At 66.9% G+C, this 57,016-nt stretch carries 48 protein-coding genes; 29 read left to right on the forward strand and 19 right to left on the reverse strand.

Annotation, left to right across the window (positions count from 1 at the left end):
• Window positions 1-51: 51 nt before the first annotated feature.
• Complete coding sequence (locus SPI01S_RS18905) at window positions 52-933, reverse strand: AraC family transcriptional regulator (protein ID WP_066726433.1); 882 nt, start codon at window positions 931-933, stop codon at window positions 52-54.
• A 140-nt stretch (window positions 934-1,073) separates the two neighbouring features.
• Here SPI01S_RS18905 and SPI01S_RS18910 point away from each other — a divergent pair, with 140 nt between their 5' ends.
• Complete coding sequence (locus SPI01S_RS18910) at window positions 1,074-2,642, forward strand: amidase (protein ID WP_066726438.1); 1,569 nt, start codon at window positions 1,074-1,076, stop codon at window positions 2,640-2,642.
• Window positions 2,643-2,835: 193 nt separating this feature from the next.
• Here SPI01S_RS18910 and gpmA read toward each other — a convergent pair whose 3' ends face one another.
• Window positions 2,836-3,522 carry a 2,3-diphosphoglycerate-dependent phosphoglycerate mutase gene (gene gpmA, locus SPI01S_RS18915; protein WP_066726440.1) on the reverse strand — a complete coding sequence of 229 codons (687 nt, stop codon included), beginning with the start codon at window positions 3,520-3,522 and terminating at the stop codon, window positions 2,836-2,838.
• 76 nt (window positions 3,523-3,598) lie between these two features.
• On the opposite strand from gpmA, the gene SPI01S_RS18920 reads away from it, so the two are divergent.
• The 3 genes from SPI01S_RS18920 (at window position 3,599) to SPI01S_RS18930 (ending at window position 8,096) form a co-directional block, all read left to right on the forward strand.
• Window positions 3,599-4,324, forward strand: coding sequence for a dienelactone hydrolase family protein (locus tag SPI01S_RS18920; protein ID WP_066726442.1), 726 nt, complete (start codon window positions 3,599-3,601; stop codon window positions 4,322-4,324).
• A 1-nt stretch (window position 4,325) separates the two neighbouring features.
• Entirely contained in the window at window positions 4,326-5,432 is a 1,107-nt protein-coding gene (locus tag SPI01S_RS18925; protein ID WP_066726443.1) for an FUSC family protein, read from the forward strand.
• Window positions 5,433-5,564: 132 nt separating this feature from the next.
• On the forward strand, window positions 5,565-8,096 hold the full coding sequence (locus tag SPI01S_RS18930) for a TonB-dependent receptor (RefSeq protein ID WP_066726444.1): 2,532 nt from the start codon (window positions 5,565-5,567) through the stop codon (window positions 8,094-8,096).
• 95 nt (window positions 8,097-8,191) lie between these two features.
• On the opposite strand, the gene SPI01S_RS18935 is transcribed toward SPI01S_RS18930, so the two are convergent.
• The 6 genes from SPI01S_RS18935 to SPI01S_RS18960 form a co-directional block, all read right to left on the reverse strand.
• On the reverse strand, window positions 8,192-8,995 hold the full coding sequence (locus SPI01S_RS18935; protein ID WP_066726448.1) for a LytR/AlgR family response regulator transcription factor: 804 nt from the start codon (window positions 8,993-8,995) through the stop codon (window positions 8,192-8,194).
• Window positions 8,992-10,131 carry a sensor histidine kinase gene (locus SPI01S_RS18940; RefSeq protein WP_174539132.1) on the reverse strand — a complete coding sequence of 380 codons (1,140 nt, stop codon included), beginning with the start codon at window positions 10,129-10,131 and terminating at the stop codon, window positions 8,992-8,994. Before SPI01S_RS18940 ends, SPI01S_RS18935 begins: the two co-directional genes overlap by 4 nt.
• Before the next feature lie 90 nt (window positions 10,132-10,221).
• The gene (locus tag SPI01S_RS18945) at window positions 10,222-13,491 is read right to left on the reverse strand and encodes a TonB-dependent receptor (RefSeq protein WP_066726451.1); all 3,270 of its coding nucleotides are present in this window, start codon (window positions 13,489-13,491) and stop codon (window positions 10,222-10,224) included.
• 147 nt (window positions 13,492-13,638) lie between these two features.
• Entirely contained in the window at window positions 13,639-15,765 is a 2,127-nt protein-coding gene (gene ligA / locus SPI01S_RS18950; RefSeq protein WP_066726454.1) for an NAD-dependent DNA ligase LigA, read from the reverse strand.
• A gap of 32 nt (window positions 15,766-15,797) precedes the next feature.
• Entirely contained in the window at window positions 15,798-16,310 is a 513-nt protein-coding gene (locus SPI01S_RS18955; RefSeq protein ID WP_066726457.1) for a hypothetical protein, read from the reverse strand.
• Window positions 16,307-16,567, reverse strand: a complete 261-nt coding sequence (locus SPI01S_RS18960) for a helix-turn-helix transcriptional regulator (RefSeq protein ID WP_066726459.1) — start codon at window positions 16,565-16,567, stop codon at window positions 16,307-16,309. The genes SPI01S_RS18955 and SPI01S_RS18960 overlap by 4 nt, the downstream gene beginning before the upstream one ends.
• 116 nt (window positions 16,568-16,683) lie before the next feature.
• On the opposite strand from SPI01S_RS18960, the gene SPI01S_RS18965 reads away from it, so the two are divergent.
• The 8 genes from SPI01S_RS18965 to SPI01S_RS19000 all read left to right on the forward strand — a co-directional run bounded on the left by SPI01S_RS18965 (window position 16,684) and on the right by SPI01S_RS19000 (window position 24,844).
• Window positions 16,684-17,844 (forward strand): MBL fold metallo-hydrolase, encoded by a 1,161-nt coding sequence (locus tag SPI01S_RS18965; protein WP_066726531.1) that lies wholly within the window; start codon window positions 16,684-16,686, stop codon window positions 17,842-17,844.
• A 50-nt stretch (window positions 17,845-17,894) separates the two neighbouring features.
• Window positions 17,895-18,362 (forward strand): hypothetical protein, encoded by a 468-nt coding sequence (locus tag SPI01S_RS18970; protein WP_066726462.1) that lies wholly within the window; start codon window positions 17,895-17,897, stop codon window positions 18,360-18,362.
• 118 nt (window positions 18,363-18,480) lie between these two features.
• Complete coding sequence (locus SPI01S_RS23150; RefSeq protein ID WP_066726466.1) at window positions 18,481-19,098, forward strand: PEPxxWA-CTERM sorting domain-containing protein; 618 nt, start codon at window positions 18,481-18,483, stop codon at window positions 19,096-19,098.
• Window positions 19,099-19,165: 67 nt separating this feature from the next.
• Entirely contained in the window at window positions 19,166-21,361 is a 2,196-nt protein-coding gene (gene uvrB / locus SPI01S_RS18980; RefSeq protein WP_066726468.1) for an excinuclease ABC subunit UvrB, read from the forward strand.
• Window positions 21,362-21,425: 64 nt separating this feature from the next.
• Entirely contained in the window at window positions 21,426-21,713 is a 288-nt protein-coding gene (locus SPI01S_RS18985) for a type II toxin-antitoxin system RelE/ParE family toxin (RefSeq protein ID WP_066726470.1), read from the forward strand.
• On the forward strand, window positions 21,682-22,002 hold the full coding sequence (locus SPI01S_RS18990) for a HigA family addiction module antitoxin (RefSeq protein ID WP_066726474.1): 321 nt from the start codon (window positions 21,682-21,684) through the stop codon (window positions 22,000-22,002). The genes SPI01S_RS18985 and SPI01S_RS18990 overlap by 32 nt, the downstream gene beginning before the upstream one ends.
• An 89-nt stretch (window positions 22,003-22,091) precedes the next feature.
• Complete coding sequence (locus tag SPI01S_RS18995) at window positions 22,092-22,625, forward strand: hypothetical protein (RefSeq protein ID WP_066726482.1); 534 nt, start codon at window positions 22,092-22,094, stop codon at window positions 22,623-22,625.
• A gap of 530 nt (window positions 22,626-23,155) precedes the next feature.
• Window positions 23,156-24,844, forward strand: coding sequence for a putative bifunctional diguanylate cyclase/phosphodiesterase (locus SPI01S_RS19000; RefSeq protein WP_245653684.1), 1,689 nt, complete (start codon window positions 23,156-23,158; stop codon window positions 24,842-24,844).
• Here the strand turns inward: SPI01S_RS19000 and mutS are convergent.
• Entirely contained in the window at window positions 24,841-27,420 is a 2,580-nt protein-coding gene (gene mutS, locus SPI01S_RS19005; protein ID WP_066726484.1) for a DNA mismatch repair protein MutS, read from the reverse strand. The two genes, SPI01S_RS19000 and mutS, sit on opposite strands and share 4 nt — an antisense overlap.
• A gap of 110 nt (window positions 27,421-27,530) precedes the next feature.
• Here mutS and SPI01S_RS19010 point away from each other — a divergent pair, with 110 nt between their 5' ends.
• Both SPI01S_RS19010 and SPI01S_RS19015 read left to right on the forward strand, forming a co-directional pair.
• A complete protein-coding gene (locus SPI01S_RS19010) occupies window positions 27,531-29,054 on the forward strand; it encodes a hypothetical protein (RefSeq protein ID WP_066726534.1) in 1,524 nt (507 codons plus the stop codon).
• Between the two features lie 92 nt (window positions 29,055-29,146).
• Window positions 29,147-31,402: an NADP-dependent malic enzyme gene (locus SPI01S_RS19015; protein ID WP_066726492.1), complete on the forward strand. Its 2,256-nt coding sequence runs from the start codon at window positions 29,147-29,149 to the stop codon at window positions 31,400-31,402.
• A gap of 21 nt (window positions 31,403-31,423) precedes the next feature.
• On the opposite strand, the gene SPI01S_RS19020 is transcribed toward SPI01S_RS19015, so the two are convergent.
• Complete coding sequence (locus tag SPI01S_RS19020) at window positions 31,424-32,212, reverse strand: SDR family oxidoreductase (protein WP_066726494.1); 789 nt, start codon at window positions 32,210-32,212, stop codon at window positions 31,424-31,426.
• A 45-nt stretch (window positions 32,213-32,257) separates the two neighbouring features.
• Window positions 32,258-33,403: an acyl-CoA dehydrogenase family protein gene (locus SPI01S_RS19025; protein ID WP_066726495.1), complete on the reverse strand. Its 1,146-nt coding sequence runs from the start codon at window positions 33,401-33,403 to the stop codon at window positions 32,258-32,260.
• Between the two features lie 147 nt (window positions 33,404-33,550).
• Here SPI01S_RS19025 and SPI01S_RS19030 point away from each other — a divergent pair, with 147 nt between their 5' ends.
• Genes SPI01S_RS19030 through SPI01S_RS19040 form a run of 3 tightly spaced genes read left to right on the forward strand, consistent with a single transcriptional unit; the run spans window position 33,551 to window position 35,634 of the window.
• The gene (locus SPI01S_RS19030) at window positions 33,551-35,008 is read left to right on the forward strand and encodes an MFS transporter (protein WP_174539133.1); all 1,458 of its coding nucleotides are present in this window, start codon (window positions 33,551-33,553) and stop codon (window positions 35,006-35,008) included.
• Window positions 35,009-35,023: 15 nt separating this feature from the next.
• Window positions 35,024-35,251, forward strand: a complete 228-nt coding sequence (locus tag SPI01S_RS19035; RefSeq protein ID WP_066726496.1) for an AbrB/MazE/SpoVT family DNA-binding domain-containing protein — start codon at window positions 35,024-35,026, stop codon at window positions 35,249-35,251.
• Complete coding sequence (locus tag SPI01S_RS19040) at window positions 35,248-35,634, forward strand: type II toxin-antitoxin system death-on-curing family toxin (protein WP_066726498.1); 387 nt, start codon at window positions 35,248-35,250, stop codon at window positions 35,632-35,634. Before SPI01S_RS19035 ends, SPI01S_RS19040 begins: the two co-directional genes overlap by 4 nt.
• A gap of 61 nt (window positions 35,635-35,695) precedes the next feature.
• On the opposite strand, the gene SPI01S_RS22755 is transcribed toward SPI01S_RS19040, so the two are convergent.
• A complete protein-coding gene (locus SPI01S_RS22755) occupies window positions 35,696-35,851 on the reverse strand; it encodes a hypothetical protein (protein ID WP_019367690.1) in 156 nt (51 codons plus the stop codon).
• Window positions 35,852-35,865: 14 nt separating this feature from the next.
• Entirely contained in the window at window positions 35,866-37,155 is a 1,290-nt protein-coding gene (gene aceA, locus SPI01S_RS19045) for an isocitrate lyase (protein ID WP_066726500.1), read from the reverse strand.
• 315 nt (window positions 37,156-37,470) lie between these two features.
• Between aceA and SPI01S_RS19050 the strand changes: the two genes are divergently transcribed.
• Together SPI01S_RS19050 and SPI01S_RS22480 are read left to right on the forward strand one after the other, a co-directional pair.
• A complete protein-coding gene (locus SPI01S_RS19050) occupies window positions 37,471-38,847 on the forward strand; it encodes a helix-turn-helix domain-containing protein (RefSeq protein WP_066726502.1) in 1,377 nt (458 codons plus the stop codon).
• Window positions 38,754-40,274, forward strand: a complete 1,521-nt coding sequence (locus SPI01S_RS22480; protein WP_157084798.1) for a HEPN domain-containing protein — start codon at window positions 38,754-38,756, stop codon at window positions 40,272-40,274. The genes SPI01S_RS19050 and SPI01S_RS22480 overlap by 94 nt, the downstream gene beginning before the upstream one ends.
• Window positions 40,275-40,360: 86 nt before the next feature.
• Here SPI01S_RS22480 and SPI01S_RS19055 read toward each other — a convergent pair whose 3' ends face one another.
• The 5 genes from SPI01S_RS19055 to SPI01S_RS19075 all read right to left on the reverse strand — a co-directional run bounded on the left by SPI01S_RS19055 (window position 40,361) and on the right by SPI01S_RS19075 (window position 49,681).
• On the reverse strand, window positions 40,361-42,460 hold the full coding sequence (locus SPI01S_RS19055; protein WP_066726503.1) for a S9 family peptidase: 2,100 nt from the start codon (window positions 42,458-42,460) through the stop codon (window positions 40,361-40,363).
• 48 nt (window positions 42,461-42,508) lie between these two features.
• Entirely contained in the window at window positions 42,509-43,555 is a 1,047-nt protein-coding gene (locus SPI01S_RS19060) for a phytase (protein WP_066726504.1), read from the reverse strand.
• Complete coding sequence (locus tag SPI01S_RS19065; RefSeq protein ID WP_066726505.1) at window positions 43,555-46,356, reverse strand: TonB-dependent receptor; 2,802 nt, start codon at window positions 46,354-46,356, stop codon at window positions 43,555-43,557. Before SPI01S_RS19065 ends, SPI01S_RS19060 begins: the two co-directional genes overlap by 1 nt.
• Window positions 46,357-46,530: 174 nt before the next feature.
• Window positions 46,531-46,830: a hypothetical protein gene (locus SPI01S_RS19070; protein ID WP_066726506.1), complete on the reverse strand. Its 300-nt coding sequence runs from the start codon at window positions 46,828-46,830 to the stop codon at window positions 46,531-46,533.
• A gap of 16 nt (window positions 46,831-46,846) precedes the next feature.
• Entirely contained in the window at window positions 46,847-49,681 is a 2,835-nt protein-coding gene (locus tag SPI01S_RS19075; protein ID WP_066726508.1) for a M16 family metallopeptidase, read from the reverse strand.
• A gap of 216 nt (window positions 49,682-49,897) precedes the next feature.
• Between SPI01S_RS19075 and SPI01S_RS19080 the strand changes: the two genes are divergently transcribed.
• The 9 genes from SPI01S_RS19080 (at window position 49,898) to SPI01S_RS19120 (ending at window position 55,716) form a co-directional block, all read left to right on the forward strand.
• A complete protein-coding gene (locus SPI01S_RS19080) occupies window positions 49,898-51,013 on the forward strand; it encodes a glycoside hydrolase family 43 protein (protein WP_066726509.1) in 1,116 nt (371 codons plus the stop codon).
• A 237-nt stretch (window positions 51,014-51,250) separates the two neighbouring features.
• A complete protein-coding gene (locus SPI01S_RS19085; protein WP_066726514.1) occupies window positions 51,251-51,898 on the forward strand; it encodes a queuosine precursor transporter in 648 nt (215 codons plus the stop codon).
• A 20-nt stretch (window positions 51,899-51,918) separates the two neighbouring features.
• Window positions 51,919-52,818, forward strand: coding sequence for an acetylglutamate kinase (argB, locus tag SPI01S_RS19090; RefSeq protein WP_066726516.1), 900 nt, complete (start codon window positions 51,919-51,921; stop codon window positions 52,816-52,818).
• 75 nt (window positions 52,819-52,893) lie between these two features.
• A complete protein-coding gene (locus tag SPI01S_RS19095) occupies window positions 52,894-53,190 on the forward strand; it encodes a YggT family protein (protein ID WP_066726518.1) in 297 nt (98 codons plus the stop codon).
• A gap of 18 nt (window positions 53,191-53,208) precedes the next feature.
• Window positions 53,209-53,499 carry a DUF167 domain-containing protein gene (locus SPI01S_RS19100; RefSeq protein WP_373278327.1) on the forward strand — a complete coding sequence of 97 codons (291 nt, stop codon included), beginning with the start codon at window positions 53,209-53,211 and terminating at the stop codon, window positions 53,497-53,499.
• A complete protein-coding gene (gene folD, locus SPI01S_RS19105) occupies window positions 53,489-54,364 on the forward strand; it encodes a bifunctional methylenetetrahydrofolate dehydrogenase/methenyltetrahydrofolate cyclohydrolase FolD (RefSeq protein ID WP_066726521.1) in 876 nt (291 codons plus the stop codon). The genes SPI01S_RS19100 and folD overlap by 11 nt, the downstream gene beginning before the upstream one ends.
• On the forward strand, window positions 54,361-54,984 hold the full coding sequence (locus tag SPI01S_RS19110; protein ID WP_066726523.1) for a MarC family protein: 624 nt from the start codon (window positions 54,361-54,363) through the stop codon (window positions 54,982-54,984). The genes folD and SPI01S_RS19110 overlap by 4 nt, the downstream gene beginning before the upstream one ends.
• A gap of 110 nt (window positions 54,985-55,094) precedes the next feature.
• Window positions 55,095-55,301 (forward strand): type II toxin-antitoxin system HicA family toxin, encoded by a 207-nt coding sequence (locus SPI01S_RS19115; protein WP_218017633.1) that lies wholly within the window; start codon window positions 55,095-55,097, stop codon window positions 55,299-55,301.
• Window positions 55,302-55,323: 22 nt separating this feature from the next.
• The gene (locus SPI01S_RS19120; RefSeq protein ID WP_066726524.1) at window positions 55,324-55,716 is read left to right on the forward strand and encodes a type II toxin-antitoxin system HicB family antitoxin; all 393 of its coding nucleotides are present in this window, start codon (window positions 55,324-55,326) and stop codon (window positions 55,714-55,716) included.
• A gap of 200 nt (window positions 55,717-55,916) precedes the next feature.
• On the opposite strand, the gene SPI01S_RS19125 is transcribed toward SPI01S_RS19120, so the two are convergent.
• Window positions 55,917-56,555, reverse strand: coding sequence for a TonB family protein (locus tag SPI01S_RS19125; RefSeq protein WP_066726525.1), 639 nt, complete (start codon window positions 56,553-56,555; stop codon window positions 55,917-55,919).
• A gap of 259 nt (window positions 56,556-56,814) precedes the next feature.
• Between SPI01S_RS19125 and SPI01S_RS19130 the strand changes: the two genes are divergently transcribed.
• A complete protein-coding gene (locus SPI01S_RS19130; RefSeq protein ID WP_066726528.1) occupies window positions 56,815-57,012 on the forward strand; it encodes a hypothetical protein in 198 nt (65 codons plus the stop codon).
• The last annotated feature ends 4 nt before the right edge of the window (window positions 57,013-57,016 follow it).

A 57,016-nucleotide genomic window follows, 5' to 3' on the forward strand; every position in this document is an offset into this window, starting at 1 on the left:
CCCCCGCCACAACCGATGGTGGCTGTGGCGGGGCAAGCTGCACCATGGGGGCTATTTCAGCGGCAGATACAGCTCGGTCACCGATTCATGCTCGGGCACGTCGGGGAAGAAGGCCACCCGCCGGGCGAAGAGCGGGAAGTCGCCGGGCTCCTCGCCGCTCTGGGGCAGCCATTCGCGGTAGAGGAACAGCGCGGCGGGCTCCAGATCGTCGGCCTGGCCCACCACCCGCAGCATCGCGCAGCGGCCGGCCGGGATCAGGCCCGGTTCGATGCCGTGCGCGGCGTCCGCCACCGGATGGGACGTGCCGGCGCAGAGGTCGAGGCGATAGTCCTCCGGCGGCGTGGTGCGCGGATCGGTGTGGAAGATAGTGTAGGTGGCGCTGGCCGGCGGGCGATAGCCGGTCGTCTTGCGCCAGGCGATGAAGCGGCGGATCGTGTCGCCGAGATGGGCAGGATCGCCGCGGTGCGTGAGGAAGGCCACCGGGGTGGCGGGGAAATCGAGCATGGTCACGTCAGTGGTCGTGAATCGGGTCTGCATCGTCTGGCTCCGGGCTATGGTGAGCGGCGCGAGGGCCGCGTGCCACGGGTCCCAGTCCGGCGCCGCGCGAAATTGCGAAGGCGCCTGGCCGAAGCGCTGGCGGAAGGCGCGGGCGAACGCCTCGGGCGCCTCGTAGCCGGCGTCGAGCGCGATGCCGGTCACGGCCTCGCCCGGCCGAAAGGCGAGGCGATAGGACGCGCGCTTCATCCGCACGAGCTGGACGTAGCGATGCACCGACAGGCCGAACAGCGCGCTGAACTGGCGGTGGAAATGATGCTTCGAAAACGCCGCGACGCCCGCCAGCGTCTCCAGGTCCAGATCGTCCTCGGCATGCGTGTCGACATGGTCGAGCACGCGCTGCATCCGGGCATGGTAGCGGGCGAGCGGCGTCTGCATCTTTTCCTCCGTGGCGACGCCTTCCTAGGCGGGGCCGGGACGACCCGCCCGACCGATCTTGCCCATGTTCCTCCGAGCAGGATTGCGCTGCATCTCCGGCAGGCTAGGCTGGCGGCGAACCGGACAAAAGGGGGGATGCGATGCGGAGCTGGGGTGTCGGGCTGATGGCGCTGGCGATGGCGAGCCCCGCGGCGGCGCAGGTGCAGGTGGCGGAGGTGCCGGCGACGAAGATCGCCGCCGATCTCGCATCGGGCAAGACGAGCAGCGCCGCGGTGACAGCGGCATATCTCGCCCGCATCACCGCAATGGACGGCAAGGGCCCGACGCTCCGCGCTGTGATCGCGGTGAGCCCCGATGCGCTCGCCCAGGCCCGCGCCAGCGACGCGCGGCGCAAGGCGGGCAAGGCGCTGGGCCCCCTCGACGGCGTACCGGTGCTGATCAAGGACAATATCGAGACGAAGGAACTGCCGACCACGGCCGGCAGCCTGGCGCTCAAGGACAACCGCACCGGCCGCGACGCGCCGGTGGTGGCGCAGCTGCGCGCGGCCGGCGCGGTGATCCTCGGCAAGACCAACCTCAGCGAATGGGCCAATATCCGCTCCGACCATTCGATGAGCGGGTGGAGCGCGGTCGGCGGGCTGGTGCGCAACCCCTATGCGCTCGATCGCACGTCCTGCGGCTCGTCGAGCGGATCGGGCGCGGCGGCGGCGGCGAGCCTTGCGGCCGTTGCGGTGGGCACCGAGACCGACGGCTCGGTCGTATGCCCCTCGGCGATGAACGGGCTGGTCGGCCTCAAGCCGACGCTGGGGCTGGTCAGCCGCACCCATGTCGTCCCGATCAGCCACAGCCAGGATACGCCAGGGCCGATGGGGCGCAGCGTCGCCGACGTGGCGCTGCTGTTTTCCGCCATGGTCGGCGAGGATCCCGCCGATCCAGCGACCAAGGGCGCGAATGCCTACCGCAAGGACTATGCAAAGGGCCTCGCCTCCGACGCGCTGAAGGGGATGCGGATCGGCTATTGGCGGCCCGAGATGGCCGACGATCTCGCCGCGCGGTTCGACAAGGCGCTGGGCGAACTGCGCGCGGCCGGCGCGACGCTGGTCGAGGTGACGCTGCCCAAGCTCGACGGGCTGGGCGAGGCCGAGGGGCTGGTGCTCTATACCGAGCTCAAGGCCGATCTCGCCGCCTATCTGGCGACCACGCCTGCTGCGGTGCAGGTGCGGTCGCTGGCCGACGTGATCGCGTTCAACAAGGCGCATGCGGGCGAGGAGATGGCGTTCTTCGGCCAGGAAACCTTCCTGAAGGCCGAGGCGACCAAGGGCCTCGACGATCCCGACTACAAGGCCGCACGGGCGAAGTCGCAGCGGCTGGCGGGGCCGGAGGGGATCGACGCGATGCTCAAGGCGGCGGGCGCGGAGGTGCTGGTGACGCCCACCTATGGCACGCCCTGGCTGAGCGACCCCGCGCATGGCGACCAGTTCGTCGGCCCCTCCGCCAGCGAGCTGCCGGCGGTCTCGGGCTATCCGCACCTCACGGTGCCGATGGGGCTGGTGAACGGATTGCCGGCCGGGCTGTCGTTCATCGGCACGGCCTATGCGGACGGGCTGCTGCTGCGCGCGGGCTATGCGTATGAGCAGGCGAGCAAGGCGCGGGTGGCGCCGCAGTACCGGGCGACGATCCCGGCGGATCTGGGGCCGCGGGGGCGGTGAGGTCCCAAATTTAGCCCCTCCTCCTTGGAGGAGGGGTTGGGGGTGGAGGGATTCCAGACCATAAGTTGGTCTCGGTGAGACACTGCCCCACCCCAACCCCGCATCAGGTGAACAGCGCTCCGCGCTGTTCAGGCGCTGCCGGGGGCAGCGCCGACCTGGTGCGCCTGAAGGGGAGGGGCTTAGAAGCGCGAGATCAGCGCTCGCTCAAATAATAGCGCTCGATTTCCTTCAGCTCGTCGTCGAGCTGGTAGACGATCGGCTGGCCGGTCGGGATTTCCAGGCTGACGATCTCGTCGTCGGGAATGCCCGACAGGTGCTTCACCAGCGCGCGCAGCGAGTTGCCGTGCGCGGCGATCAGCACGCGCTTGCCGGCCTTCAGCTCGGGCGCGATCCGCTCTTCCCAATAGGGCAGCACGCGGGCGATCGTGTCCTTCAGGCTTTCGGTCTGCGGGATCGGGATGCCGGCATAGCGCGGGTCCCGGGCCAGGTCCCAGGGCGAGCCCGCCTCGGGGAGCGGCGGCGGCACGTCGAAGCTGCGGCGCCAGATCTTCACCTGCTCGTCGCCGTGGCGTGCGGCGGTCTCCGCCTTGTCGAGGCCGGTCAGGCCGCCATAGTGGCGCTCGTTGAGGTGCCAGTCCTTCTCTTCCGGCAGCCAGAGGCGGTCCATCGCCTCCAGCGCCAGGTGCAGCGTCTTGATCGCGCGGCTCTGGAAGCTGGTGAAGCACAGGTCGAAATCGAGACCCTTCTCCTTCATCAGCGTGCCGGCGGCGGTCGCTTCGCGCACGCCCTGCTCGGTCAGGTCGACGTCCCACCAGCCGGTGAAGCGATTCTCCAGGTTCCAGGCCGACTGGCCGTGGCGGATCAGGACGAGGGTGGGCATGGGTTGGCTCCTTGTAACTGCTCGCCGCCGTCCTTAGCGAAAGGGACGACGGGGACAAGCGCAGGAGACGACAAGCATGGCCGTGGTGCAACAGACGCTGGTCTATGACGGCCCGGGCGGCCCGTTCGAAGGGGTGGCCGTGTGGGACGACGGCATCGGCCATGCGCGTCCGGCGGTGCTGGTGCTGCCCAATGTGTTCGGCGTCAAGGAAGCGGATGTGGAGAAGGCCGAGGATCTGGCGCGGCTCGGCTACATCGCGCTGGTCGCGGACGTCTATGGCCAGGGCAAGCGCACCGCGATCGGCGATCCCGACTATGCCCGCTATATGGCTGCGCTGAACGCCGATCGCGGACTGCTGCGCGATCGGCTGGCCGCGTCGCTCGACGCGCTGACCGGGCTGGCGCCGGCGGACAGCGCGCGGATGGCGGCGATCGGTTTCTGCTTCGGCGGCAAGTGCGTGCTGGATGCGGCGCGCGCCGGCCTGCCGATCCTGGGCGGCGTGTCGTTCCACGGCGTCTATGACCGGCCGGATCTCCCGAGCGAACTGCCCATCACCGCGAAGCTGCTGATCTGCCATGGCTGGGACGACCCGCTCGCCCCGCCCGAGGCGACCTTGGGGCTGGCCGAGGAGCTTACCGCACGCGGTGCCGACTGGCAGCTCCACGCCTATGGCCATGCCGGCCATGCCTTTACCGACCGGAGCCGGGTGCAGAGCCTGAACCCCGCCATCGCCTATGAACCCAAGGCCGATCGCCGCAGCTGGCAGGCGATGACCCATTTCCTCGCCGAGCTGTTCGGATGAGATGAACCGGCTGCGTACCGCCTGGGATGCCGCGCTGGGGCGGGTCGGCCCGCGCACCGTGGATGCCGGCGAGTGCGTGGCCTCGGTGCTGCTGGCGATCCTGGTCGCGCATGCGATCGGCGGCAGCAACGTCGCCTGGGCGGCCTTCGCCGGCTATATGGTGATGCGCGGCCATGCCAGCGAAACGGTGCTGCGCGGGCTGTTGCGGATCGTCGGCACGGTGGCGGGCGGGCTGCTCGCGCTGGGGCTGGCGCCGCTCGTCGCGACCAGCTGGTTGGGCAGCGCCATCGCGATGATGGCGGTGGGGACGCTGAGCCTCTATCGCGCACTCACCGCCCGCCGCGCCTATGCCTGGCTGTTCTTCGGCCTCACCTTCGCGATGGTGCTGCTCGACAAGATCGAGACGCCGGCCACGGCGCTCGACCGGTTCGTCCTCACCCGCATCCTGGAAACGGTGGCGGGCACGCTCTCGTGCATGGCGGTCAGCATCGTCTCGACGCTGACCGTTCGGCGGCGCTGGCCGGCACCCGCCACGCCGGCCCCGCCGGTCGCGCTCTGGCATCCGGCCGCCTTCCGCCATGCGGCGCAGGCGGGTGTGGCGCTGGCGCTGCTGATCGGGGTGGCGCACGCGCTGGCGCTCCCGGCGCTGGCGCAGAGCGCGGTCGGCGTGATGGCGGTGATGCTGGTGCCGGTACAGGGGCTGGGCGCCAGCGGGCTGGTGCCGGTAAGCGTCCGGCTGGCGCAGCGCTTCGTCGGCTGCCTTGCCGGCGCCGCGCTGGCGGCCGCTTGCCTGTTCGCCGCGCAGGGCCATGCCGCGATCCTCGTCGCCGGCACCGTGATCGGCGTCGCCACCGGGCGGATGATCGAGAACGGTCCGCACCGCTACCGCTATGTCGGGACCCAGTTCACGCTCGCCGTGCTCGTGATGCTGGTGCCGGACAGTTATGCCGATGGCGACGTGCTGCCGGGCATCGAACGGCTGGTCGCCGTCCTGATCGGCATGGCGATCCTGGAGCCGGTGCTGCTGCTCGGCCACTGGCTTGCGCCGCGCGAGGGCGGTGCCGCCGCCAAGCCGGACCGCGGGCCGGACGAACCCGGCGGCGTTTGAGCGGGTCGCGGCGTAACCGAAGCAAAAGGGCAACGTCACGCCAGTTTTATCGAAACGCCGCCGAACTGAAACACGGGCCCCCTAGCGGCGCGGTCGCACACGCAACATGCCATCCGACCTGGGGGGTCCGTCATGAAGTTCCACCACGCACTCCGCGCGACGGTTTCCGTCGCCGCCTTCCTCACCGCCGCCGCTGCGCTTCCGGCGCAGGCGCAGCAAGCCAGCAAGGTCGTTGCCGATCCGGACACCGGCAGCGACAACGACACCGGCAACGACACCGGCACGGCAAGCGCCATCGTCGTTACCGCCAAGACGACGCGGTCGGCGACGGCGCTCTCGTCGGAAGAGATCCAGAAGATCCTGCCCGGCGTCTCGCCCCTGAAGGCGATCCAGACGCTGCCCGGCGTGCTTTACATCACCGCCGATCCCTGGGGGAACAACGAGCAGAACGCCCAGATCTTCATCCACGGCTTCAACTTCCAGCAGCTCGGCTACACGATGGACGGGGTACCCCTGGGCGACCAGAGCTACGGGAATTACAACGGCCTGTCGCCGCAGCGCGCGGTGATTTCGGAGAATGTCGGCCGCGTCGTGGTGACCACCGGCGCCGGCGATCTCGGCACCGCCTCCACCAGCAATCTGGGCGGCACGATCGAGACCTTCTCGGCCGATCCGGCGAAGACGCTGGGCGGCACGTTCAACCAGACGGTGGGCAGCTACGGCACGTCGCGCACCTATCTGCGGCTCGACAGCGGCGCGTTCGGCCCGAACGAGGAGAACAGCGCCTATGTCGCCGGCGTCCGCCAGCGCGCCCGGGCCTGGGACTTCAACGGCATCCAGGGCGGCTGGCAGGCCAACGCCAAGTTCGTCCACGACGGTGCCGCCGGCAAGCTGACGCTGTTCTTCGACTATTCGGACAAGATCGAGCCGAACGAGGATGCGACCACCTTCTTCAAACCCTCGGTGAACGGCACGCCCGCGACTGCGGCGCAGCTCTACACGCCGCGCACCCGGCCGTTCTTCTATTCGGACCTGGCCGGCATGCGCGCCTATATGGACGCGTTCGGCAACACGCCGGCGGCGCAGGGCGGCAACTACCGCAACTATTATTCGGATGCGCAGCGCACCGATTACCTCACCTATGCGCGCTACGACGCCAAGCTGGGCGATCGCGCCACCTGGTCGAACACGGCGTACTTCCACCACAATGACGGCGTCGGCGTGGTCGCGGGGCCGCTCGGCCAGTCGATTACCGTGATCCAGGCCTATCTCGATCCGAACTACGCCACCGGCACCAAGTACAAGGCCAACGCCAACGCGTCGTCCGCGCTGGTCGCTGCGACCGGCGGCTCGGGCCTCGTGACCCGCACCACCGAATATCGCATCGATCGCAGCGGCGGCATCTCCAACCTCGATCTCGATCTGGGCGCGCATCAGGTCCAGCTTGGGGCCTGGTTCGAGCATAACAGCGCAACCCAGTGGCGCCGCTGGTACGGCTTCGACATCAACAATCCGGGCGCCAGCACGCCCTATATCCGCCCGTCCAACCCGCTGTTCACCCAGTATCAGGGCGAGGCGCGCGTCAACGTGCTCCAGCTCCACCTGCAGGACGCCTGGAAGGTCACCGAGAAGCTGCGCGTCGAGGCCGGCGTGAAGACCAGCGCGCAATGGGCGAACGGCTATTTCGTCGTCCAGCCCAGGCCGGGCTCGCTCTCGGGCCTGACCGGCAACCTGCCGAGCGGCCGGATCAACACCAAGAACTGGTTCCTGCCCTCGGTCGGCGCGACCTACGACCTGAACGGCCATGAGCAGCTCTACTTCAACGTCCAGAAGAACCTGCACCAGTATATGGCCTATCTGGGCGGCGGTTCGCTCTCGCCCTGGTTCACCGGCAGCCAGTCGGCGTTCGACGCCTTCGCCCAGCAGGGCAAGCCCGAGACGAGCTGGACCTATGAAGGCGGCGTGCGCACCCACCGCAGCTTCGACGGGATCCTGAGCGGGCTCGACGCGCAGGTGAACTATTACCACGTCACCTTCAGCAACCGCCTGCTGGCGATCAGCACCAACCCCGGCGGCATTGCCGGCGGCGCGATCACCGGCGGCACCTCGATCCTGGTGAACGTGGGCAGCGTGCACACCGACGGCGTCGACGCCGCCTTCACGCTGCACTTCGGCCGCGCGCTGTCGCTCTACAACGCCACCTCGTACAACAGCTCGACCTATCAGAGCGACTATAGCTCGACCGCGCTGGGCATCGGCGCGGCGGTGCCGGGCTGCCTGGGCGGCTATGTCGTCACCGGCGGCGTGGTGCCGACCTGCGGCAAGCAGGTGCCGGGCTCGCCGAAGTGGATGAACAAGTCGGTCGCGACGCTGTCGCTCGGCGCGTTCGAGGCACAGGTGACCGGCGACTATGTCGGCCGCCGCTATGCGACCTATGCCAACGACACCAGCGTGAAGTCCTACTTCCTCACCTCGCTGCGCCTCGCGGCCAAGCTGCCGGCGGAGCTGGTGCGGCTGAAAAAGGCCGAACTGAGCCTCAACGTCACCAACCTGGCGGACGTGGGCGGCTGGTCGACCATCTCGGTGGGGTCGGCGACCAACAGCTATTCGATCTACCCGATCGCGCCGCGCCAGTGGTTCCTGACCTTCTCGTCCGGGTTCTGATCAACGAAAAGGGCCTCGTCCTTCGCAGACGAGGCCCTTTCTCGAATCCGTCACCCCAGCGTTCGCTGGGATGCCGTATATCGGGTGCGCTGGCCTCAGTGGACGAAGCGCGCCACCACGTCGCGGTACGAGCGCGACACCTTCACCTGCGCGCCCGAGTTGAGCACCAGGAAGCACTCGCCATTGGTGTGCGGCTTGACCTGGCGGACCAGGTCGAGATTGACGATGGTCGAGCGGTGGACGCGCTGGAAGCGGCGCGGATCGAGCCGCTTCTCCAGATCCTTCATCGTCTCGCGCAGGATCAGCGTGTTGTCGCCGGTATAGATGCACATGTAATCGCCGGCCGCGTCGATCCGCTCGATCGTGTCGACGTCGACGCGGAAGATCTGGCCGCGATCCTTGATGTTGATCAGCTTCTCGAAGCGGTTGGAAGCCGGCTCTCCGCCATCGGTCGCGGCGATGTCGTCCACCGCGTCGGGCGCGACTTCGGCCAGCACTTCCTTCAGCTTTTCCACTTCCTCGACGCCGCGCTTTTCGGCGAGGCGCTGGCGGACGCGGTCCAGCGTGTCGGCGAGCCGCGACGGCTCGACCGGCTTCATCAGATAGTCCACCGCCTGCGCCTCGAAGGCGCGGATGGCGTGATCGGAATAGGCGGTGACGAAGACGAACAGCGGCGGTTCGACTTCCATCAGGCCCTGGATCACCGAAAACCCGTCAAAACCCGGCATCTGGATGTCGAGGAAGACGAGGTCGGGCTTGTGCGTCTTGATCGATCTTATGGCTTCGCGGCCATTGGAGCATTTGTCGATGATTTCGACATCCTCATGCTCCTGCAGCCGGAGCTCGAGCCCCTGAATCGCCAGGGATTCGTCGTCAACGAGGATGGTACGGATGGTCATGCGGCCTCTCGGTTCGGTTCCTCAAGCTGGAACGGTATCTCGATCTCAACGCTGAAACCTTCCCCAGGTTTCGTTCGCGTCTCGAAACGATGGTCAGGCCCGAAAGCCTGCACCAACCGCTCCCGTATATTGGCGAGCCCCACGCCAGTTGAAAGCGTCGGCCTCGGACGCGCTTCGATCAATCCCGGACCCGTATCGGACACGGCGATCTGCACCCTGTCTCCGGTGAGCCGAGCCGAAACGATGATGTCGGCGCCGTCCTCCTGCGTGCTGACGGCATATTTGATCGCATTTTCGACCAGCGGCTGGAGCAGCAGCGACGGCAGCCGGCCCTTGGCGACGCGCGGATCGAGATCGAAATGCATGCGCAGCCGCTCGTCGAAGCGCATCTTCTCGATCTCGAGATAGAGCTTCAGCGTCTCGATCTCCTGCGCCAGCGTGACGTGGGCGGTCGGCTCGTTGGCCAGCGTGTAGCGCAGGAACGAGGAGAGGCGGGACAGCATGATGTTCGCCCGCTCGGTCTGCTTGAGCAGCACCAGCGTCGAGATCGAGTTGAGCGTGTTGAACAGGAAATGCGGATTGAGCTGGTAGCGCAGCATCGCCAGCTGGGCGCTCGATGCCTGGTTCTCCAGGATCTGCATCTGGTCGATCTGCTGCTCGACGATCAGGTAGAAATTGATCCCGAAATAGAGCGCCGACCAGCCCGCCAGCACCGTGAAGGTGAGGAAGCTGTAGCCGATCACCCGCGCAAAGGTGATTCCGGCCTCCGCCGCCGTGAACGAATAGGTGAAGGCCTCCAGCACCGCATAGATCAGCGTCGCCGCGCCCAGCGTGGCGAGGGTGAGCAGCACCGCCGGGATGCGCGGCAGGCGGCGGTAATAGCCGTAGAGCGCCGAGAGCAGCAGCGTGAGGCAATAGCCGACGATCGCCTCGATGATCGCCTTGATCAGCCCCTCGACCGAAAAGCCGTTCGAGATCGACGAGACCGAGCGCAGCAGCAGATAGCCGCTCCAGCCGGTCGCCTGGAGAATCCAGAAGGCACGGCCCTTGTCTTCGAAAAAGGGACGCGAAAACAGATCGGGCTTGGAAAGGCCCAGGGTTCGGGTGCTCGTCTGCGGAAGCGAAGTCTTTGCCACGCTGCGCCTGTACCATCGCGATGGCGAGGGGGCAAAAAAAATGCCGGGCGCGCTGGGCGCCCGGCATTCTGAAAAGGTCGGTCGTGCCGCTTAGAAGGTGAAGCGGGCGCCGACGCGGATCGCGTAGAACGATCCGTTGAAGTTGACGGCGGCGTCGTTCGGCGCCTGGTAGCTGGAGTACTGGTACTTGGCGCAGCCAGCGGCGGGGTTTGCCGCCGTGCCGATCGCGGTGCCCGCCGGTACCACGGCGCCGGCCGAGGTGACGCAGTTCACCGTCACGACCGAGGCCGCGTACGGGAAGCCGAACTGGCGCAGACCGCCCCAGTTCTTGTTCAGCAGGTTCGGCAGGTTGTTGATGTCCGCGAACACCGACAGGCGCGAGTGGCCCACGAAGGTCGGGATTTCCTGCTCGAGGTGGATGTCGATCTGCGTGAACGCGCGGTTGCGGGCGATGTTCTTCGGCGCGATCTGGCCGCGATAGTTCTTCAGCGCGCTGTTGTTGATCAGCGCTTCCAGCAGGCCCTTCGTGGTCGTGTCGCCCTGCGCATAGGTCACGATGGGATCGTCACCCGACTTCGGCACGTACAGCAGGTTGGTGTTGGTGGTGCCGCCGGTGAGGACGGTGCCGAACACGTCGGTGCGGTTCGCTGCCGAGTCGCGCATCGTGTAGCTGTACGGGCGTCCCGCGCGGGTTTCGCCGAACAGCTGGATCACGGTGCGATAGTCGCCGAAGAAGGCGTGATCGAAGCCGATATTGTACTTGTACGACCACTTGATCTGATCGCCCGAGGTGCCGAGGACCGGGAAGTTCGGGTCGGCGAACAGCTGATTGCGAAAGTTCGAGTTGATCGTCGACGAGGTGGCGTTGCCCACGTCGCGGACGTCCTGCAGCGTGTAGCTGCCGCCGAACGACAGACCCCAGTCGAACTTCTTGTCGAAGCGGACCACGCCGATGTGCGAGCGACCCTTGTGGGCGCTGGTCACCAGGATGTCGTAGTTGTTGTCGCTGAAGCCGAGCAGGCCGTTGTAGCGCGGACGGCCGTCCGGCAGCGTGCCGACCACCACCGAACGCGCATCGACGAAGATGGGCGTGTCGAGCGTGTTCGAATAGTAATAGTCGGCGCCGAAGTTGAACCCGAACAGGTTCAGGTCACCCGAGAGCGTCGCCTTGAGCGAACGCGGCAGGTGGAAGCCCGGTGCAATCGCGCCGGTGTTGGTGCGCGGCAGCGAGGTGCTGCCCGTCACGTTGCTCGCAGCGGCAGCAAGTGCGGCCGGGGCCCTGCCGGTGACATTGTTGAGCGCGATGTCGCAGAGCGAACCTGCGGTATTGCAGGTCGCGTCGCGCTGGATGGTCAGCGAGTTGGTGGTGATGGTGTTGGAGAAGCTGTTCGACAGATAGATGTCGGGCGAACCGCCACCGAAGATGCCGGCGCCGCCGCGGAAGCTGTAGGGCTTGGCTGCGGGCTTGTACTCGAAGCTCAGGCGCGGCTCGAACTGGTCAAGACCCTTGTAGGTCTTGAGGTTCGAGAAGCCATAGCGCTGGGTGAAGTACGGGTTCAGCGTCGGCACGTCGCGCATGCCGTACATCGTGTATCGAACGCCCGCGGTCACACGCAATGCATCCGTTACCTGCCAGTCGTCCTGTGCGCCCAGCGTGTATGCAGTGTAGTGGAAATCGGCTGCGGCGCTGTTTCCGCCGCCGAGAACGCCCGCATAGGTGACGCTGTTTGCACGGCGCGCCTGGAAGTCGGCGATCGAGTCGAAATACCAGCTGCCCAGGCTGTTCTGCACGAAGTTGTTGAACGTGCGGTTCTGGGTGACGTCGATCAGCGCACGGATCTCGTGGTTGCCGGTCTGGTAGCGAGTCGCGAACGAGCCCGCCCAGGTGTCGTAGAACAGCACGTTGGTGTGACGCGAATTGTCCGGACCGAAGTACACGGTCGGCACGCCGGTACCGCAAGCCGTGGTCGACGACGCGACGGTCGCCACCGCATCGTCGCACACGCCAAGCTGGCCGTTCGGACGGCCGCCGAACGGCTCCTGGCCGCGGCGCGTCCAGCGGTAGATCAGGCGCGCTTCGGTCGAGAAGTTGCTGGTCCAATCCGAGTTCAGCTGCAGGATGCCGGCGCGAAGCAGCTCGCTCAGCGCATAGGCGTTGGTGCTGAGGCCGTAGGTCGTGCTCGCGGTGCTGGTGTTGTTCTGGCTGCCCTGCACGTTGTACGAATTGACGTACGAGAAGGACAGCTTCTGACCCGTCATCACGTTCCAGTCGATGCGGCCGACGATCTTTTCGTCCTTGCGGTCGTTGATCGACAGCGCAGTGCCGGGCTCGATGCTGTACGTGTTCTTGGCGATCGCGCTGATGTCGTTGATCGCGGTGCTGAGAAGGGCCGCGTTGGGGTACGACGACACCTGGGTCGAATAGGGCCGCGGATCGGTGTTGCGCTCACCCGAAACCATGAAGAACAGCTTGTCCTTCAGGATCGGGCCGCTGAGCGTGGCGCCGTAGGTTTCGGACTTGAACTTCGGGCGGGCAAAGACCGTGGTACCAATGCGGGTGCCGCTCAGGCCATCGGTGTTCTGCGAGTAGAAGCCGGTGCCGTGGAATGCGTTGGTGCCCGACTTGAGCACGGTGTCGATCGCACCGCCCTGGAAGCCGCTCTGGCGGAAGTCATAAGGTGCCACCGAGACCGAAACCTGCGCGAGCGCGTCGAACGGCACCGGACCGCGGATGTTCGGGCTGGCGTCCTGGTTGAGGCCGAAGGTGTCGCCGACCGTCACGCCGTTGATGGTGAAACGGTTGAAGCGCGGGTTGACGCCTGCGAACGAAATGGCGCCGCCGCGGTCACCATTGTTCGAGATGTCGGCGGCAGCGAACGGATCGCGGCGCTGGATGTCGCGGATGTCGCGATTGACGGAAGCGACCTTGCCGATCTGGATCGCATCGAGAACGGTCGACGGACCGTTCGACCGGATGCCGGCGCCCTTGATGGTCGAGGCCGTGACGACGATTTCCGATCCTGCGTCAGCCGTTGCGGCGAGCTCGATCGGCAGAGAATACGCCTGCTGGACGACCGTGTAGATGTCGGTCACGGTCTGATTGCCGGCCGAGCTGGTCACTTCGACGGTGTACGGACCGCCCGTGCGGAGGCCGGCGACCGTGAAATTGCCTTGGGCGTCGGTCTTCGCTTGCGAACGCGTGCCCGACGGCACGTGGATGGTGACGACGGTCGCATCGCCCACCGGTGCGCCGTTGGCGGTCACGGTGCCGCGAATCGTGGAGGTGGTTTCCTGCGCGTGCGCGGCAACCGGGATGAGCAGCGCGGCAGCGGCCACGCCTGCAAGAAAGTGCGTTCGCATCGAGAGAGTTCCCTTTTAGAGCCTGTGGCTACCAGTCGTGGCGCTTTGCGCGCCATCTGTCTGGCTGCCCCCTGCTTGGCTTTGATTGCGGAATTGTGACAGTCAATACGTGCGGAACGTTCCACTATGGTGCGTTGCAAAAAGGCATCACCCGGAAGCGCTTACAATCGACAGCCAATCCGCCTCGCTGATCACGCGAATCCCCAGATCGGCCGCCTTTTTCAGCTTCGATCCGGCGCCCGGACCGGCGATCACCAGATCGGTCTTCGCCGATACCGAACCTGATACCCGCGCACCCAGCCGCTCCGCCTGCGCCTTCGCCTCGTCGCGACTCACCGCTTCCAGCGTGCCGGTGAACACCAGCGTCTTGCCGGTCACTTCCGAGTCGCGCGATTCCACCACAAAGGGCGGGGGGGCGACTTCGCCGAGCAGATCGGCCCAGGCCGCGCGGTTGTGCGGCTCGTGGAAGAAGTCCGCCAGCGCATGGCCCACCGCCGCGCCGACATTCTCGACGCCGATCCGTTCGGCGATCGCCTTGTCGAGTCGGGTCCGATGCTTCGCCTCGGTCTCGCCGAGCTGCGGCGGGGTGGCGTCGCGCAGGCCGATCAGTTCGTCGGCCAGCGTTTCCAGCGCGGGCAGACTGACGTAGCGCTTGAGCAGGTCGCGCGCGGTGATCGCGCCGATATGGCGGATGCCGAGGCCGAACAGCAGCCGCGCCGCATCGGGCGTGCGCTTCGCCTCGATCGCGGCGAGCAGGCCGTCGACCGACTTTTCCTGCCAGCCTTCGCGCCCGAGCAGGTCGCCCCGGTGCCGCGCGAGGCGGAAGATGTCGGCCGGCTCGGCGATCCAGCCCAGGTCGAGCAGTTCGATCAGCGTCTTCTCGCCCAGCCCGTCGATGTCGAGCGCCCCGCGGCTGACGAAATGCTTGAGCCGCTCCAGCCTTTGCGCCGGGCAGATCAGCCCGCCGGTGCAGCGGACATCCACTTCGCCTTCCTCGGCCACCGCTTCCGACGCACAGATCGGGCAATGGCTGGGGAAGTGCCACTCGGCGCGCGGTTCCTCGCGGGTGAGGTTCTCGACGATCTGCGGGATCACGTCGCCGGCGCGCTGGAGCACCACGCGGTCGCCGGGGCGCACGCCCAGCCGCGCGATCTCGTCGGCATTGTGCAGCGTCGCGTTGCTGACGACGACGCCGCCTACCGTCACCGGCTCCAGCCGCGCGACCGGGGTGAGCTTGCCGGTGCGACCGACCTGGATGTCGATTGCCTGGAGCGTGGTCTGGGCACGCTCGGCGGGAAATTTGTGGGCAAGGCCCCAGCGCGGCGCGCGGCCGACATAGCCGAGCCGTTCCTGCCAATCGAGCCGGTCGACCTTGTAGACCACGCCGTCGATGTCGAAGCCCAAATCGGCGCGGCGCGTCTCGATCGCGCGATACTGGGCGAGGGCATTCTCCAGCGTGGGTGCGCGGACGAACAGGTCGGAGACCGGGAAGCCCCAGGCGCGGATGCGGTCGATCGCTTCATACTGCTTGTCGGCAAGCGGTTCGCTCAGCTCCCCCCAGCCCCAGGCGAGGAAGCGCAGCGGCCGCGTCTTGGTGATGGCGGCGTCCTTCTGGCGCAGCGATCCGGCGGCGGCGTTGCGCGGATTGGCGAACTGGCGCGCTTCCTTGCCGGTTTCTTCCGCCTCGGCGAGCAGCCGGGCGTTGAGCGCGGCGAAATCGGCCTTGGCCATATAGACCTCGCCGCGCACCTCGCACACCGGCGGGGCGCCCTCGATGCGGTGCGGAATGTCTTGGATGGTACGCACATTGGGCGTCACGTCCTCGCCGATCCGGCCGTCGCCGCGGGTCAGCGCCTGGACGAGCTCGCCGTCCACATAGCGCAGCGAGCAGGAGAGGCCGTCGATCTTGGGCTCGGCGGTGAGTTCCACGGCCGCATCGTCGGCCAGCTTGAGGAAGCGGCGGACGCGGCCGAGAAAGTCGGCGACATCCTCGTCGGCAAAGCCGTTGTCGAGGCTGAACATCTGCCGCGCATGCGCCACCTTGGCGAGCGGGCCCGATGGCGTGGCGCCGACCTGGCGAGACGGCGAATCGGTGCGGACCAGGTCCGGGAAGGCGGCTTCGATCTCGGCATTGCGGCGGACCAGCGCATCGAAGTCCGCGTCGCTGATCTCGGGCGCATCCGCGTCGTGGTAGCGGCGGTTGTGGTGCGTGATCTCGGCGGCGAGGCGGGCGAGTTCGGCGGCGGCGTCTTCGGGCGTGCGGGGCAGCGTCATGCCCCGCAGCTAGGGGAAGGACGCGCGCGCGATCAAGCCTCCTCCTCGGCCGGGTCGAGCGGGCGGGTGGCCCAACTGGCGTAGAGGGTGGGAACCGCGGAATAGAGCGTCATCAGGAAAAAGGCGCAGACCATGGCGCGGCGCGCGATGTCAGCGCCGGACCAGTCGTACACGGCGGTTGCCGCGGCGATGGCCCAGAACAGCGCCAGCCCTGCCAGTGCCATGCTCGCAAAGCCGACCAGAAACGCGCGGCGGCGCAGGTCGCGATCCCATTCGTCGACCGTTTCCTGCGTACCCCAGGGTTTGACAGGTCCCCAAAGCTGGCAGCACACGCCGATCGGAAAGCCGACAGACAGCAGAGACTGACCGAGCCAGAATTGGTGCGCCGGGGCCAGAAATGCGATGCCAAGTCCGGTCAGCGCGAGCAGCAGCGCGAACCCCGGCGTCCAGCGCAGCAGTCGGCGGCGCGGCGCGCCTTCGGCAAGCGCGGGGATGCCGGTGCGGCGGGAAAGGTTGTCGAGCGTTGCGATAAAGCGGTTGGTCATGCCTCTCTCTCCTGAGAGTGGATTCCGGCGCGCTGCAGCGCGTCTGCCACGGGTTCGAAGGGTTCGAAGGAAAACAGCAGTTCCACCGGCACGCCGAACACCCGCGCGATCCGCATCGCCAGTTCGAGGCTGGGCTTGTAGTCGCCGCGTTCGAGATAGCCGATCGTCTGCGGGTTCACCCCCACCGCCTCGGCAAGGGCGCGCCGGGTCATGCCGGATTCGGCACGGAACAGCGCGATGCGATTGTGGATGATCATGGAACCATCAGCTCCGTAGTGCGATTCGTTGTGTATACACAACAAGTCTATCGGTCAATGCACGGGCGGACAGGCTTGATCTAGGTCAGTGCGGTTGCGAGAGAGGGCGGATGGCGATGGCAAGGACGTTTGCGCGCTGGCTGATCGCCACGCTGCTCTGGGTGGTGGTGGCGCTGTGCCTGTTCCTGACGCTGGTGCCGCCCTTCCTCGACCGCATCTATTATCGCGGGGGCGAGACCGGGCATTTCGACGGCGCCCGCTTTGCCAATCCCGATGGGGAAACCGCCCCGGCACCCGCGCTCGCCTTCGTGTTCCTCGCCCATCGCGTCGCCAGCGTGGGGCGGCAGCCGGAATGGCCCGCCAGCGTGCCCGTCACCCAAGGCCGTCCCCCCGCGCGGGTCGCAGGGCAGGCGATGAAGGTCAGCTGGATCGGCCATGCCAGCGTGCTGATCCAGACCCAGGGCCTCAACATCCTCACCGATCCGGTGTGGAGCGACGTCGCCGGGCCGTTCGGTATGGGGCCGAAGCGCGTCACCGCGCCCGGCGTGCGGCTGGCCGACCTGCCGAAGATCGACCTGATCCTGGTCAGCCACAACCATTACGACCATCTCGACCTCGCGACGCTCAAGACGATCTGGCAGCGGGACCGGCCGCTGGTCGTGACCGGCCTGGGCAATGACAGTGTCATCGGCCAGGCGGGCGTGCCGGCGCGCGGGCTCGACTGGGGGCAGCGGCTGACGCTCAGGCCCGGCATCAACGTGGTCGTCACCCGCAACCATCACTGGAGCAGCCGCTGGTTCGCCGATCGCAATCGCGCGCTCTGGTCCAGCTTCGTGGTGACGCTGCCCGGCGGCAACCTGTTCTTCGCCGGCGATACCGGCTGGGGCGACGGCAAATGGCCGGCCGAGGCCGCGGCGCTGGGGCCGGTGCGGTTCGCCGCCATTCCCGTGGGCGCCTTCCGCTTCAAGCCCGGCCAGATGGCGGCCGACGCGCATATCGGCCCGCGCGACGCGATCCGGGTGTGGGACGGGCTCGGCCGGCCCTGGGCGCTGCCGATCCATTGGGGCACCTTCCGCCTCTCCTGGGAAGCCTACCGTACCCCGCCGGACATGCTGGCGGCGATGCTGGCCTGTGGCGGCACCGATCCGCGCCGCTTCGCCGATCATCCGATCGGACAAGGCTTCGACGTGCCGGCGATCGGCGTACCGCCGGCGGCGCCGAACGACAACGGCATCGCCAAATGCCGCGCCGAGGGGCGGTTCGACCGTTTCCGCTGAGCTTGAGCCGGTTGCCGGCCGCTTCTAAGGAGCCACCGGGGCAGGGGCATATGGGCAAGGGCATCGGCGCGACGCGCGACTATGAAACCAGCAGCGACCGGATCGGCAAGGCATTCGGTGCGGGTAGCGTCCTGGGCGGCCTGCTGATCCTGATGCTGTTGATCGCCGCCGGCCAGCACATGCCGCTGGCTCTGCTGGCGGGATGGGGGATCGGAACCCTGTTCGCCGGAATCGCGCTCGCCGCGGTCGGTGGCCCGATCTGGCTGGTGCTGCATGCGCTGGGCTTTCGCCGCGGCCTCCACGCAGCGCTGGTGACGGGCACACTCGGGCTCGGCCTGTATGTGGGCGCGCAGAGCTATGGCGCCGGCCTGCTCACGATCGCGCCGATCGACACGCGCAGTTGGCTGCTGGGGCTGGCGTTCAAGGCGGCGCAGGCTGCGGCGGTGGCGCTGCTCGCCGCGGGAATCGGGCTGGCGATGTGGCGCATCGCCTATCGTCGTCATAACGACGTCGCGTAGCATTTTGGAGTATAATGCGAAGTTGTTCAGCGAACGGCATCCCTGCGCCCGCTGCGCGATCCATTTGCACAAGACGGCGCTCGCATGATATTCCTTGGTGGTTTCCAGGGAGGGTGGAATGCGCGGCTTGCTTGCGGCAATCGTCATGGCTTCGTCTTTGGCTGCCTGCCCGGTCGCACAGGCGGCCACGGTCGTGACTTTCGATGACCTGGCGAGCGCAAGTGGCGACGTGTATCGCGCTGCCTATTCCGCGCAGGGCGTGCGCTTCTCCAGCGGCCAGAACCTGTTCTTCCTCGTCGGAACCTCGTCGGGCAACAACGCCGATCGGAATGGTGGCGGGGCGTTGGGGCTGTTCTCCGGTGACACGCTGTACATCGACAGCCCGGCCAGTTCCGTTTTCAACATCCGCAGCATGGATGTTGCAGACCTGGGGCGCAGCCCGCAAAAGACCGTCTTCACCTACACCTATGCGACGTTGCAGGACAGCGGCACGCGGACCGTTGAAGCACAGGACGCGTCGGGTGTGTCGCGGATCCGGCTCGATCTCGATTCGCTGGTTTTCTTCATGCTGACGGTGAACAGCCTGAATGGGATCCAGATCGACAATGTCGATGTCGGGTCGGCGCCGATCGGGCCGGCGGTGCCCGAGCCCGGCAGCTGGGTGATGCTGCTGGCCGGCACGGGCGTGGTGGGTGCGATGCTGCGGCGGCGGAATCGGCGGGGAGCGCCCGCCTGAGCAGTTGATCGCCTCCGGGTCGCCGAACCGCTTTTCAGACGGGGCCCCGCACCCCATATTCAATGCCATGGCGATCCAGATCCGGACCAACCTTGCCGAGCCCGAGACGGGCCAGGCCTTCATCCCCCACCGCCCCCAGCGCCCCGAAAAGGCGGAAGGCGGCAAGGCGTTCAAGCTCGTTTCCGACTATCAGCCGTCGGGTGATCAGCGCTTCGCGATCCCGGAGCTGGTCGAGCAGGCACGGGCCGGCGAGCGGGACCAGGTGCTGCTCGGCGTCACCGGTTCGGGCAAGACCTACACCATGGCCAAGGTGATCGAGGAACTGCAGCGCCCCGCGCTGATCCTTGCGCCGAACAAGATCCTCGCCGCGCAGCTCTATGGCGAGTTCAAGAACTTCTTCCCCGAGAACGCTGTCGAATATTTCGTCAGCTATTATGATTACTATCAACCCGAAGCCTATGTGCCGCGGTCGGATACCTATATCGAGAAGGAAAGCTCGATCAACGAGGCGATCGACCGGATGCGCCACGCCGCGACCCGGTCGCTGCTGGAGCGCGACGACGTGATCATCGTCGCCTCGGTCTCGTGCCTCTATGGTATCGGATCGGTCGAGACCTATTCGGCGATGATCTTCGACCTGAAGAAGGGCCAGGTGGTCGACCAGCGCGAGATCATCCGCAAGCTGGTGGCGCTCCAGTACAAGCGCAACGACGCCGCCTTCGGCCGCGGTGCGTTCCGGGTGCGCGGCGACAATCTCGAGCTGTTCCCGTCGCACTATGAGGATACTGCCTGGCGGATCAGCTTCTTCGGCGACGAGATCGAGGAGATCGTCGAGTTCGATCCGCTCACCGGCAAGAAGGTGGCGAGCCTCGACTATGTCCGCGTCTATGCCAACAGCCACTATGTGACGCCGGGGCCGACGCTGAAGCAGGCGATGGAGGCGATCCGCCACGAGCTGACCGAGCGGCTGAAGGAACTGGAGATCGAGGGCAAGCTGCTGGAACTCCAGCGGCTGGAGCAGCGCACCAATTTCGACCTGGAGATGATCGCGGCGACCGGCAGCTGCGCGGGCATCGAGAATTACAGCCGCTTCCTCACCGGCCGCCTGCCCGGCGAGCCGCCGCCCACGCTGTTCGAATATCTGCCGGAGAACGCACTGCTGTTCGTCGACGAAAGCCACCAGACGATCGGCCAGATCAACGGCATGTCGCGCGGCGACCACAAGCGCAAATTGACCCTCGCCGAATATGGCTTCCGCCTGCCCTCGGCGATCGACAACCGGCCGCTGCGTTTCAACGAGTGGGACGCGATGCGGCCGCAGACCACGTACGTCTCGGCCACCCCCGGCGACTGGGAAATGGAGCGCACCGGCGGCGTGTTCGTCGAGCAGGTCATTCGCCCCACCGGGCTGATCGATCCGCCGGTGGAGATCAAGCCGGTCGAGGAACAGGTGCAGGACCTGATCCAGGAGTGCAAGGCGACCGCCGCCAAGGGCTATCGCACGCTGGTGACCACGCTCACCAAGCGGATGGCCGAGGACCTGACCGAATATATGCACGAGGCGGGCGTGAAGGTTCGCTACATGCACTCGGACACCGAGACGCTGGAGCGCATCGAGCTGATCCGCGACCTGCGGATGGGCGTGTACGACGTGCTGATCGGCATCAACCTGCTGCGCGAGGGGCTCGATATCCCGGAGTGCGGGCTGGTCGCGATCCTCGACGCCGACAAGGAAGGCTTTCTGCGCTCCGAGACCTCGCTGATCCAGACGATCGGCCGTGCCGCGCGCAACGTGGAGGGGCGGGTGATCCTCTATGCCGATCGCATGACCGGCAGCATGGAGCGCGCGCTCGCCGAGACCGGCCGCCGCCGCGAGAAGCAGATGGCGTACAATATCGAACACGGGATTACGCCGGCAACGGTGAAGAAGAACATCGGCGACATCATCGCCCATGTGTCGAGCAAGGACCAGGTGACGGTGGAGATCGACGCCGATCGCCCGCACATGGTCGGCCACAATCTGCGCGCCTATATCGAAGAGCTCGAGAAGAAGATGCGCGATGCCGCCGCGAACCTGGAGTTCGAGGAAGCGGGCCGCCTGCGCGACGAGATCCGATCGCTGGAGGCCGAGGAACTCGGGCTGCCCGAGGGCGATCGCAAGGCACCGGTGATGGGGCGCAGCAATGAGGGCAAGGCCGGCACGCGGAAGACTCGGTACGGCAAGCAGACCAAGACCAAGTTCGGCGGGCCGCGGCGGGGGTGAGGCCCTGACGGCGGTAACGGCAGTCTGTTTGGTACGGCAGATCGTGTCCTGAAAGGATTAGGGCATGATTCTCAGCTTCGATGACGATGAAACCAAGCGCTTGTTCGATGGCGAGCGGAGTCGAAAGCTTCCCTCTGACATTCAGCAAACCGCCCGCCGAAAGCTGCGCATGCTCAACGCGGTGGCAAGCCCGGTCGAATTGCGCGTGCCGCCCGGCAATCGCCTTGAGGAGTTGAAGGGTGATCGCAAAGGGACCTATAGTATCCGGATCAACGACCAGTGGCGGATCACCTTCCGCTGGGTGGACGGAGGCGCGGACGATGTCCGGATCGAGGATTACCATCGCGGATGAGGACCGGCTGGACAATGTCCATCCGGGCGAGGTTCTGCGGGAGGACTTTCTCGTCGGCTCCGATATATCCCTGGACGAGGTTGCCGCGGGTACCGGCATCGATCCGGGCAAGCTGGCCCAGCTGGTAGCGAGCAAGGCCCCCGTCGATGCGGAGGCCGATCTGCGACTGACCCGCTATCTCCGCATGTCCGAAGGGTTTTTCCTTCGGCTCCAGATGGATTTCGATCTCGAAGAAGCCAAGCGCGCGATGCACGGCGCGCTCGAGCGGATCGTGCCGCGCGCCGCCTGAGCCCCTGCGCGTCGCCGCCAGCTTCCACTCCGTCGCGATCGTCCCTGTCCCCCGTTGAGCCGTGGCGCCCGCGCGCCCATAAGCCGGCGATGCGTTTGCTTTCCCTGTTCGCCGGTGCCGGCCTCGTCGCGCTCGCCGGCTGTGTGCCCGCTCCCTCCACGCCGCCGCCCGCTGCGGCGCCTCGGCCGGTTCCCGTGCCTGTCGCCGCGCCGCCGCCTGCACCCGCGCTCGGTGCGGACTGGCGGGACTGGCCGCTCACCCGCGGGGACTGGCGCTATCGCCCCGCCGGCAATGGCAGCGTCGCGACCTACGGGGCGGCAGGGGGCGCGCCGCTGGCGATCCTCCGCTGCGACCTCGGCGCGCGGCGCGTGACGCTGTCGCGGACCGGCTCGGCCCCCGCCACGCTGACCCTCCGTACCACCAGCGCCGTCCGCGCGATCCCGGCCACGCCGGACCCGAGCGCGCCCGGCATGCTCGCCATGACCTTCGCCGCGAACGACGGCTTTCTCGATGCGATCGGCTTCAGCCGGGGGCGGTTCGTGGTCGAGGGCGGGGGGCTGCCGGTGCTGGTGATCCCGGCCTGGCCGGAAATCCTGCGGGTGGTGGAGGATTGCCGCCGCTAGCGCAGCGCAGCGCGCCGTTTCGGGCCAGACGTCCAGAATCGCACCGATAAAATTCTTTTACAAGACTTGTTCTGCGACTCAGGCACGTCCTACATGTCAAGTGTGTCGAGAGGCACAGGCTCTTCAACAAGCGAAAGGAGGTGATCCGATGTCTCATGGTTCAGCAGTGAGGTCGGTTCAGTTCGTTCGGGAGACGCGCCGCTGATCTTGCCGCGCGGGTGGAAGCCCTCCATCCGTGATGCTGTCGGGAGGTATTCTCCTCCAATCAACGCCGGCAGCTGCAAGTAAAGCGGTCCGCATGGTCTCCCGGGCTGGAGCTCTCCGGCCGCTGACCATGTCGGAGGTCGCCGGGTGCCCTGGTCGGGTCCCGGCGGCCTCTTTCATTTCAGGCCCATTCTTTTCGCCATCGCCGCCGCGCCTGCTGGTTAGCGGAAGCTTACGCGGCCGTTATGGACATGCCCCAACTAGGCAGCGCCCGAGTCGCCGCGGCAATACCCCAGGCTCCAGGGATTTTGGCAGCGGAGCGCCCGATGCAGCAGGCAGAGCAGGGAGACGCGGACACGGCGCCCGGCTCGTGCCTGCGCATGATGCTGGAGGCATTGCCGTCGCCGGTGCTGCTGATCGACCGTGCCGATCGCATCGTCGAGGTCAACCAGGCCTTTTGCGCGCTTGCCGGCAAGGACCGGGCCTATTGGCTCTCGACGCCGATCACGGCCTATCTCGCGCCGGGGCAAGCGGCCCGGTTCGCCGCCGAACATGCCCAGGTCTTCGCCACGGGCGAGGATCTCGAAACCGAAGAGGTGATCGACGGCCATGACGGTGCGATCCGCCATGTCGTCACCCGGCGCCGACGGGTCGTGTTCGACGGCGCGCCGCTGGTGCTCACCATCCTGACCGACATCACCCCGCTGCGCGCGGCGGAAGCGCATATCCGCCATCTCGCCTATCATGACACGCTGACCGACCTGCCGAACCGCGCCGCGCTCAACGAGCGGCTGGCCGCTGCGCTTGTCGATTGCCCGCAGGCGCCGCCGGCGCTGCTGCTGATCGACCTCTACCAGTTCAAGGACATCAACGACGCGTTCGGCGACTGTGTCGGCGATGCCCTGCTCCGGGCTTTCGCCTACCGGCTCGCGAGCGCTGCCCGCGGGCCGGACCGGGTGGCCCGTACCGGCGGTGACAGCTTCGCGGTGCTGGTCGACGATTGCAGCGACGCGGCCGGGGCCGAGGCGGCTTGCCGGCGGATGCTGGCGCTGGCCGACACGCCGTTCGCCGGGCCGGCGGGGGCGGTGGCGCTGGGCGTCTCGATCGGCTGCGCCTGGGCGGAACCGGGCCTGTGCGCCGACGAACTCCACCGCCGTGCCGAATTCGCGCTGTACGAGGCCAAGCGCCAGCCGGCCAATGCGTTCTGCCTCTATGATGCCGCGCTGGCGGCCGAAGTACAGGCTCGCCGCACCCTGACGGCGGAACTGCGCACGGCGCTCGCGGCGGGCGACCAGTTCGATGTCCACTATCAACCCGTGATCGATGCGGGCGGCCACCGCGTCGTGGGCGTCGAGGCGCTGGTGCGCTGGCACCACCCGCAGCACGGCATGGTTCCGCCCGCCCGCTTCATCCCGATCGCCGAGGCGAGCGGCCTGATCGTGCCGCTCGGCGACTGGGTGCTGGACCGCGCCGTGGCGATGATGGTGCGCTTCCCGGCGATCGCGCTGGCGGTGAACCTGTCGCCGATCCAGCTGCGCAGCCCGGGGATCGACGCGCGCATCCTGGCGATCCTCGCGCGCCACGGCATGGATCCGCGGCAATTGCAGCTGGAGGTCACCGAAAGCACGATGCTGGCGATGGATGCCGGCGTGGAGGCCGCGCTGGCGCGGCTGCGCGAAGCGGGGGTGCAACTGGTGCTCGACGATTTCGGCACCGGCTATTCCAGCCTGTCGCATCTCCACAAGCTGGCAGTCGATCGGGTGAAGATCGACCAGAGCTTCGTGCACGACCTCGGTCGCTCGCAGGACGCGCGCGCGATCATCCAGGCAGTGCTGGGCATCGGCCAGGCACTCGGCATCGGCGTGACCGCGGAAGGGGTGGAGGACGAGACGCAGCAGCTGTTCCTGCGCTCGTTCGGCTGCCACGAATATCAGGGCTATCTGTTCTCGCGCCCGCTGCCTGCCATCGAGGCGGTGGCGTTCCTGGAGACGCACATGGAACGTGCTGCCGCCTAGGTTTCCGTCGCCAGCCCTTTCAACCGGTAGAGGATGTCCAGCGCCTCGCGCGGGCTGAGTGCATCGATGTCGAGCGCGTCGAGTTCGTGGCGCAGCGCGTCGACCTTCTCTTCCTCGGCATGTGCGGCGGCGGCGAACAGGGGGAGGTCGTCCAGCCCCGCCGCCAGGCCGCCGGTCTTGGCGCGCCCGGCTTCGAGCTTGTCGAGCACCGCCTTGGCGCGCTTGACCGTGGCGGGCGACATGCCGGCAAGCCGGGCGACGGCGATGCCGTAGCTGCGATCCGCCGGGCCTTCCGCCAGTTCGTGCAGCAGCACCAGCTCGCCCTTCCATTCGCGGGCGCGGACATGGTGGAGGGTGAGCGCGTCGCAGCGCTCGGCCAGCCGGGTAAGCTCGTGATAGTGCGTCGCGAACAGGCAGCGGCAGCGATTGTCTTCGTGGATCGCCTCCACCACCGCCCAGGCGATGGCGAGCCCGTCATAGGTCGAGGTACCGCGCCCGACCTCGTCGAGGATAACGAAGCTGCGCGGCGTGGCCTGTGCGAGGATCGCGGCGGTTTCGACCATCTCGACCATGAAGGTCGAGCGGCCGCGCGCGAGATTGTCCGAGGCGCCGACGCGGCTGAACAGCCGGTCGACGAGCCCCAGCGTGGCGCGCGCGGCGGGGACGTAGCTGCCGGCCTGGGCGAGCACGGCGATCAGCGCGTTCTGGCGCAGGAAGGTCGACTTGCCGCCCATGTTGGGGCCGGTGACCAGCCAGAGGCGCGAATCCTCGGAGAGCTTGCAGTCGTTGGCGACGAAGCGCCCGCCGGCGCGGGCGACGGCGGCCTCGACCACCGGGTGGCGACCGCCCTCGATGTCGAAGCAGCTGTGCTCGACCAGTTCGGGGCGGGCCCAGCCGCCTTCTGCCGCACGTTCGGCCAGACCCGCGGACACGTCGATCCGGGCGAGTGCGTCTGCCGTGGCGGCGATGGGCTCGCGCCGGGCGAGCGCTTGGGCCGTCAGGTCCTCCAGATGCGCGGCTTCGGCCGAGAGCGCATGGGCGCCGGCCTGGGTCACCTTCACCGCCACGTCGTGCAGTTCGGGTGCGTTGAAGCGGACGACGCCAGCCAGCGTCTGGCGATGGGTGAAGCCGCTGTCGGGCTTCATCAGCGCGTCGGCCGAGCGCGCCGGCACTTCGATGTGATAGCCGAGCACGCCGTTGTGGCGGATCTTGAGCGCGGTGATGCCGGTGCGGGCGCGATATTCGGCCTCCAGCGCGGCGATCGCGCGGCGGCCGCCGGCGCCGGCGTCGCGCAGATCGTCGAGCGCGGCGTCATAACCCTCGGCGATATAGCCGCCATGCGCGGCGTCGACCGGCGGCTCCGGTATCAGCGCGCGGCTGAGCAGGTCGATCAGCGCGCCGTGGCCGCGCAGCTGCGGCGCGAGATCGCGGAGCAGGGCGGGGGCATCGACGAGGCGGTCGAGCTTCTCGCCCAGCCGCCAGGCGCCGTCGAGGCCGTCGCGGAGCTGGCCGAGATCGCGCGGACTGCCACGACCGGCGGCAAGGCGGCCGAGCGCGCGGCCGATATCGGGCAAGGCGCGGAGCGTCGCGCGGATGCTGTCGCGCAGGCCGGCATCGTCGTGGAACAGCGTGACCAGCTCGAGCCGCGCGTCGATCGCGCCGCGGTCCATCAGCGGCGCGGCGATGTCGGCGCCGAGCAGGCGGGCGCCGGCGCCGGTTACCGTGCGGTCGACCGCGTCGAGCAGGCTGCCCTTGCGGGCACCCGCGCTGCTGACGGTGAGCTCGAGGCTCTCGCGCGTCGCCGCGTCGATCGCCATCGCGGCTTCGGCCCGGCTGACGCGCGGCGGGCGGAGGAAGGGCAGCGAACCCTTGGCGGTATGGTCGAGATAGGCGACCAGCCCGCCCGCCGCCGCGAGCCCGGCGCGCGAGAACTGGCCGAAGCCGTCGAGCGTTGCCACGCCGAACAGCCGCTTCAGCCGCGCCTCGCCGCCCGCGCTGTCGAAGTCGATCTTCGGGCGGAGCGCGGTGGCAAGCTCGGCGAACTCGGTGGCGTCGCAGGCGATGGTCTCGGCGGGGTTCAGGCGGGCGAGTTCGGCGCCGAGCCGGGCGGCGTCGGTCTCGATCAGCTCGAAGCGGCCGGTGGAAACGTCGGCGCAGGCGATCGCGACGCCGCCGCCGGCCTCGCCCACCGCCACGCACCAATTGGCGGTGCGGCTGTCGAGCAGTGCCTCCTCGGTCAGCGTCCCGGCGGTGACGACGCGGACAATCGCGCGCGCGACGAGCGCCTTCGATCCGGCGCGCTTCTTGGCCTCCTCGGGCGTCTCGGTCTGGTTGGCGATGGCGACGCGCTGGCCGGCCTTGATCAGGCGGGCGAGATAGGCCTCCATCGCGTGCACCGGCACGCCGCACATCGGGATCTTGTCGCCCTCATGCTCGCCGCGCGAGGTGAGCGCGATGTCGAGCACCGAACTCGCGATCTTGGCGTCCTCGAAGAACAGCTCGAAGAAATCGCCCATCCGGTAGAAGAGCAGGCAATCCCCCGCCTCTTCCTTGAGCGCGAGATACTGGACCATCATCGGGGTAGGGGCGGCGGAGGACATCGCGCCTCGCTACCGGAAGGGCGGGGGGCGGCACAAGCCGCGGCCATGGGGTGACGCTGGTGGAAACTGGGGATAAGGCGCGGGCGATGCACAAGTCCCCGCTTCCCGAACAGGCGGTGCCGATGCTGCGGTGGCGCTGGATCGCCGCGCTGTCGGTGCTGTCGGTGCTGCCGTTCCTGTTCGTGCGCATTCCGCCGCTGACCGACGCGCCGGGCCATATCGGCAGGTTCGCGGTGCAGCTGGCGCCTGCGGAGAGCGTGCTGCACCGCTATTTCGCCTTTGCCTGGCGACCGACGCTCAATCTGGCGGCGGACCTGATCGTGCAGGCGCTGCATCCGCTGTTCGGGCCGATCGCGGCGATGTGGCTGGTCTGCGCGGCGGTGCCGGTGCTGACGGTGCTGGGGCTGCTGGCGGTCGCCCGTCAGCTCAACCCGCGGGGGAGCGCGGCGCTGCCCTGGGCGCTGATCTTCGTCTACAACAGCCCGTTCCTGTGGGGGTTCGTCAACTATTCCTTCACGGCGGCGCTCGCGCTGTGCGGGTTCGCGCTCTGGATCGCGCTGGAGCGCCGCGCCGCGCTGCGCGGCGCGCTGTTCCTGCCGATCGCGCCGGCCCTGTTCCTCGGCCATGGCGAGGGCGGGGCGCTGCTGCTGCTCTGGGTGGCCGGCTATGAGGCGGCGCGTGCCGGCAGCTGGTGGCGACCAGCGGCAGCGATCGGCGTGGCCGCGCGGCTCTGGCCCTTCGTGGCGGTGGTGCTTCCACTTGCGGTGGCGCGTGGCGATGGCGGCACGACAGCATGGGATTTCCCCGGCAAGCTCGACGAACTTACCGCGCTGGTTCGCGACCAGCATGCTGCGCTCGACATCGCGACGGTGGCGGCGGCGCTGGCGGTGCTGCTGCTGGGGCGGCTGGGCGGTGCGCGGATCGTGCCTGCAGGGCTTTGGCCCGTACTGGGGACGGTCGGACTGTTCCTGGCGGCGCCGCTCCAGCTTGCGGGCACCAACAATGTCGACATGCGGCTGGCGCCCTATGCGATGATGCTCGCGCTGGCGCTGCAGGACTGGCACCCGGTCTCGGCGCGACGCCGGCGGCTGGTGCTGCTTGCGGGCGCGGCGCTGCTCGCCGTGCGGTTCGGCATAACCACCGCCAGCTTCCTCGGCTATCAGGGCAGCTATGCACGCGAACTGGCGGCGCTGGACCATGTCGCGCCGGGCAGCCGGGTGCTGAACCTCGTGCCCAGCGATTGCGGCCTGCGCGCCTGGCGCCAGCCGCGCCTGACGCATCTTGCTGCGCTGGCCACTGCGGAGCGGCAGGCCTGGACCAACGCGCATTGGGCGGTCGCCTCGATCCATTTGCTGCAGGTCCGCTATGCGCCGCCGGGCTTCGCGACCGATCCATCGCAGCTCGTCTCGCCCGCCGATTGCGTCGGCCGGGGCGGGGAGTCGCGGCAGGCCATCGTCGGCCTGGTGCCGCGCCTGCCGCTCGATGCGGTCGACTATGTCTGGCTGATCGACGTGCAGCTCCCGCCGGGCGCCGCCGCGCCGCGGCTGGTGCCGATCTGGCGGTCCGGCGGCAGCACGCTCTACGCGGTCCGGCCGCGCGTCCGGACGTAGGGGAAAGCACGGAAGGGGGCGTCTGTCGTTTGCAATCACCGCCCCAGGCTGCTTTAGGGAGCGCAAACATTCATTGATTAGGAGCCGAGTGGATGGCCGAAGAAAGCAACGTCCAGTTTTCTGACCGGGAGGCGCTGCGCTATCACGCCGAAGGCCGTCCCGGTAAGATCGAGATCGTCGCTTCGAAGCCGATGGCAACCCAGCGCGACCTGGCGCTGGCCTATTCGCCAGGCGTCGCCGTGCCGGTGCTGGCCATCTCGGAAAACCCGGCGACCGCCTATGATTTTACCGCCAAGGGCAACCTTGTCGCAGTGATCTCCAACGGCACCGCGATCCTGGGCCTCGGCAATCTCGGCGCGCTTGCGTCCAAGCCGGTGATGGAAGGCAAGGCAGTGCTGTTCAAGCGCTTCGCCGATGTCGACTCGATCGACCTCGAGCTCAAGACCGAGGATGTCGATCGCTTCATCGACGCGGTCGAGCTGATGGAGCCGAGCTTCGGCGGCATCAACCTGGAAGACATCAAGGCCCCCGAGTGCTTCGTGATCGAGCAGACGCTGCGCGAGCGCATGAACATCCCGGTGTTCCATGACGACCAGCACGGCACCGCGATCATCGCCGCCGCCGGCCTGATCAACGCACTGTACCTCACCGGCCGCGATATCAAGACGACCAAGATGGTGGTCAACGGCGCCGGTGCCGCCGCGATCGCCTGCACCGAGCTGATCAAGGCGATGGGGCTGCCGCAGGACAACCTGCTGATGTGCGATCGCACCGGCGTGATCTACCAGGGTCGCGAGGACGTGAACCAGTGGCAGTCGGCCCATGCCGCGAAGACCGACCGGCGCACGCTGGCCGAGGCACTGGAGGGCGCGGACGTGTTCCTCGGCCTTTCGGCCGCGAACGCGCTGCCGGCCGAGCTGCTCGCCAAGATGGCACCGAAGCCGATCATCTTCGCGATGGCGAATCCGGATCCCGAGATCACCCCGCCCGAGGCGAAGCGCGTGCGGCCGGACGTGATCATCGCCACCGGCCGTTCGGACTATCCGAACCAGGTCAACAACGTGCTCTGCTTCCCGTTCATCTTCCGCGGCGCGCTGGACGTGCGCGCGACCACGATCAACGATGCCATGAAGGTCGCGGCATCGCGGGCGCTGGCCGAACTCGCCCGCCAGCAGGTGCCGGAAGAGGTCGCCACCGCCTATGGAACGTCGCACAGCTTCGGCCCGGATTACATCATCCCGACGCCGTTCGACCCGCGCCTGATCGAGATCATTCCGGCCGCGGTCGCCCAGGCGGCGATGGATTCGGGCGTGGCGACGCGGCCGATCATCGACATGACCGCCTATCGCCAGCAGCTGCGCGCGCGCATGAACCCGACGACGTCGGTGCTCAGCATGGCCTATGAGGGCGCCCGCGCCAAGCCGAAGCGCGTCATCTTCGCCGAGGGCGAGGAAGAAGTCGTGCTGCGCGCCGCCATCGCCTTCCAGGAGGGCGGATACGGTACCCCGGTGCTGGTGGGCCGCGAGTCGGTGCACGACCGGCTGCGTGCGCTGGGTGCGAACCCGGACCATTTCGAGCTGCACAACAGCGTCAACTCGCCGCTGGTCGAGGATATGGTGGAGATGCTGTACCAGCGCCTCCAGCGCCGCGGCTATCTGCGCCGGGACTGCGAGCGCATGGTCAATCGCGACCGCAACATCTTCGGCTCGCTGCTGCTCCGCCTCGGCCATGCCGATGCGATGATCACCGGCGTCACGCGTACCTATGCCGAGACGATGCGCCAGGTGCGCCGCGTGATCGATCCCGTCGATGGTCGCACCCCGTTCGGCATTCACGTGCTGGTCGGCCGGTCGCACACCGTGTTCATCGCCGACACCACGGTGAACGAGCGCCCGAACGCCGAGGAACTGGCCGACATCGCCGAGCGCACCGTGCAGGTTGCCCGCCGCATGGGGCATGAGCCGCGCGTCGCGCTGCTCAGCTACTCGACCTTCGGCAACCCCGAGGGCAAGTGGATCGACAATATCCGCGACGCCGTGAAGGTGCTCGATGCCCGCGGCGTGACCTTCGAATATGAGGGCGACATGGCGCCCGACGTCGCGCTCAACCCCAAGCTGCTCGCCAACTATCCGTTCGCGCGCCTCTCGGGCCCGGCAAACATCCTGATCATGCCGGGTCTGCAGTCCGCGAACATCTCGGCCAAGCTGCTGCGCGAGCTGGGCGGCGACTCGATGATCGGCCCGATGCTGATCGGCATGGAGAAGTCGGTGCAGATCGCCCCGATGACCGCGACCGCCAGCGAACTGGTGACGCTGGCGGTGCTGGCGGCCGGCGATATCGCACGGTGAGGTTCAAGCGAGCATCGGCGGTCAGCCGTCGATGCTCGCGCCCAGCGATGCGTTGACCAGGCCGCCATCCACGGTGACGGTTTCGCCCACCAGATAATCCCCGGCGCGACTGGCGAGGTAGATCGCGGCACCCGCCATGTCCTCGGCAACCCCGATGCGCTTTGCCGGGATCGCCTGGGCCACGGTGCCGCCATGGTCGCGCGCGGCCTTGTTCATGTCGCTGGGAAAGGCACCGGGGGCGATCGAGGTGACGTGGATCTGGTCGCGCACCAGCCGCGCCGCCATCCGCCGGGTGAGGTGGATCAACGCCGCCTTCGAGGCCTGGTAGCTATAGGTTTCCCACGCATTGAGCCGCTGGCCGTCGATCGAGGTGATGTTGATCACCTTGGCCGGGCGCTCCGGCGAGCCGCCGGCCTTGAGCAGGCCGTGCAGCGCCTGGGTCAGGAAGAAGGGCGACTTGACGTTCAGGTCCATGACCTTGTCCCAGCCCTTTTCCGGGAAGCTCTCGAACGGCTCGCCCCAGGCGGCGCCGGCATTGTTGACGAGGATGTCGAGGCGCGGCTCGCGTTCGGCGAGGTCGGCGGCGAGCGCGCGGCACCCTTCGACGGTAGATACGTCATGCGGCAGCGGAATGGCGTTCGGCCCCAGCGCGGCCGCCGTTTCCGCGCATGCCTCGGCCCGGCGCGACGACACATAGACTTTCGCGCCCGAGGCGACGAAGCCCTCGGCGATCATCCGCCCGATGCCGCGCGAGCCGCCGGTGACCAGGGCGACACGGCCATCGAGGCGAAACAGCGAAGATACGTCCATGCCTAACTCCCTCTCCCAACCCTTCCCCGATGGGGCACGGGCATTTTACCCGCCGCGCTTCAGCGTCTCGCGGGCGATGATCAGTTGCTGGATCTGGCTGGTGCCTTCGTAGATCCGGAACAGCCGCACGTCGCGGTACAGCCGCTCGATCCCGTAATCGGCGATGTAGCCCGCGCCGCCGAAGATCTGCACGGCGCGATCGGCGACGCGGCCGACCATCTCGCTGGCGAAATACTTGGCCGCCGCGGCTTCCATCGTCGTGTTGGCCCCTGAATCCTTCGCGGCGGCCGTTTCCAGCACCAGCGCGCGGGCGGCGAGCGCTTCGGTCTTCGAATCCGCCAGCATCGCCTGGATCAGCTGGTGCTCGGCGATCGGCTTCCCGAACTGCTTGCGCTCGCTGGCATAGGCGACGCAGTCGGCGAGCAGCCGTTCGGCGACGCCGACGCACACCGCGGCAATGTGCAGCCGCCCGCGATCGAGCACCTGCATCGCGATCCGAAAGCCTTCGCCTTCTTCGCCCAGCCTGTTCTCCGCGGGTACCGCCACGTCGTCGAAGATCACGTCGGCGACCCGTGCGCCCTTCTGGCCCATCTTCTTCTCGGGCTCGCCGATCGACACGCCCGGCAGGTCGCGCGGCACCAGGAAGGCGGAGACGCCGCGGCCGCCCGCTTCCTCGCCGGTTCGCGCCATCACGGTGAAGAGCTGCGCCTTGTCGGCATTGGTGATGTAGCGTTTGGTGCCGCGCAGCCGGTACACGTCGCCGTCCCGGACCGCGCGGGTCTTCACCGCTCCGGAATCCGAACCCACGTCCGGCTCGGTCAGCGCGAAGCTGGTGATGATCGCGCCGCGAGCGATCTTCGGCAGCCAGTGCGCCTTCTGCTCGGGCGTGCCGGCGATCACCAGCCCCTGGCTGCCGATGCCGACATTGGTGCCGAAGGCCGAGCGGAAGGCGGGCGTGGTGCGCCCCAGCTCGATCGCGACCCGGCATTCCTCGGCCATGGTCAGGCCCAGTCCGCCATGTTCCTCGGCGATCGAAAGCCCGAACAGGCCGAGCGCCTTCATCTCCTCGACGATGGCTTCCGGTATCGCGTCGGCCGCCTCCACCTCGGCCTCCAGCGGGCGCAGCCGCTCGGCGACGAAGCGGCGGACCGTGTCGATCAGCGCGTCGAACAGCTCGGGTTCGAGGGCCATGGCCATCCTCTCGGTTCTAATTACCGGCAGGTATAACGGCTGAATGCCGGGTCGCAACCCATACCCGATCTTCCAAAGTGTTTCATTTGCCGGGCCCTCTCCATCTCTGTATCGGGGAGGGCGGGGGACGCAGTGGAGAATGGATTGATGGCCGGTCGCACCGTCGACACCCCACCCGTGCCGCCCAGCCGGCGCGTGGCGACGCCGACGATGCTGGCCTATGGCTTCGGCGCCGCGGCGTACGGTGTGAAGGATTTCTGCTTCGTCACCTTCCTGCTGCTGTTCTACAACCAGGTAGTGGGCCTGCCGGCCGCCCAGGTCGGCTTCGTGATCATGTGTGCGCTGCTGTTCGACGCATTCGTCGATCCGGCGATCGGCATGCTCTCTGATCGCACCCGAAGCCGCTGGGGGCGCCGCCATCCCTGGATGTATGCGGCCGCGCTGCCGATCGCGCTCGGCTGGCTGTTCCTGTGGAACCCGCCGGCCTGGAGCCACGGGGCGCTGCTCGGCTGGCTGTTCGTCAGCGCGGTGGTGGTGCGCACCGCCGTCTCCGCCTTCGAGGTGCCGTCGCAGGCGCTGAGCCCCGAACTCTCCTCCGACTATGAGGAGCGGACGCGGATCATGGCGTACCGCTTCCTGTTCGGCTGGGGCGGCGGCATGGCGATGCTGATGCTCTCCTATGGCTGGTTCCTTGCCGAGGGCGCCGGCCAGCCGCACGGCCAGTTCGATCGGGCGGGCTATCCCGGCTTCGCGATCGGCGGCGCGGCGCTGATGGTGGTGGCGATCCTCGGCTCGGCCTTGGGCACGCACCACGAGATCAAGAACCTGCCGCCGGTGGAGATCGAGCCCCAGCCGCTCCGCCAGAGCATCGCCGAGCTGTTCGCGACGCTGCGCAATCCGGCCTTCCTCGTGCTGATGACGGCGGCGCTCAGCTATTTTGTCGCGCAGGGCATCAGCTTCTCGATGTCGAACTATCTCTACGCCCATGTCTGGCGCTTCGGGAACCTTGCCTTCCAGCTGCTCGGCGCCACGCTGTTCCTCGGCGTCGTGCTCGCCTTCCTGCTTGCCCCCCGGCTGGCGCGGCGGATGGGCAAGCCACAGGCCGCGACGATGGCGATGGTGTTCGCCGTGCTGCTGCTCGTCGCCCCCTATCTGCTCCGCCTTGCCGGGCTTTTCCCGGCGCCGGGAAGCCCGCTGCTGCTGCCGGTGCTGTTCACCATCTTCACCGTCAACGCGACCTTCGCCGTCTCCTCGACGATGCTCGGCGCCTCGATGCTGGCCGACGTGGTCGAGCATTCGGAGGTGACGACCGGGCGGCGTTCCGAAGGGGTGTTCTTCGCCGGCTTCTTCTTCGTCCAGAAATGCTCGAGCGGGCTCGGCATCTTCGCCACCGGGCTGATCCTCAGCTTCTCGGGCTTCCCGGACGGCGCCAAGCCTGGGACGGTACCCGAGGGCGTCATCGACCGGTTCACGCTGATCTTCTGTGCGGTCTACCTGGCGCTCGGCGCGATCGCGGCGTTCTTCTACCGGCGCTTCCCGTTCGGCAAGGCCGAGCATGCGGCGCGGCTGGCGCAACTGCGCGGCGTTGAAGACGGTGCGAACTGATGTTATAACAGACGTATGACCAAGCCGCTCAAGATCATCAAGATCGGCAACTCCGCCGGTGTCATCCTGCCCAAGGAAATCCTGGCGCGACTGCGCGTGGAGCTTGGGGACGAGCTGTTTCTCACGGAAGGGCAGGGAAGTGTGACGCTCCGCGCGGCCGACATCGATTTCGCGGAAGCAATGCAGGCAGCCGAAGACATCATGCGTGAGGATCGCGATATTCTCGCGGTCCTCGCCCGGTGAGTGGGGCGACCTTCCGTTTCCTGACGGCGGACATCGCCCTGGCGGTGCATGAGCGGCAGTTGGCCGAACATGGCGGACTTTCGGGCGTCAAGGATGCCGGGCTGCTCGAATCGGCGATGGCATGCCCGCTGAACAAGCTGGCATATGGCGAGGACGATCCGTTCGCACTGGCGGCCGCCTATGGCTTTGGCGTGGCGCGGAACCACCCCTTTGCCGATGGCAACAAGCGCACCGCCTGGGTGATGACGCGCCTGTTCCTGAAGCTGAACGGCATCGCCATCGCGTTCGATAAAGCGGACGCCATCCAGATCATGCTCGCCCTAGCTGCCGGCGCATTGGAAGAAGATGCCTTCGCCGCTTGGTTGCGCAGCAAAGCGACCTGAACGCGGAAATGCCCGCCGGGGTCGCGACCCGGCGGGCATCCTTTCCTCCCCAGGAAAGACGTCAGGCCACACGGCCCAAACGGTGGTAGAGGTTGGAGAACTTCACCGATTCCGGCTTGTCCTTCACCGCCTGCAGATGGGCGCCGACGGCCTCGCGGAGCAGGCGGAAATCCTCGGTGGAAAAGACGGCGCGGCTGCGCTGCGGTTCGTTCGACATGGCATGCTCTCCTGTTATGCGGCTTGGGCGTTGAACTGGGCGGCTTCGGTGCTCTCGGCGAGCGCGGTGGTGGAGCTGGCGCCCCCGGCCACGGTCTGGGCAATGGCGTCGAAATAGCCGGTGCCGACCTCGCGCTGGTGGCGCGTCGCGGTGTAGCCATTCGCCTCCGCCGCGAACTCGGCCTGCTGCAGCTCCGAATAGGCCGCCATGCCGCGATCCCGATAGCCGCGCGCCAGCTCGTACATGCCGTAGTTGAGGCTGTGGAAGCCGGCGAGGGTGACGAACTGGAACTTGTACCCCATCGCCCCGATCTCGCGCTGGAAGCGGGCGATGTCGGCCTTGTCCAGGTTCTTCTCCCAGTTGAAGCTGGGCGAGCAATTATAGGCCAGCATCTTGTTCGGATGCGCCTTCTTGATCGCCTCGGCGAAGCGGCGGGCGTCGTCGAGATTGGGCTTCGACGTTTCCCACCACAGCAGGTCGGCATGCGGCGCGAAGGCCAGGCCGCGCTGGATGCAGTGATCGACGCCGGTGCCTTCCTTGAGGCGGAAGAACCCCTCTGGGGTCCGCTCGCCGGTGAGGAACTGGTGGTCGCGTTCGTCCACGTCCGAGGTGATCAGCTTCGCTGACTCGGCATCGGTGCGGGCGCAGATCACCGTCGGTACGCCGCTCACATCTGCCGCCAGCCGCGCCGCATCGAGGTTGCGGATGTGGGCCTGGGTGGGGATCAGCACCTTGCCGCCGAGATGGCCGCACTTCTTCTCGCTGGCGAGCTGGTCCTCATAGTGCACCCCTGCCGCACCGGCGGCGATGTACGACTTCATGATCTCGAAGCAGTTGAGCGGGCCGCCGAACCCGGCTTCCGCATCGGCGACGATCGGCGCGAACCAGTCGCGCGTCGCGCCGCCTTCCATATGCTCGATCTGGTCGGCGCGCTGGAGCGTCGCGTTGATCCGCCGCGCCAGCTCCGGCCCGGCATTGGCCGGGTAGAGCGACTGATCGGGGTACATCTGCCCGGCGGTGTTGGCATCCGCCGCGACCTGCCAGCCCGACAAATAGATCGCCTTCAGCCCGGCGCGGACCATCTGCATCGCCTGGTTGCCCGACAGCGCGCCGAGCGCATGGACATAGTCCTCGCTGCGCAGCAGCTCCCACAGCTTGAGCGCGCCGCGGCGGGCCAGCGTGTGCTCCACCGGCAGCGAACCGCGCAGCCTGGCGACGTCGGCGGGCGTGTAGGGGCGCTGGATGCCCTCGAACCGCCCGGCGGGGGCGGGGACCAGATCCTCGAAACCAAGCGGCTGGGACATTGTGAATTCCTTGACTGACTGGCGTTGGCTTGTGAGGATCTATTAGGATCATCGCCCGGCGCTGGACTAGGAGGAGGGGGCCGACAACGGCGTGTTGGTGTGTTGTAGGTTGCGAGCGTTGCTTGTTGTGCTGTAAAGTATTTACAGAAGCATTATTGTTCTCGAGCCTGAACATAAAAAGAACATCTGGTGTAGGAAAGCGTGGCGGGGTGCGCGAATCTCCCCCTCCTCGTCGTCATCCCGGCGTTCGCCGGGATGACGGTGGAAGGGTGGTCCTCTCCCCTCGCCTGGAGAGATCGGAGCAGGAGCACCCCAATGGCCGAACGCAAACTCTTCGCCGGGCACGCCATCCGGCGGCTGCGCTTCCAGCTTGCCGTCACCCAGGCGGCGATGGCGGAGGCGCTGGAGATTTCGGCCAGCTACCTCAACCTGGTCGAGCGCAACCAGCGGCCGATCTCCGCCGCGCTGATGCTCAAGCTGGCCGAGACCTATGACTTCGATCCCCGCCGCCTCGCCGCGGCCGAGCCCGGCGGCGGCGCCGAGGCGCTGCGGCGGCGGCTGGCGGACCCGATCTTCGCCGATCTCGCGATCGATCGCCACCAGCTCGAGGAATGGCTGGCCGGCGCGCCCGACGGCGCCGAGGCGTTTGCCCGCGCCTTCGATCGGATGGGCGGCGGCGCCACCGCCGATCCCGGCACCGTCGATCCGGGCCAACAGGTACGCCGCGCGATCGAGCGCTGGCGCAACCATTTCGCCGATCTAGATGCCGCCGGCGAGGCGCTGGCCGACGAACTGCGCATGGCCGGCGAGCCGTACGGCGCGATGGCCGATCGGCTGCGGGTGAAGCACCAGCTCGCCGTGCGCATCCTGCCCGCCGAGGTGATGGGCGATGCCCTGAAACGGCTGGACCTGCATGCGCGGCAATTGCAGCTCTCCGAAGCGCTCGATCCCAGCGCGCGGGCCTTTGCGCTGGCCGAGCAGCTGGCGGTCGAGGCGCGCGACGAGATCGAGGCGCTGGTGCGCGGCGCCGAACTGGACCGGGCGGCGGTGCGGCTGTTCCGCCGCCATCTGACCGCCTATTTCGCCGCGGCGGTGACGATGCCCTATGCCCGCTTCCTGCGCGCGTGCGAGGCGAGCGGCTATGACCTCGAGCTGCTCCAGCGGCGCTTCGGCGCAAGCGCGGCGCAGGTGGCGCACCGGCTGACGACGCTGCAGCGGGTGGGGGCGCGGGGCCTGAGCTTCTTCCTGATGCGGTTCGATCGCGCGGGGCAGGTCTCGAAACGCTATGCCGGCGCCAGCGGATCGGCGCTGGTCGAGGCGGCGGTGCCGTGCCCCTTGTGGAACGCCTATGACGCGTTCGCGCGGACCGACGAGACGGCGGTGCAGCTGGTCGAATTGGAGGACGGCGCGCGCGCCTTCACCATCGCGCGCTGCGTGCATCCGCATGGGGGAGCGCCCGGCGGCGTCCGCCCGCGCTTCGTGATCGCGCTGGGCCTGCCGGCGGCGGAGGCGGGGACACTGGCGGCAGCGCGCGGGGTGGACCTGGCCGGACGCGCGGCGCCGATCGGGCTGGGGTGCCGGGCGTGTACGCGCGTGGCGTGTCCGCAGCGCTCGGCGGCGCCTGCGGGGCGCGCGGCGGCGGGGAGCGAGCGGGAGCGCGGGGTTACGGCGTTTGGGTTTGCGGGGGATTGAAAGAGAAGAAAAACGCCTTGGTTCGTGCGGCGGAGGTATTATCAAAGGTAGGTATGAAATCTGACCGCCAGAAATTCCTACCAGAAACTCTGCATCCCGGTGCCGCAGATGCAATCAATAGTGATGCGGCCATTCTTTTGACGCTCGGGGAATTTGGAAAATACAAGCCGAGTGATGCACAAGATTTTAAGTCCCGGCAAGTAACTTCGGCGATAATAGATAGAAAGGAAGTTGTTGGAGAGCCTATAATGGCTCTCACGGATATTTCTGGAAAGACTGTAGAGCGATATTTCGAGAAGGGAGGCGAGATTGTTTCCCTTAGGGGTGACGGCTATCGAAGTCTGCGCCTACTTGTATCAAAAGTTCGTTCCACTCGACCATTTAAATTTGGATTTTCTGAAGATTTCATTGAAGCAGAGATATTTAAATGGTGGAAGGACTCGCTGAGTGGTATTTCCGAAGAGAAATTATCTGATTATCTCCTGAAGAGGTGCGCTGAATCTTTTATTGAGCATAGAATGCTGATTCCGCTGACCGGTGTCGAAATAGAGAGGAGTTTTATATTGGGTGGGGTTCTTATTGCTCCATTCAACCTGGATTTGATAGACGATTTTGAAAATCGTATGATTGAAGGCGGGAAAATCGGTGCGGAAGAAGTTAAAGCTAAAGCTGATGATTTTAGAAGAAAATATGGTCATACGACCGTGGTTGAAAAAACATTCTGGGGAGAAATAAAGTTTTGCGAGGAGAGGGCTCTTGAGTTGGCGGATGATGTTGCTGATATTTTAAGGTTTATGTGTCCGATTGCTCCTCGGTGGGACGTAAACTTTAAATGCTTTCCAATCGGCCGACAAAGTGTGCCCACACAGACCGCCATAGTGGTAAAAGATGGTCGACTTTCGAAAATAACCAACTCTATTTCTGGAACGAACCCGTTTCGTTGGTTGTTAAAATATGATGAATTAGTTCGAATAATGGAAGAATTGCACTTCGAAAATACAGCTTTGTTTTTCGAAGGTGATGAGTTGAATTCCTTTCAAAAGCGCGTGAAGACTGCGATATCGGCGTATTCCCAAGCTGTTGCTGCCGATGACGTTCGTAATCGCATTATGTACGCTATGTCTGCGGCGGAGCATCTTCTTCTAAAAGATGCTAGTGAGCCGATTCAATCTAGCGTTGGCGAGCGTCTTGCATTCGCGATCGCGAAAGGGTCGGATTATAGAATGCAGATTGTAGAAAACTTCAAAAAAGCATACAAAATTAGATCAAAGCACGTCCATCATTTGTCACACGTAGAAGATGAAGAAACGCTGGAAATGTTCTTCATAAACGTCTTTTTGATGATAAGGGGGTGCGTTGAGCTATTGTACTCATTTAAGAATCACTCTGATTTCATAGCTGAGCTCGATCGCATTAAGTTTACGTAAATATCCTGCACGGGGTGTGTCGGGGTAATATCTATTGCATTGCGACATCGTGGACTCGGAGCGAGAGATATAGCCTGCACTGAGGCCTACCCCTCCACCCCCAACTGCCAAAGCACGAACGCCATCTCGTCGGCATACTCCCGCAAACTCTCCCAGCGCCCGGACTTGCCGCCATGGCCGGCGCCCATATTGGTCTTGAGCAGCAGGATATTGTCGTCGGTCTTGGTCGCGCGCAGGCGGGCGGCCCATTTGGCGGGCTCCCAATAGGTCACGCGCGGATCGTTGAGGCCGCCCGAGATCAGCATCGGCGGATAGGCCTGCGCCTTCACATTGTCGTACGGGCTGTAGCTGCGGATCAGCTCGAACGCCGCCTTGTCCTCGATCGGGTTGCCCCATTCGGGCCACTCGCCGGGGGTGAGCGGCAGGCTTTCGTCGAGCATGGTGTTGAGCACGTCGACGAAGGGCACGTCGGCGATCACTGCGCCCCACAGCTCGGGATCGGAATTGACCACCGCGCCCATCAGCTCGCCGCCCGCCGATCGGCCGGCGATGGCGATCTGGCCCGGCGCGGTATAGCCGAGCGTGATCAGCCCCTTGGCCACGTCGACGAAATCGTTGAACGTGTTGGTGCGCTTCTCCAGCTTGCCCTCGTGATACCAATGCTGGCCGAGATCGTCGCCGCCGCGGATATGGGCGATGGCGAAGGCCATGCCGCGATCGAGGAACGACATGCGGCTGGTCGAAAAGCCCGGCGGGATGGCGTGGCCATAGGCGCCGTAGGAATAGAGGTAGAGCTTGCCGGTGCCGTCGCGCGGGAAATCCTTGGGCATGACGATCGAGACGGGGACGGCGGCGCCGTCGCGCGCGGTGATGGTCAGGCGTTCGGTGCGATACTTGGCTTTGTCATAGCCGCTGGGGATCTCCTGAACCTTCAGCGTCTCCAGCGCGCCGGTGGCGACGGTGTAATCATAGACGGTGCCGGGGGTGACCATCGATTCATAACCGAGCCGCAGCTTGGTGACGCTGTATTCCGGGTTGTCGCCCACGCCGGCGACATAGCTCGCCTCGGGCCAGGGCAGGCGCGTGGGGGGCACGCTCGCGTCGTAGCGGTGCAGCTCGATCTGATCGAGCCCGTCCTCGCGGCCCTCGACGATGAAGAAGTCGGCGAAGCAGGCCACCCCGGTCATGTAGAAATGGCGCGAGGGGGCGATGCGCTCGGTCCATTCGGACGGAGCCGAGATGGGGGCGGTGACGAGGCGCCAGTTGGTGTCGGTATCGTTGGTGTGGATGAACAGCGTGTCGCCGTGCGTGTCGACATCGTACTCGCGGCCGGTCTTGCGCGGGGCGACGAGGATCGCCTCGGCCAGCGGATCGTGCGCGGGGAGGAGGCGGATCTCGCTCGTCTCATGGTCGCTGGTGGTGAGCAGGATCCACTTGCGATCGCTGCTCGTCTCGACGCCGACCGAGAAGCCGAGTTCCTCCTCGTGATAGACGACCACGTCCTGCGCCGGATCGGTGCCGAGGCGGTGGAGCTTGATCGTGCGGGTGCGCCAATGCTCGTCGGTGAGGCCGTAGAGCAGCGCGTCGCCGGTCGAGGTGAAGACGAGATTGCCGATCGAGCCCTCGATCGCGACATTGCCCCAGCAGCCGGCGGCGCCGGGGATCGCCTCGTCGGGCACGGTGCCGGTGCGCAGATCCTTGAAGCGGATGGTGTAGCGTTCGGAGCCGTTGTCGTCGGTGGAATAGGCCATCAGCGCGCCGTCCTCGCTGATGCTGACCGCGCCGACGCGGAAATATTCCTTGCCCTCGGCCAGCGCGGGTTCGTCGAGGATCAGTTCGTCCGCGCCGCCGGCGACGGGCTTGCGCCACCAGCGGGGATATTCGCCGCCGGTTTCGTAATCGGTCCAGTAGAGCCAGTCGCCATCCTTCTGGGGGACGGTGGATTCGTCTTCCTTGATGCGGCCGCGCATCTCCTGGAACAGCGTTTCGGCGAGCGGCTTCAGCGGCGCCATCACGGTGTCGAAGTACGTGTTCTCTTCGGCGAGATAGGCGAGGACGTCCTTGTCCTGCACGTCCGGATAGCCGGGGTCGCGGATCCACGCCCAGGGGTCTTCGATGGTGATGCCGTGGCGGGTGAAGCTGTGCGGGCGGGTGGCGGCGACGGGCGGCTTGGGGAAATCGGTCATGGAGACGTTGTAGGAAGCCGGGGCGCGGGTGCAATCCCCGGCTTCGCTTCAACGCAAGCCGAGTGCGGCCTTGATGTCGGCCCAGGCGGCCAGCTTGAAGTTCTGCGCGGCGGGCGGGTTGATGCCGTCCTGCGCGACGAACAGCCCGCCGGGGAAGGCGGGGCCGAAATCGCCGGTGATCAGTTCGATGCCGTCGGTCTGCTCGGTGCTGCCGAAGCGGCCGGGGGCGACGCGGAAGCGGCCGACATAGGCATCGTCGGCGAGGCGGTAGACGGCATAGGCATTGTCGCCCTGGCTGGAGACGAGCAGATAGCCGCCATCGGCCGGGCCTTCCGCTGCGATCGCGAGGCCTTCGGCATCGGCGACGATTTGGCGGCCGTCGGCGGCGGCGATGCGGGTGGGCTGGGTGCTGCCGTCCGGCCGCGCATCGAAGCGCCACAGGCCGACATCTTCCTCCGCCACATAGAGCCGGTGGGTGCGATCGTCGACGACGCAGCCTTCGGACTGGGTGCCGAGCTTCATCGTGCGGACGATGCGGCCGGGCGTTGCGCCGCTGCTCAGGTCGAGCTGGGTGATCGTGCCGTCCTTGAGCACGTTGAACGCGTAGAGCTTTTCGCCCGCGCGGTAGAGGCACACGCCGTAGGCCTCGCCCGCGCCGGCGCCGAAGGTGCCGGACCAGGCCAGGGTGGCGGTTGCGGGATCGAGGCGGAACACGTCCGCCTTGGCCTGGAGCGGATCGTTGCGATCGCTGGCGACGACGATGATGCCCGGCGCGCCCATGTCGCGCAGGTCGACATTATTGACCCGGCCGGCGTCGAGGAACGAGCGCTGCTTGCCCTGCAGATCGTAGACATAGAGCCCGGCCTGCTTGTCCGTGCCGACGATCAGGCTGGCGGCGGGATCGGCCGGGTTGCGCCAGATCGCGGGATCGTCGGCGGCGTCGGCATTGGCGGTGCGCACCGCCTGCGTCTCGCCGCGCGCCGTCACCTGCGCGGTGGGGAGCGGCGAGAAGGCGGGCCGCGGCTCGGTGCGGGCGCAGCCGGCGGTGGCGAGCGCCACCAGGCCGGCAAGCATCAGGGCGGGAACCGCGCGCATCAGAAGGTCACCCGCACGCCGGCGGCGTAGCGGCGGCCGAAGCGCTCCCATTCGATCGTCTGCGACTTGATCGTCGGCGTCGGTATCGGTGTCGGCGTGCCGGCGGTGAGCAGATTGCCCGGCTCGGCATAGCGGCGGCCCGGCTGGTTCAGCACGTTCTGCACATCGGCATAGATCTCGAAGCGCTTGGTGATCGCGTAGCGCGCCGAGATGTCCATCTCCTCGTCCGCCGACCAATAGGTGTCGCCGGCATCGGTGAGGTCGTCGGCAATGGTGTCGAGCCAGTCGCTGCGGCGCTGGTACTGGACGCGGAGCGACAGGCCGTACTTCTCGTAATAGCCGCCGACATTGTAGATCATGTCCGACGTGCCGGGCAGGCGCACCTTGCGCGCGGTCACGGCGGTGCCGATCGCGGGCTTGGTGACCTTGCTGTCGTTCAGCGTGATGTTGGCCGAGATGCCGAAGCCGCCCATCCAGTCCGGCAGGCCGAGCGCGCCGGTCCAGGGCTCGAGCTGGAACTGCGCCGCCGCCTCGGCGCCGAAGATGCGCCCGTCGCCGCCATTGGTGATACCGGTGAAATCATAGGTCGAACGATCGAAGCCATTGCTGTCCAGCGCATTGGAGCCGAACTTGCGCAACTGGCGATACAGCACGTCCTCGACCCGCTTGTAGAACAGGCCGGCCATCAGATAGCCCTGCGGACGGACATACCATTCAAAATAGCCGTCGACGCCGTAGGCGCGCTCGGGCTTCACGCCGGGATTGCCGCCGGAGATCGTCTGGGCGGTGTCGTTGATGACGACGTTGGGGCGCATCTGGTCGTAATCGGCGCGTGCGGCGCCCGAGTTGAACGACAGCCGCAGCTTCTTGGTATCGTCGACATTGTAGTTGATGTGCAGGCTGGGGAAGGCGAGCGTGCGGCTCGACTCCGCCGTCACCGGGCCGCGGACCGACGCGATGGTGCCGATGGCCGAGCCACGATTCTCCAGCCGCTCGACGCGGACGCCGCCCAGGATCGAGCCCCAGTCATAGCGCAGCGTAGCCATCACGAAGCCGGCATAGACACGTTCGCGCACATCATAGTTGTTGTCGACAATGGGCGTGAAGGCGAACTGGCGGCGCGCGGCATTGGCTACCGCCCGCATCTTGTCCTGATCGAAATAGCGGAAGGTGTAATCCATCGGGATCTGGCCGGCGAACGGGTCGTTCAGCGAGAAGTCCGCATAGTTGGTGGGCACGCCGACAGCGGTGAGCTGGGTCGCGGTGGTGAGCAGGATCTGCTTCTCGTCCGCGATCTTGGTGCGCTGGTCGAACTGGAAGCCCGCCTTCAGCACCGCCTCGCTGCCGAGGAAGCGCGTCTCGCGCGACAGCACCAGCCGGCCGGTATAGGCCTTGGTGGTGTCGACCGCGTCGAGCACGCTCAGCGTCGACGGCGTCTTGGTGAAGCTGTCGACCGCGACGACGCGGCTGCCCGCCGAATAGCGGGTGGGGCCGCTCAGCTGGTTGGTGGTGAACAGCCGCAGGTGCGAGCGGTTGGGGTCGCTGAAGTCGTAATCGACGGTGGGGCGCAGGTTGCGGGTCGGGGGGCTGTCCCAGGCGATCTCGCCGACGACCGAGCGATCGTCCTTCGATTCGGTGTAGTTGCCCACCCAGGAGAGGTGCCAGCCCGGCGCGAAGTCATGCTCGCCGACGATGCTGTTGGTGAAGATCGACTGGCGGAAGGCGCGCAGCGTCGAGCGCTGGCGGATGTCGATGCCGTAGATCGTGCCGCGCTCCGGCGTGTTGCCGATGCAGACATCGGCATAGCCCGAGGTGGTCGGCGTCGCGTTCACCGTGCGCGGGCAATCGGCGGTGTTGGCGACGAGATCGCCCTGCCGATCGTCGAGGTCGAAGCGATAATTGTCGCGCGCCTCGTCGTCCTTGAAGATCGTGTAGATCGATCGCAGCGAGATGGTGTTGCTGTCATCCGGCTTGTAGTCGACGCGGGCCGAGGCCGACCAGTTGCGGCGGGTGAGGCGGTACAGCTTGTTCTCGGCCTCCGCCGCCCAGAAGCGGGTGGCGTTGCCGGGGCGGGCATCCTGCGAGACGCGCTCGTAATCGGTCTCGAAATTGTCGGTGATCATGCCGCGCTGGAAATAGCTGCCCGACACCAGCACGCCGAGTTCGCCTTCGCCGACCTTGAACCGGTCCGAGGCGACGGCCGAGACTTCATATTGCTTGCGGTCGCCCAGCTCGGCGATGCCATAGCCGGCCTTTCCGGCGAAGTGCGCGCCGCTGTAGTCGAAGGCCGAGCGGGTGATGACGTTGACGTTGCCGGCCACGGTTTCGCCGGTCATGTCCGGCGTCACCGCCTTGGAGACGATGATCTGCGAGGCGATCGCCGAGGGAATCGAATCGAAGCGCGCGTCGCGGCCCTCGGGGCTGACGACGGTGATCCCGTCGAACGACAGCGTGGTCCAGTAGTTCGGCGCGCCGCGCAGCGAGATGTAGCGCGCCTGGCCCTGGTCGCGCTCGACCGCGATGCCGGGCAGACGGCTGGCGGCCTGGGCGATGTTCTGGTCGGGCAGGCGGCCCACGCCGTCCGCGGCCGCCACGGTGACCAGCGAATCCGAGGCGCGCTGAATGCGCAGCGCGAGCGATTCGGATTCGGCGATCGGGCGCGCGCCGGTGACGACGATTTCGCCCGGAACGCCGTCCTGCGGTTCACTGGCGGTTGCGGTCTGCGCGGCTGCGGCGGTCGCCAGCACGCAGGCCAGCACACTCGCGCCGGATGCGAGAATCAATTTGGATCGCGATGTCATGATAGCCCCCTGGATCAGCTCTGTTTGATGAGCCCGGTAGGGGGAAACGCGGTCAGTTCGGTTGCGTTTGGGTAACGGTTTTATGACAGTGGCGCCGCCCTGTCCCCTTCGGAGACGTGCGGACGGCGCGGTGCGGTGCCGGCAGCCCCGGGGTGCGGGGCTGCCGGCGTCCGGTCAGGCGCGCGTGCCGGTGATCGGGAAGCTGCCAAAGGCGCCCGCGGTGACGGTGCCGTCGAGGCTGTCGCCGGTCACGGTGGCTTCGCAGGTGAGCGTCATCGGCATCGGCACCGAGATGTCGAGCGACCAGCTGAGCGTGTCGCCGTTCACCTTGCCGTCCTTGATCTCGGTCTGGCCCATCGCGCCGTTGAAGTTGCCGGTGAAGCTGTCACCGTTGCTGGTGACGGTGAGCGTCGCCTGCTGATCGCCCAGCGGCGACTTGGTCACGGTGTTCCAGCTGCCATCCACATTCGCCATCTTGGGTTTCTCCTGGTTACTTGGTTGCAGGCGGGCTCTTCCCCGCCAAAGAGGCTGCGCTGATCACCTCGACAGGCAGGCCGAGGCTGTCAAGCTGCGGGCGGACCTTGGCGGCGTCGCCCACGACCACCCAAACGAACCGATCGACGTCGAGTGCCCCGCGTGCCGCAGCGTCAAGCTGGGCCGCCGTCATGGCGCGATATTTTTGCGCGATGCTGTCGTAATAATCGTCGGGGCGGTGGCGGATATCGTTCTGCTGCATCGCGCCGAGCACCGCATTGGCGGTTTCGAATCGCCCGGCCAGTTCACGGGTGCTGCCGGCGATCTCGCGGGCGAGCTCGGCCGGGGTGATGCCGCTGGTCGTCAGGAAGCCGCGCACGTCGTCGCGGATCGACTTGATCGAATCGCCGGTGCGGTCGGCCTGGACGGGGGCGTTCACTGCATAGGGCACGGCGTGCTCCAGCCAGTTGAACCCGCCGCTGGCGCCGTAGGACCAGTGCCGCGCCTCGCGCAGATCCATGTTGATGCGCGAGAGGAAGCCGCCGCCCAGCACCTGGTTGGCGGTGACTGGCACCAGCAGGTCGCCTGCCGGATCGAGCGGCGTCATCTGCGCGGCGACGATCAGCGACTGCGGCGAATTGGGGCGATCGACCAGCACGATGCGCGGGGACGCCTGTTGCGGCTTGTTCGCGAACGCCTTGACGCCCGCCGCCCCTTCGCCCTTCCAGTCGCCGAAGCGCGCATCGAGCGCTGCCTTCACCTGCGCCAGCGGGAGGTCGCTGACGACGAACACCTTGGCCTTGTCCGGCCGGATCCAGGCGCGGTGGAAGGCGACCAGTTCGTCCCGCGAGAGCTTGGCGACCACGGCAGGGTCGCCCGAGCCGTTGGCGAGCTTCGCATAGGGGGTGGCGGTGCCGTACAGCAGGCCCGGCAGCGCGCGGCCGGCGAGGCCGCTCGGGCTGCTCAGCTCGAACTGGATCGCGGTGAGCGTGGTGGCGCGCAACCGCTCGACTTCGGCCGGCGCGAAGGCCGGGTGGCGGACGATGTCGGCGAACAGTTCGACGCCGCCGCCCAGATTGGCGCTGGGGACGCCGAGGCTCAGATAGGTGCGATCGGCCGAGCTGCCGCCGTCGATCTCCGCGCCCAGCCGTTCCTTGGCCTCGGCGATGGCGATCGAGTTCCGGCTGGTCGTGCCTTCGTCCATCAGCGACAAGGTGAGGTTCTGGGTCCCCGGCCGCCCGTCCGGATCGGCGGTGGCGCCGGCATCGAAGCTGAGCACCATGCGCGTCACCGGCACCGCGGTCTGGCGGGCGTAGATCAGCTCCACGCCGCTGGCGAGGCGAGTGCGCTCCACGGTGGGGAAGCGGATGTCGCGGATCGGGCCGACGTCGGGCAGCGGCCCGCGATCGCCCTTGGGGATCGCTTCCTCGGCGGCGGGCTTGGCTGGCGCGACGGCGGCGGCTTCCTGATAGGCCTCGCGGTCGCCGGGCTCGACGCGGATGGTGAAGGCGGGGCGGGTGAGCCATTTGGCGGCGGCCGCGCGCGCCTTGGCCGGCGTCATCTTCGCCACTTCTTCCAGCCGCTTGCGGAAGAAGCCGGGGTCATTCGAATAGAGCAGGCCCTCGGCCAGCGTCGCCGCCTGGGCGCGGGCCGACTGCAGGCCCTTGATCGTCGCGGAGACGTTGGTGGTGGCGACGCGCTGCACCTCGTCGGCGGTCGGCCCCTTGGCGATCAGATCGGCGAGGATCGCGTCGATCCGCTTGTCGACCACCGCCGGGTCGACGCCGGGCTTCAGCGTCACGCCGATGGTGAAGGTGCCCGCCTGCGAGAAGGTTTCGGCATAGGCATAGGCGCTCACCGCCAGCTTCTCCTCGCGGACCAGTGCGTTGGCCAGCCGCGAGCTGGCGAGGCCGCCCAGCACCTGGCCGAACACGTCGAGCGCCGCGGCATCGGGATCGTTGAGGCCGGGGATCGCCCAGTTGCGGGTGATCTGGATGGCGGGGACGCGGTCCTTCAGTACCACCGTCTTGGCGGCGGGCAGGGTGGGGATGGTGACCTTGGGCAGCGCGCTCTGCGGCCCGCGCGCGATGCGGCCGAAATATTTCTCGACCAGCGGCCGCGCCTCGGCGGCGTCGATGTCGCCGGAGAGCGAGAGGACGGCGTTGTTCGGGCCGTAATGCTCACGGAACCAGCCCTTCACGTCGTCCACGCTCGCGCGGTCGAGATCGGCCATCGATCCGATCACCGAATGGCCATAGGGGCTGTCGCCGAACAAGCCTTCGACCAGCGTGTATTCGACCAGGCCATAGGGCTGGTTGTCGCCCTGGCGCTTCTCGTTCTGGACCACGCCGCGCTGCTCGTCGAGCACGCCTTGCGTGATCGCGGGGGTGAGCCAGCCCATCCGGTCGCTCTCGAGGAACAGCGCGCGTTCGAGCGCGGGCTTGGGCACGGTCTCGAAATAATTGGTGCGGTCGTAATAGGTGGTGCCGTTGAGATCGGTCGCGCCGACCTGCTTGAGCGGCTCGAAGAAGTCGCCCGGCGCGTTCTGCGAGCCGTTGAACATCAGATGCTCGAACAGATGCGCGAAGCCGGTCCGGCCGGCGGGCTCGTGCTTGGAGCCGACATCGTACCACACCGAAAGTGCTACGACCGGCGCCTTGCGATCGGTATGGACGATGACGCGCAGGCCGTTGGCGAGGGTGAACTGCTCATAGGGCAGCTTCACCTGATCGACGAGCGTGGCGAGCGGCGCCGGCGCGGTGGCGGCCGGGGCCTGCTGCGCGGCGGCGGGCAGGGCAGGCGCCGCGAGTGCGACCAGCGCGGTAGTGCAAAGCAAACGAATGGACGGCATCGAAGCGGAATCCCCCACGGAATGTGACGGGTGATACCATAGTGGCGCGCGCGGGCCCGGCAAGCGCGTGCATGGGAAGGCGCGGCGACGCATCGCTTTCAGCGCGAGGACGCCGCCTCAGCCGATGCCAAGCCTATTGCCCGGCACGCCGGTCGGATGGTAGCGCTATCGGAAAGCGGCACAAGCCGCTCCGAGACAGGACGAGAGGATAGGCTGTTGCGACTTTCGCTGAAACTTTCGACGGCTGCGGCCGCGCTCGCGCTCCTTGCGGGCTGTTCCACCGGCGGCCCGGTCCAGAACGATGCCGCGTCGAACGGCACCGCGTCGGCAGAGGCGCGCAGCCCGGAGGGCAAGCGCTATCTCGCCCAGCCGCTGGTCAAGGACCTTTTCTTCGCCGATCCTTCCGCGCACGTGTTCGACGGCAAGATCTATATCTATCCCAGCCACGACGTCGACATGGGCATCCCCGACGACGATCTCGGCAGCCAGTACGCGATGCATGACTATCAGGTGCTGAGCATGGATCGCCCCGGCGGCCCGGTGACGGTGCACCCGGTCGCGCTCGACCTGAAGCAGGTGCCCTGGGCGTCCGAAAAGGCCTGGGCGCCCGACGCGGCGTTCAAGAGCGGCACCTATTACCTCTACTTCCCGGCCAAGGATAAGCAGGGCGTGTTCCGGATCGGCGTCGCCACCTCGACCTCGCCGGTCGGGCCGTTCAAGGCCGAGCCGCAGCCGATCCAGGGCAGCTATTCGATGGACCCCGCCGTCTTCACCGACGACGATGGCCAGAGCTATCTCTATCTGGGCGGCATCTGGGGTGGGCAGCTGCAGCGCTGGGCGACCGGCAAGTACGATCCGAATGCCGGCGACACCGACCTGAAGAAGGACGACCAGCCCGCGCTGACCGGCAAGGTTGCGCGCCTCGCGCCCGACATGAAGAGCCTCGCCGAACCGCTGCGCGATGCGGTGATTCTCGACGAAAAGGGCAAGCCGCTGCTGGGCGGCGACCATGACCGCCGCTTCTTCGAGGCGGCCTGGACGTTCAAGCGCGGCGGCAAATATTACTACATGTACTCGACCGGGGACACGCACTTCCTGGCCTATGCCGTCGGCAAGAGCCCCTATGGCCCGTTCACCTATGCCGGGCGCATCCTGGAGCCGGTGCAGGGATGGACAAGCCATGGCTCGGTGTTCGAGTTCCAGGGCAAATGGTATCTGGCATACCACGACACCCAGCTGACGAATAAGAACCACCTCCGGTCGGCCAAGATCACCGAACTGACCTTCCGTCCTGACGGCACAATCGAGACGCTGAAGCCGTTCAAGGACTGAGAGTCTGTCTGGAAATGCGCTGCAGCGCATTTCGCGGCACCGGCCCGCTCCTCCACCCGGCCACCCATAGAATACTGCCGTTGGGTGGCCGGGTGGGGGAGCGGGCCGGTGCCGCCTTGAAATTTGCTCTTCCGGGAATTTCCAAACGGTCACTGAGGGCGCGCCAGTACGCATCCCGGGACACCCCGGCCCGCGCGGCATCTTCCACCGGCCAAGCTTTGGCGCTAGCAACCGCCGATGGATACCCCCAAGCTCGCCATCCCGCGCTCGCTCTTCGTCTACGCCATCCTCTATGGCGGCATGGTCTGCATGGCGGGCGTGCTGGGGGTGAAGCAGGTAGCACTCGGGCCACTGGCGGTAGAGGCGGGGATCTTCGGCTTCCTGATCCTCGTCGTGCTGTCGAGCGCGGTGGCCGAGCTGCACGGCCAGGCGATCGCCACCGGGCTGGTACGGCTGGGCTTCGTGCCGCTGCTCGTCTCGGCCGCGCTGATCCAGCTGGTGCTGATCCTGCCGGCCGACAAGGGCATGTACCCGCCCGCCATCGCCGCCTTCCCGATCGTCGTCGGGCAGGGGATGCGGATGATGCTCGCCGGGTTCATCTCCTACGGCACGTCGCAGACGCTCAACGTGTTCATCTTCAACAAGCTGCGCGGGCAGGCGGGACCGAGCGGGCTCGTCTGGTTCCGCGGCATGGTGGCGAGCGTGGTGTCGCAGATCGTCGATACCGTGCTGTTCATCAGCATCTCGTTCCTCGGCGAGCGTCCGATCCTGGAGCTGATGGCCGGGCAGATGCTCACCAAGGTGGTGCTGTCGATCGTGCTCGTGCCGTTCCTGATCACCGGCGCGGTGGCGCTGGGACGCGCTCTCGATGGACGTAAGGGCTAAGCGGCACTAAAGGGCCGCGGATGACCGACCACGCACCCCATCCGGCGCTGCTCGCCAAGGCCGAAACCCTCACCGAGGCGCTGCCCTATCTGCAGCGCTATGCCGGCGCCACCTTCGTCGTGAAATATGGCGGCCACGCCATGGGCGACCCCGAGCTGGCGCGCGACTTCGCCGAAGACGTGGTGTTACTGAAGGCGGTGGGGATCAACCCGATCGTCGTGCACGGCGGCGGCCCGCAGATCGGCCGGATGCTCAAGCGGCTCGGTGTCGAATCGACCTTTGTCGGTGGGCTGCGCGTCACCGACAAGGCGACTGCCGAGATCGCCGAAATGGTGCTGGCGGGTTCGATCAACAAGGAAATCGTCGCCTGGATCGCGGCGGCCGGCGGCCGGGCCGTGGGCATTTCGGGCAAGGATGCCGGGCTGGTGCGCGCCGAGAAGGTGCAGCGCAGCGAGGCCGATCCGCTGCAGGGCATCGAGCGCCATGTCGACCTCGGGTTCGTCGGCGAGCCGGTGGCGGTGGACATTTCCATCCTCCAGTCGCTGGCGGCATCGGGCTTCATCCCCGTGGTCTCGCCGATCGCGCTGGGCGCGGACGGGCACACCTACAACATCAACGCCGATACCATGGCCGGCGCGATCGCCGGGGCGTGCGGCGCCAAGCGCTTCTTCCTGCTGACCGACGTGCCCGGCGTGCTGAGCAAGACCGGCGACCTGCTCACCGATCTCGATGCAACGCGCGTGCAGGCGCTGAAGGACGACGGCACCATTTCGGGCGGCATGATCCCCAAGGTGGAGACCTGCGTCAACGCGGTGGCGGCGGGCGTCGATGCGGCGGTGATCCTCGACGGACGCATCCCGCACGGCATGCTGCTGGAAATCTTTACGCGGCAGGGCGTAGGCACGCTCGTCCACGCCTGATTGTCCGGCGCGCGTTTCATCCTATATCGCACCTGAAACGGTGCCGCGGAGAGTGAATTGACCCAGATTGGCCTGATGCTGCTGCAGATCCTGCAGGTGCTGCTGAACATCGTCTGGTGGATCATCGTGATCCAGGCGGTGCTGTCGTGGCTGATCCAGTTCAACGTCATCAACACCCATAGCGATTTCGTCCGCGCGGTGTGGAATGCGCTGCATCGGATCACCGAGCCGCTCTACCGCCCCTTCCGCCGCATCCTGCCGGATTTCGGTGCGCTCGATCTGTCGCCGTTGGTCGTGCTGCTGATCCTCTACATCCTGCAGAACATCGTGATCCCGCGCATCGCGCTGATGATCGCCGGCGCCGCGCTCTAAGTGCCTGCCTGGCGGCCTGTGGCCTCCGGAATCGAGATCGCCGTGCGCGTGACGCCCCGGGCGTCGCGCGACGTGCTGGCGGCGGGGACGGGGGCGCATTTCGCCGCCCGGCTCGCCGCCCCGCCGGTGGAGGGCGCCGCCAATGCCGCGCTGGTGCCGCTGGTCGCCAAGACATTCGGGGTGCCCAAGCGCGACGTGACGCTGATCGCGGGAGAAACGTCGCGGCTCAAGCGGCTTTCGATCGCCGGCGACGCTACGGCTCTGGAACAGATCGCCCGCAGCCTCTATGGCGAGGGGCATGACGGCTGAGATCATCGACGGCAAGGCATTTGCCGCGGGCCTGCGCGCCCGCATCGCGACCCTGGTTCCTGCGTTCGAGGCGGCGGCGGGGCGCGTGCCCGGCCTTGCCGTGGTGCTGGTGGGCGAAGACCCCGCCTCCGCCGTCTATGTCCGCTCCAAGGGCAAGCAGACCCGCGAGGCCGGCATGGCGAGCTTCGAGCATCGCCTGTCCGCCGATACCACGCAGGAGGCGCTGCTGGCGCTGGTCGATCAGCTCAACGCCGATGCGAGCATCGACGGCATCCTCGTCCAGCTGCCGCTGCCCAAGCATATCGACGAGCAGGAAGTGCTGCTGCGCATCTCGCCCGAGAAGGACGTCGACGGTTTCCACCCGGTCAACGCCGGCCGCCTCGCAACCGGGCTGGAGGGCTTCGTGCCCTGCACCCCGCTCGGCTGCCTGATGCTGCTGCAGGACAAGCTGGGCAGCCTGTCCGGCCTCGACGCGGTGGTGATCGGCCGCTCGAACATCGTCGGCAAGCCGATGGCGGCCTTGCTCACCAAGGCGAGCGCGACGGTGACGATCGTCCATTCGCGCACCCGCAACCTGCCGCATTATCTCCGCCATGCCGACATCGTCGTGGCTGCCGTGGGCATCCCCCATTTCGTCAAGGGCGAGTGGCTCAAGCCCGGCGCGACGGTGATCGACGTGGGCATCAACCGTACGGACGAAGGCCTGGTCGGCGATGTCGACTTCGACGGCGCGGCGAGCGTCGCGGGTGCGATCACGCCGGTGCCGGGCGGCGTCGGCCCGATGACGATCGCCTGCCTGCTGCGCAACACGCTCGTCGCCGCGCACCGCAATGCCGGGGTCCCGCTCGAGGCAGACGCGATTTGATCGAGCTGTTCGTCTCGTCCTTCGTCACCTTCTTCGTCATCATCGACCCGCCCGGCTGCGCGCCGATCTTCGCGGGGCTGACGGCGGGGACCAACGCGGTGCATCGCCGCGCGATGGCGGTGCGCGCGGTGATGGTCGCCGCGATCATCCTGTTCGGCTTTGCGCTGTTCGGCGAGGCGCTGCTCCACGCGCTGGGGATCAGCCTCAACGCCTTCCGCATCGCCGGCGGCATCATGCTGTTCCTGATCGCGCTGGAAATGGTGTTCGAGAAGCGCACCGAGCGGCGCGAGGACCGGGCCGAGAAGGTGAAGGCCGAGGATCCGGTCGACATCTCGATCTTCCCGATGGCGATGCCGATGATCGCCGGGCCGGGATCGATCGCCTCGGTGATGCTGCTGATGGCGCAGAGCAAGGGGATCGAGCAGTCGGCGGTGGTGCTGGCGGCGATGCTGGCGGTGCTGCTTCTGTGCGTGCTCGCGCTGCTGGCGGCGGGGCCGATCATGCGGATCGTCGGCGCCAAGATCGAAGCGGTGGTGTCGCGGCTGCTCGGCGTGCTGCTCGCGGCGCTGGCGGTGCAGTTCGTGATCGACGGCATCCGGGCGGCGCTGGCGGCGGGGTAGGCTGGCGGCCCAAGCATTCTGTTCGCTTGCGTCCATGGCCTGCCATCCGTAGCAGGCTTGGCGGATGGATTTGTGCGCAAAATAATACACACAATTGCTTGATGCGCGTTATGGCATTGTGTATCTATTTGCGCATGGAGCGGGACAGCGAGCAGCTTGTCAGGAAGCTCCTTTCGGAAGGTTGGGAGAAGGTGTCGTCGAACGGCTCCCACCACAAATTCCGCAAGGGTTCGCAGACCGTAATCGTGCCGCACCCGAAGAAAGACCTGCCAACGGGCACCGCCCGCGCCATCGCGAAGCAAGTCGGCTGGCTTTGAGCCCGCCGGAAGGGATTTCAGAGTGAAGATCTATTTCGCCATCGTGCACAAGGATGCGGACAGCGCCTATGGCTTGACGTTCCCTGATCTGCCCGGCTGCTTCTCGGCTGCCGACACGATCGAGGATCTCGTAAAGAACGCTGCCGAAGCGCTCGACCTGTGGTTCGAGGATGCGGACGAGGTGGCGCCTGCCGAGGCTTCGGCGATCGCCGCAGCCCATGCTGCGGATCTGGCCGAAGGTGCCTTTCTCGTCGCGGTTCCCTATATCGCCAAGGCCGGCAAGGCGGTGCGCGTCAACCTCTCGCTGGACCGCGGTACGCTGGAAGCGATCGATGCGGCAGCGGCCGCGCGCCACCTCACCCGCAGTGCCTGGCTCACCCAAGCCGCGCGCAACGAAATCGTGATGGCGCGCTAGGCTTTACCTTCAAAATACTACCGTCCGGAACTGCCCAACACCAGTCGCAAACCCGCGCCGCTTCTTGGATGGTCCCGACGTTTTCTGATCAACATTCCACGCGGTGGAGGCGGTCCGTTTTCTCGCCGCGTCGAGGCAAGTGGCAATCGCCGCCTCTCCAGCATATATTCGGGCTCAGGCTCTTCCAACATGCGAGCCGCTCACCTTGCGGAAACCGGCTCGAACGTCACCAGGACCATCCGCGTGTCGAACAGAGGCCCGTATTTGATACCTTGTGTCGGTGCCGGCGCCTGTACCATGACCTGCTGACAAGCCACCTTGTCAATCGCGACAAGACCGCTCGTCACTTCGATCCGGCAGGCATCCGGTTTGCCGGACTTTGCAAAATGCACCCGCGTCAGCGCGGGTCTGGCATATCCGGCCGGCAGTTTAGCAACGTCCACGATGAGATCGATGCGCGGAATCTCGCCCGGCGCCGGACCGTCCTGCGACGTCCACGCGAAGTTGTTGGAATATATCGCACGAATCGGGGTCCCCGCCGGGTCACGTGCCGGGCTGAACCGGGCGCGCTTCAGGAGGATGGCGCAAGCATGCTGATCCAATTGCAAAAATCCGGAAGTTGCGGTGATATAGCAACCATCCGGAACGCCCTTCGTGTCTACGGTCAGGGTAAAATGCACCCTCCCCACCTTGCCCTTGTCGACTGCGCTGGACGGATAATCCGCGTCCGTCACCCAGTCGGCTGGTGCGCTCCTTGGCTTCAACGGCGTCGCCAGTGCGCTTTTCGGCACCTCCCCGGCCTGCACCAGAGCCATCACCCCCAACAACATCCATTCCATTCGTCAGCCCCCGGTCTACCTCTCGATCATGGCCTGCCGTCGCGCGGCGAATCAAGGCCCCGGCCCACGCGCCATAAACTGTTGCTGTGCGCTGTAAGACTGCGCGGCGGAACCGACCCACCCTCTTCTGTCACGTTTTGGATTGAAGGTGGTCTTCACGCTGCTTTGTTCGCTAGCGGAGCGATGGCTTCCTACCGATGCCCGCCATGGCCGCTCCCGTCCACTAGCGGCCGTTCGTGAGCGGGTCCATGATCCCGTGATGCCGATCCTGATTTTCGTCTCGCTGGCTCTGGTGCTGCTCGTCTGCAACATGTTCTATTGTGGCCGGAGCGTTATTGTGGATGCGCGCCGATCACAGCGGGCCAGTACGACACTTGGTGTGCTGGCGCTGTCCGGTGCTATGATGGCTTCGGTGGCGATGGTCTGGGCCACGCTCGCAAGTCTCGCCCATCTATAGCGGC

The sequence above is a fragment of the Sphingomonas pituitosa NBRC 102491 genome, from assembly GCF_001598435.1.
Taxonomy (GTDB): Bacteria; Pseudomonadota; Alphaproteobacteria; order Sphingomonadales; family Sphingomonadaceae; genus Sphingomonas; species Sphingomonas pituitosa.

Excerpts from the sequence above, each read along its gene's own strand:
- SPI01S_RS18905 (WP_066726433.1), bottom strand. The coding sequence starts at position 933 with ATGCAGACGCCGCTCGCCCGCTACCATGCCCGGATGCAGCGCGTGCTC.
- SPI01S_RS18910 (WP_066726438.1), top strand. The coding sequence starts at position 1,074 with ATGCGGAGCTGGGGTGTCGGGCTGATGGCGCTGGCGATGGCGAGCCCC.
- gpmA (WP_066726440.1), bottom strand. The coding sequence starts at position 3,522 with ATGCCCACCCTCGTCCTGATCCGCCACGGCCAGTCGGCCTGGAACCTG.
- SPI01S_RS18920 (WP_066726442.1), top strand. The coding sequence starts at position 3,599 with ATGGCCGTGGTGCAACAGACGCTGGTCTATGACGGCCCGGGCGGCCCG.
- SPI01S_RS18925 (WP_066726443.1), top strand. The coding sequence starts at position 4,326 with ATGAACCGGCTGCGTACCGCCTGGGATGCCGCGCTGGGGCGGGTCGGC.
- SPI01S_RS18930 (WP_066726444.1), top strand. The coding sequence starts at position 5,565 with ATGAAGTTCCACCACGCACTCCGCGCGACGGTTTCCGTCGCCGCCTTC.
- SPI01S_RS18935 (WP_066726448.1), bottom strand. The coding sequence starts at position 8,995 with ATGACCATCCGTACCATCCTCGTTGACGACGAATCCCTGGCGATTCAG.
- SPI01S_RS18945 (WP_066726451.1), bottom strand. The coding sequence starts at position 13,491 with ATGCGAACGCACTTTCTTGCAGGCGTGGCCGCTGCCGCGCTGCTCATC.
- ligA (WP_066726454.1), bottom strand. The coding sequence starts at position 15,765 with ATGACGCTGCCCCGCACGCCCGAAGACGCCGCCGCCGAACTCGCCCGC.
- SPI01S_RS18955 (WP_066726457.1), bottom strand. The coding sequence starts at position 16,310 with ATGACCAACCGCTTTATCGCAACGCTCGACAACCTTTCCCGCCGCACC.
- SPI01S_RS18960 (WP_066726459.1), bottom strand. The coding sequence starts at position 16,567 with ATGATCATCCACAATCGCATCGCGCTGTTCCGTGCCGAATCCGGCATG.
- SPI01S_RS18965 (WP_066726531.1), top strand. The coding sequence starts at position 16,684 with ATGGCAAGGACGTTTGCGCGCTGGCTGATCGCCACGCTGCTCTGGGTG.
- SPI01S_RS18970 (WP_066726462.1), top strand. The coding sequence starts at position 17,895 with ATGGGCAAGGGCATCGGCGCGACGCGCGACTATGAAACCAGCAGCGAC.
- SPI01S_RS23150 (WP_066726466.1), top strand. The coding sequence starts at position 18,481 with ATGCGCGGCTTGCTTGCGGCAATCGTCATGGCTTCGTCTTTGGCTGCC.
- uvrB (WP_066726468.1), top strand. The coding sequence starts at position 19,166 with ATGGCGATCCAGATCCGGACCAACCTTGCCGAGCCCGAGACGGGCCAG.
- SPI01S_RS18985 (WP_066726470.1), top strand. The coding sequence starts at position 21,426 with ATGATTCTCAGCTTCGATGACGATGAAACCAAGCGCTTGTTCGATGGC.
- SPI01S_RS18990 (WP_066726474.1), top strand. The coding sequence starts at position 21,682 with ATGTCCGGATCGAGGATTACCATCGCGGATGAGGACCGGCTGGACAAT.
- SPI01S_RS18995 (WP_066726482.1), top strand. The coding sequence starts at position 22,092 with ATGCGTTTGCTTTCCCTGTTCGCCGGTGCCGGCCTCGTCGCGCTCGCC.
- SPI01S_RS19000 (WP_245653684.1), top strand. The coding sequence starts at position 23,156 with ATGCAGCAGGCAGAGCAGGGAGACGCGGACACGGCGCCCGGCTCGTGC.
- mutS (WP_066726484.1), bottom strand. The coding sequence starts at position 27,420 with ATGATGGTCCAGTATCTCGCGCTCAAGGAAGAGGCGGGGGATTGCCTG.
- SPI01S_RS19010 (WP_066726534.1), top strand. The coding sequence starts at position 27,531 with ATGCACAAGTCCCCGCTTCCCGAACAGGCGGTGCCGATGCTGCGGTGG.
- SPI01S_RS19015 (WP_066726492.1), top strand. The coding sequence starts at position 29,147 with ATGGCCGAAGAAAGCAACGTCCAGTTTTCTGACCGGGAGGCGCTGCGC.
- SPI01S_RS19020 (WP_066726494.1), bottom strand. The coding sequence starts at position 32,212 with ATGGACGTATCTTCGCTGTTTCGCCTCGATGGCCGTGTCGCCCTGGTC.
- SPI01S_RS19025 (WP_066726495.1), bottom strand. The coding sequence starts at position 33,403 with ATGGCCCTCGAACCCGAGCTGTTCGACGCGCTGATCGACACGGTCCGC.
- SPI01S_RS19030 (WP_174539133.1), top strand. The coding sequence starts at position 33,551 with ATGGCCGGTCGCACCGTCGACACCCCACCCGTGCCGCCCAGCCGGCGC.
- SPI01S_RS19035 (WP_066726496.1), top strand. The coding sequence starts at position 35,024 with ATGACCAAGCCGCTCAAGATCATCAAGATCGGCAACTCCGCCGGTGTC.
- SPI01S_RS22755 (WP_019367690.1), bottom strand. The coding sequence starts at position 35,851 with ATGTCGAACGAACCGCAGCGCAGCCGCGCCGTCTTTTCCACCGAGGAT.
- aceA (WP_066726500.1), bottom strand. The coding sequence starts at position 37,155 with ATGTCCCAGCCGCTTGGTTTCGAGGATCTGGTCCCCGCCCCCGCCGGG.
- SPI01S_RS19050 (WP_066726502.1), top strand. The coding sequence starts at position 37,471 with ATGGCCGAACGCAAACTCTTCGCCGGGCACGCCATCCGGCGGCTGCGC.
- SPI01S_RS19055 (WP_066726503.1), bottom strand. The coding sequence starts at position 42,460 with ATGACCGATTTCCCCAAGCCGCCCGTCGCCGCCACCCGCCCGCACAGC.
- SPI01S_RS19060 (WP_066726504.1), bottom strand. The coding sequence starts at position 43,555 with ATGCGCGCGGTTCCCGCCCTGATGCTTGCCGGCCTGGTGGCGCTCGCC.
- SPI01S_RS19065 (WP_066726505.1), bottom strand. The coding sequence starts at position 46,356 with ATGACATCGCGATCCAAATTGATTCTCGCATCCGGCGCGAGTGTGCTG.
- SPI01S_RS19070 (WP_066726506.1), bottom strand. The coding sequence starts at position 46,830 with ATGGCGAATGTGGATGGCAGCTGGAACACCGTGACCAAGTCGCCGCTG.
- SPI01S_RS19075 (WP_066726508.1), bottom strand. The coding sequence starts at position 49,681 with ATGCCGTCCATTCGTTTGCTTTGCACTACCGCGCTGGTCGCACTCGCG.
- SPI01S_RS19085 (WP_066726514.1), top strand. The coding sequence starts at position 51,251 with ATGGATACCCCCAAGCTCGCCATCCCGCGCTCGCTCTTCGTCTACGCC.
- argB (WP_066726516.1), top strand. The coding sequence starts at position 51,919 with ATGACCGACCACGCACCCCATCCGGCGCTGCTCGCCAAGGCCGAAACC.
- SPI01S_RS19095 (WP_066726518.1), top strand. The coding sequence starts at position 52,894 with ATGCTGCTGCAGATCCTGCAGGTGCTGCTGAACATCGTCTGGTGGATC.
- folD (WP_066726521.1), top strand. The coding sequence starts at position 53,489 with ATGACGGCTGAGATCATCGACGGCAAGGCATTTGCCGCGGGCCTGCGC.
- SPI01S_RS19115 (WP_218017633.1), top strand. The coding sequence starts at position 55,095 with ATGGCATTGTGTATCTATTTGCGCATGGAGCGGGACAGCGAGCAGCTT.
- SPI01S_RS19125 (WP_066726525.1), bottom strand. The coding sequence starts at position 56,555 with ATGGAATGGATGTTGTTGGGGGTGATGGCTCTGGTGCAGGCCGGGGAG.
- SPI01S_RS19130 (WP_066726528.1), top strand. The coding sequence starts at position 56,815 with ATGCCGATCCTGATTTTCGTCTCGCTGGCTCTGGTGCTGCTCGTCTGC.